Source organism: Roseococcus pinisoli, assembly GCF_018413645.1.
GTDB classification, from domain to species: domain Bacteria; phylum Pseudomonadota; class Alphaproteobacteria; order Acetobacterales; family Acetobacteraceae; genus Roseococcus; species Roseococcus pinisoli.
The window spans coordinates 165,666-220,219 of the sequence record NZ_JAHCDA010000004.1; the positions used below are offsets into that span (position 1 = coordinate 165,666).

Here is a 54,554-nt window from a genome sequence, read left to right on the forward strand (position 1 = left end):
ACGCCTCCAGCCATGTGGACATGGCGCTCTACGGCACCATCCGGAAGGATGGCGGCGTGGAGGAGATCGCGGGCCTCGTGGCGGCCGGCGTCTGCTCCTTCAAGCTCTCCACCTACGAATACGACGCGGTGCGCTTCCCGCGCATCGACCACACGACCATGGAGGCCGCCTTCCGCGAGATCGCGAAGACCGGGCTGATGGTCGGCATCCACAACGAGGACCAGGAGATCGTGGAGGGCGCGATCGCCGCCGCCCGGGCAACCGGCCGGACCGATCCCATCATGCATGCCCGCACCCGCCCGCCGCTCTGCGAGACCATGGCGGACCTCGCCATCTTCGAGATGGCGCTGGAGACCGGCGCGCATGTCCACATCGCGCACTCGTCCCTGGCGCGCGGCTTCGACCTGGCGGAGATGTTCCGCAAGCAGGGTGCCAAGACCTCCGGCGAGGCCTGCATCCAATACCTCTGCATGACGGAGGACGACCTCGTCCGGCTCCAGGGGTTCGGCAAGTGCAACCCTCCCTTCCGCACGGCCGACGAGGTGGAGCGGATGTGGCAGAGCGTGGCGGAGGGCAAGGTCGCCTATGTCTCGACCGACCACGCGCCCTGGCCCCGCCCGAAGAAGGAATACAACGGCGACATCTTCGCCTGCGGCGCCGGCCTCACCGGGCTGCAGAGCTTCGCGCCCCTGATGCTGACCCTGCTGGAGCAGCGCGGCCTGCCCGTGACGCTGCTGGCCTCGCTCTGCGCCGAGCGCCCGGCGAAGTTCCACGGCCTCTTCCCCAAGAAGGGCGCGATCCGTCCCGGCTGCGATGCCGACCTGCTGGTGATGGAGCGCGGCGAGTTCCGCTTCGACGCCGACCAGATCCAGGACCGGGAGGAGAATCGCTGGTCGCCCTATGACGGCATGGCGATGAAGGGCCGCGTGGCCGCGACCTATCTGCGCGGCGGCTGCATCTGGAACGGCAAGGAAGTCTTGGCCAAGCCGGGCGCCGGCCGCTTCGTGCCGCGGCAGCACAAGGAAACCTTCCTGGGCTGAGGCGCCATCGCGAAAAGGGGTGGCGGGGCGGCCTTGTCACGCCGCCCCCCTCGGGGCAGCCTCCCTCCATGCCTCGTCTTCTCACGCTTGCCGGTGCGCAGACCGGTCCCATCCAGCGCGCCGACACCCGCGCGCATACGCTGGACCGCCTCATCGCCCTGCTGGAGCAGGCGGCGAGAGCCGGCGCGCAGCTCGTGGTCTTCCCCGAGCTGCCGCTCACCACCTTCTTCCCGCGCTGGTTCATCGAGAACACGCAGGAGCTCGACACCTATTTCGAGCGGGAAATGCCCAACGCGAACTGCCAGAAGCTCTTCGACCGCGCGCGGGAGCTGAAGGTCGGCTTCTACCTCGGCTATGCCGAGCTGACGCCCGAGGGCCAGCGCTTCAACACCGCCATCACCGTGGGGCCGGACGGCCAGATCCTCGGCAAGTACCGCAAGATCCACCTGCCCGGCTCGGTGGAGCCCCGCGCCGGCTCCCGCTTCCAGCAGCTCGAGAAGCGCTATTTCGAATATGGCGACCTGGGCTTCCCCGCCTTCCGGGGCGCCCCCGAATGGAACCGCCCGGTGATGGGCATGCTCATCTGCAACGACCGGCGCTGGCCCGAGGGCTGGCGCGTCTATGGCCTTCAGGGCGTCGAGCTGATGGTCATGGGCTACAACTCCGCCGCCTACGACCCCAATGGCGGCGAGAGCGAGAGCGCGGAGCTGCGCACCTACCACTCCACCATGGCCGCCCAGTCCAATGCCTACATGAACGCCACCTGGGCGGTCAGCGTGGCCAAGGCGGGCGACGAGGACGGCTCCGGCCTGATTGGCGGCTCCTGCATCGTCAGCCCCAACGGGCTGGTCGTCGCCCAGGCGAAGACCCTGGCCGACGAGGTGATCGTCGCGGAGATCGACCTCGACGACTGCCTCCAGGGGAAGGAGAAGATGTTCAACTTCGCCCAGCACCGCCGCCCGCAATGGTACGGGCGCATCGTCGACCAGGTCGGCGCCGAGGCGCCGGAGTAGGAGCCGCTCCCTCCCTACGCCTTCCGGATGTTGTGGAAGAGCGGGAAGCCGTTGAGCATTCCCGTGATCGAGCGGCGGAAGGCGAAGGGCTGCATCCAGGCGCCGGTCGGGATGTAGGGCACGTCCTGCCAGGCCTGCTGCTGGAGGTCGTGGCAGATGCGCTGCTGCTCGGCGGGCGTGCCTGCATCCATGAACTCGTCGCGCAGCGCCTCGATCCGGGGTGAGTCCGGCCATCCGAAGGGGCCGTTGCGGCCGAGCCCGCGGACGTAGGATTGCGTCGCGGGCGAGAGCGCGATGACGCCGGGAATATAGTTGCACCAGACGCTCCAGCCGCCGCGGTCCAGCCCTTCCTTGTTCGCGAGCCGCGGCAGCACGGTCCCCCAGTCCAGCGCCTGGTAGTCCAGGTTGATGCCCACCTTGCGGAACATGTCGGCGGCGAGCTGGCTCATGGCATTGAGCGAAGGCAGGTCGGTCGGCACCAGGAAGACCACGCGCTCGCCCCGATAGCCGGCGGCCTCCAGGTCCCGCTTCACCTTGTCGAAGCTGCGCGGGCCGGTCATCGCCTCGATCCCGGCCTCGTTCGCCATCGGGCTGCCCGGCAGGAAGAAGCCGCAGCGGTCGTTCCAGAGGGAGCGCTCCTCCCCCATCACCGCCTGCATGTATTCGGTCTGGTTGACGCCGGCGAGGAAGGCCCGGCGGATCGCCGGATTGTCGAAGGGCGGCACGAGGTGGTTGAAGCGGATCATCCCCATCAGCCCGCCGCGCTCCTTGGCTTCCACCAGGATGTCGCGGTGCCGGCGCAGCAGCGGCAGCAGGTCCGGCTGGGGCTGCTCCCACCAGTCCACCTCACCCGATTGCAGCGCGGCCGCCGATGTCGCCGCGTCCGGGATGGTCACCCATTCGACGCGGTCCACATGCACCACCTTCGGCCCGGCCGCGAAGCTGGGCGTGCCGGAGGAACGCGGCACATAGCCGTCGAACTTCTCGTAGACGTTGCGCGATCCCGCCACGCGCTCGCCGGCCAGGTAGCGGAAGGGGCCGCTGCCGACCATCTCGGTGACCTGCACATTGGGCGGCGTCGAGGCCAGGCGTTCCGGCAGGACCGGACAGAAGGAGGAGGGCTTGGCCAGCGCCGACGGCAGCAGCGGAAAGGGCTTCTTCAGGCGGAACTGGATCACCCGGTCCGAGACGGCGCTGAGCTCGTCCGTCGCCGCGCGCAGGTTCTGCCCGAAGGCGTCGACCCTCGTCCAGCGATCGACACTCGCTACCGCATCACGCGCGAGCACCGGCGTGCCGTCATGGAACTTCATCCCCTCGCGGAGCGTGAGCCGCCAGGTGCGGCCGTCATTCTCGACGACATGGCCCTCGACCATCTGGGGCTGCGGCATGAAGGAATCGTCGAGGCCGTAGAGCTGGTCGTAGACCAGGAAGCCGTGATTTCGCGTGACCAGCCCGCTGGTGAAGACCGGGTCCAGCAGCGCGAGATCGGCCTGGGGGACGAAGCGCACCACGCTGCGCCGCTGCGCGGCGGCCGGTGCCGACAAGGTGGCCGCACCGGCGGCGGAGGCGAGGAAGTCACGACGCTTCATGGCACGCTCTCTCCGATCGGGATGGGAAGGCTATTGCACGAGGGGCGGCCTCTTCTGGGCCCAGGGCCGGGCCTGCTCGAAGGCGGCGCTGGCCTGCAGCACGCCCAGATCGTCGAAACGCCGGCCGACGATCTGCAGGCCGACGGGCAGGCCGGCCGGCGTGAAGCCGCAGGGGATGCTCGCCGCGGGGCTGCCGGACCAGTTGAAGGGGTAGGAGAACTCGGCCCACATCAGCCAGTCCCACTCGTGCTGCGGCCAGTGCTCCGGCTGCAGCCGGTCCGCCGGGAAGGCGGCGACGCTCACAGCCGGCGAGAGCAGGAAGTCGTAGCCCTCCATGAACTCATGGATCTTCTGGATGTAGTCGAAGCGCCGGAGCCGCATCTGCATGAACTGCGATGCCGTGAAGCCCGAGGCGTATTTGATCATCGCCACGAAGCCCGGATCCATCCGGCTCTCGAATTCCGGCAGGGCGTCGATCCGCCCGCTGAAGGTCGCGGGCCAGAAGAAGCGCGCGAGCTCGGGCCCGAGGGGGCCCCAGTCGGGCGTCACCTCCTCGACATGGGCGCCCATCGCCTCGAAGGCCGTGACGGCCTTGGCCACCACCTCCGCCACTTCGGGATCGACGCGCGCATGGCCGAAATCGGGGCTGTAGGCGATGCGCCGCCCCTTCATGTCCGCGGCCTTGAGCTGGCCCGCATAGTCCTGCGGCGGCGCCTCGAGCGAGGTGTAGTCCCACACATGCGGCCCGGCCATCGCCTGGGTCATCAGCGCGGCATCCTCCACGCTGCGGGTCAGCGGGCCGATATGGGTGGCGAGGTCGTTGTTCGACATCGGCCAGTTCGGCACCCGCCCATGCGTCGGCTTGAGCCCGTAGACGCCCGAGAAATGGGCGGGCATGCGGATGGAGCCCGCGCCGTCGCCGCCCTGGTGCAGCGGCCCGTAGCCGCTGGCCGCCGCCACCCCTGCGCCGGAGGAGGAGGCGCCGGCATTCAGCCCCTTGCCCCAGGGGTTGTGCGTGATGCCGGAGATCATCGCCTGGCTCACGCCCTTCCAGCCCCATTCGCCGGCCGAGGTCGTCTTGCCCGTCATCATCCCGCCGGCGTCGGCGAGGCGGCTGACGCAGGGCGCGTCCACATCCGGGATGGTGCCCTGCAGGACGGCGGTCGAGAAATCGGTCTGCACGCCCTTGGTGTGCTGCAGGTCCTTGATGGTGAAGGGGATGCCTTCGAGCAGCCGCGCTTCCTCGCCCTTGAGGAAGACCGCCTCGGAGCGCTTCGCGGCTGCCAGGGCATGCTCGGGCGTGGTGCGCATCATGGCGTTCACCCGCGGCTCGATCCGCTCCATGCGGTCCAGCACGGCCTTCGCGACCTCGACCGGCGAAAGCTCGCGCTTGCGGTAGAGCGCGCCGAGCTCCCTCACCCCCAGATAGCCGATCTCGTCGTTATCCATTCGCCTCAGCCTCCGATCGCACAGCCGGTACAGCCCGCATCGAGGAGGCGAACCTCTGGCGTTTCCCAGGGCCCTTTCCGGGCCTCTCCGTCATTCACTGGCCCGGGCCGCATGGCGCGCCCCGGGCGGTCGGGTCAGTCCCGTGCCGGCCCGAACTCCGCATCCCGGTGCACCCAGGCGCTGATCACGAGTCCGAAGCCGATCATGGTGGTGAGCATGGCCGAGCCGCCATGCGAGATCAACGGCAGCGGCACGCCGCCCACGGGAATGCTCCCCGTCACCATCGCCACGTTCACGAAGATATAGAGGAAGTAGTTCGTGCCGAGCCCGATCGCGAGCAGACGCCCGAACTGGTGCTTGCAGCGCAACGCCACCAGGAAGCAGAAGGCCACCACGAGCATCAGCAGCGTCAGCGTCCCCATCGCGCCCACCAAGCCGAACTCCTCGGCGATCATGGTGAAGATGAAGTCGGTCTGCTTCTCGGGCAGGAAGTTCAGGTGGCCCTGCGTTCCCTGGAGGAAGCCCTTGCCCCAGAACCCGCCCGAGCCCAACGCGATCTTGGACTGGATGATGTTGTAGCCGGCGCCCAGCGGGTCGGATTCCGGATCCAGGAAGGTCGTGATGCGGGCGCGCTGATAGTCGCGCAGATTCTCGTAGACGATGGGCACCGCGGCCACGGCGCCGCCGATGACGATCGCAAACTTCCACCAGCGCACGCCCGCGGCCCAGAACATCACCCCGCCCAGCACGGCGGTGATGAGCGAGGTGCCGAGGTTGGGCTGCTTGAAGATGAGCCCCACGGGCACGAGGATCAGGATCGCCGGCACCACCAGGAAGAAGGGATTGCCCACGCGCTCCCAGCTCGCGCGATGGAACCAGGCCGCCAGCGTCAGCGCCAGGATGATCTTCATCAGCTCCGAAGGCTGGAGCTGCAGGGGCCCGAGGTCGATCCAGCGCTGCGCGCCCTTCCCCACCTCGCCATGCAGCGCGACCATGACGAGCAGGCCGACGCCCACCACATAGGCGACGGGCGCGGCGCGCGCGATCAGCCGGATGTCGATGAAGCCGATGCACAGCATCATCACCAGGCAGAAGCCGAAGCGCAGCGCGTGCTTGGTGGCGTAGAGGTCCGGATTGCCGCTGCCGGCCGAATAGAGGGCGACATAGCCCACCGCCGCGACGGCGCAGAGCAGCAGCACGAAGATCCAGGGGATCTGCCAGAGCTTCTGCAGGATCCCCGACCCGCGGTCGCGGGTGAGCAGGCGCTTCTCGAAGACGGTCGAGCCGGACATTTTACTTGGCCCTCAGACGCCGGGCGTCGGCTCCGCCGGCTTGGCTTCGCCGCAAGACGGATGCGCCGATGGGATAGGCCGTGGGGCGGCGCCGGCCGCCTTGCGGCCGGAGGCCGGCGGTTCGCTCAGCAGCTTGGAGGCATGTCGTCACCGGCCGCTGCGCTCGGCATCGGCGACGCGCGCGCCCGGCTGCGGCACCGCGCGGAAGCGGTTGAAGGTCTCGACGATGGCATCGCGCGCCAGCGGCGCCGCGGCGGCGGAGCCCGAGGTGCCGTGCTCGACCACCACGCTCACCGCATAGAGCGGGTTGTCGTGCGGCGCGTAGCCCACGAAGAGCGCATGCGGCCGGTATTCGCGCGGCAGGCTCTCCACGCGGAAGCCGCGCTCCCGCTGTTCGCGGGAGACGCGACGCACCTGCGTCGTGCCGGTCTTTCCCGCCATCTGCCCGTAGCCGCTGGGCAGGCGCCCGATGCTGGCCGTGCCGCCCGCCTCGTTGACGACCGCCCACATGGCATCGCGCATCAGCCGCAGATCGCGCTCGGCGATGCCCATGCTGGGCCAGTCCTCGGGCCGCCCGCCCCGCGCCGGCCGGCCGCCGATGCTGCGGGTGAGATGCGGCTGCACGGCCCGGCCGGTCGCGAGACGCGCGGTCATGGTGGCGAGGCTGAGGGGCGTGAGCTGATAGAAGCCCTGGCCGATGCCATGCACCACCGTATCGCCCAGCGCCCAGCCGCGCCCCTGCGCCTCACGCCATTCGCGCGTGGGCACCAGGCCGCGCCGAGCCCCCGGCAGCTCGATGTCGAGGTCGACGCCGAGGCCGAAGCGCCGGGACATGGCGGCGATCCGGTTGATGCCGAGCCGCCGGGCCATCTCGTAGAAATAGACGTCGCAGCTCAGCTTGAGGGCGGTGCGCTGGTCGAGCGCGCCATGGCCGCCGCGGTTCCAGCAGTGGAAGCGGCTTTCGCCCAGGTCGAAATGCCCGGGGCAGCTCACCCGCTCATAGGGCGTGGTGACGCGCGCTTCGAGCGCCGCCAGCGCCACCACCATCTTGAAGGTGGAGCCCGGCGCGTAGAGCCCGTTGGTCGCCTTGTTGATGAGCGGCGTGGCGCGGTTGTTGGTCAGCTGCCGCCATTGCGCGTTGGAGACGCCGGAGTTGAAGACGTTCGGGTCGAAGCTCGGCTGGCTCGCCATGGCCAGCACCTCGCCATTGCGTGCGTTCATCACGACGACCGAGGTTCCCTCCTCGATCCGTCCGCGAATGGCCTTCTGCAGCTCCGTATCGACGCTGATCTCGATGTCCTGGCCCGGCTGACCCTCGCGCCGGTCGAGCTCGCGGATGACCCGGCCGACGGCATTCACTTCGAGCTGTACGGAGCCCGCGCGGCCGCGCATCGCCAGATCGTGGAAGCGCTCGATGCCCGACCGGCCGACCCGGATGCCGGGCAGTTGCAGCAGCGGGTCGCCGTCCATGTCGCGCTCGGCGGGCGGCGCCACATAGCCCACGATATGGGCGAGGTGCTCCGCCTCCGGATAGATGCGCGTGGTGCCGACGTCGATCAGGATGCCCGGCAGGTCCGGCGCGTTCACCTCGATCCGCGCCATGTCCTCCCAGGTCAGGAACTCGCGCACGATGACGGGGACGAAGCGGCGGCGGCGGCGCATCTCGCGCTCCACCCGCGCCCGCTCGTGCTCGCCGAGGGGGACGATGCGGCTGAAGGTCTCCAGCGTGGCGCCGACGTCGGAGGTCTGCTCGGCGACCAGCAGGGCCCGCCAGTTCAGGCGGTTGCCGGCCACCACCTGGCCATTGCGATCCAGCACACGGCCGCGCGGCGGCGACAGCAGGCGCGCGGAAAGCCGGTTCTCCTCGGCCAGGGTCGCATAGCGCTCCCCCTGCTCGACCTGGAGCGTGTGCAGCCGGTAGCCGAGGAAGCCGAAGAGCCCGAGCTGCCCGCCCGCCAGCAGCAGGGCGCGCCGCGTGAAGACGGAGCGGCGCTGCTCCTCCTCCCGCTTCACGCCGCGCATGGTGAAATTGGCGATGCCGCCCTTCTCGCGGCGCAGGCGCAGCAGGCGTGGCAGCTTCATAGCGCGAGCTCCGCGCGGTGCATGGCGGTGTGAAGGCGCGTCAGCGCCCAGGCCAGGACCGGATAGAGGCCGACGGAGATGCCGACCTGCGCGAGCGCCGGCATGGTGGGCGGAATGTGCCAGCCGAGCACCGCCTCCAGCCCCCAGCCCAGCGCGGCCGCGCCGGCGGCGAAGGCGCAGTAGATCAGCCAGGCCGACAGGAAGGATTGGCGCACCAGCACGTCCCGCCAGCGCAGCGCCACGCCATGCACCACCAGCAGCGTCAGGATGCCGGCCCCGAGCGGCGAGAAGGACAGGAGGTCCTGCAGAAGGCCGAGGAGGAACACCACGGGCGCGGGCATGGCAGCCGGCCGGAAGATCGTCCAGAAGAAAATGCCCGGCAGCGCCAGCGCCGCGATGAGCCCGGGCACGTCCACGGGAACGGCCGCGAAGATGATCAGGAAGGCCGTGAAGACGGCCGGGAACCCTGCCCTCGCGCCGGCATCGAGCCGGCGCAGCAGACCCATGGGCGGCTCCTGCCGGCCCTTCGCTTGCATGAGGTCAGCGCCTGCCGGAAGGCCGCGGCTCGGGCCGCGCCACCGCCTCGGGCGGCAGGATGCCGGAGAGGCCGAAGTCGAAGAGGCGCAGCACGTCCAGGCGATCGAGCTGGGCGAAGAGCTCGACCTCGGCCGCGCCGCTCTCGCTCCAGCGCACCACGCCGACCGGCAGGCCCGCGGGGAAGGCCCCAGCCTGGGCGCTGGTCACCACGCGGTCGCCCTCGCGCGGGGTCACGCCTTCGGGCCAATGCTGCAGGCGCGGCCGGGCAGTGTTGCTGCCGACCATGATGGCCCGCGCCCGGCTGCCCTCGAGCGTCACGGGGATGCGGCTGTTGATGTCGGTCGCGAGCAGGACGCGGGCGGAGCGGCTGCCCACCTCGGTCACGCGGCCGGCGAAGCCGCGCTCGTCCAGCGCGATCTGGCCCTTGCGGATGCTGTGCTGCGGCCCGGCGGCCAGGAGCACGGCGCGCGCATAGGTGCCGCCGGCATCGGCGACGACGCGGGCGGTGCGGTACTGCGGCGCAGGCTCGGGCACCCAGGTGAGCTGGCGGCGCAGCAGCGCGTTCTCGGCCTCGAGCGCGAGCGCCGTCGCCTGCCAGCGCCGGAGACGCTCATTCTCCTCGACCAGGCGCGCATTCTCGGTCCGCATGGTCCAGAGCGTCCCGATCTCGGTGACGGTGTCGCGCACGGCCGAGACCGGCTGGCGCACCGCGCCCCAGATCGGCGAGAGGGCATCGGCGATGGCCATGCGGCTGCGCTCGATCAGCAAGGCATCCGCCTTGCCGAGCAGCATGGCACCGAAGGCCGCCGCGATCAGCACCGGCAAGGAAAGCCGGGTGAGGGCCTGGCGCAGGGGGATACTGAGACGGATCATCAGGTCTCCGCCAAATCTCTTAAGCGTTCGGGAGCCGATTCACGTCGCCGGCGCGGCTGCCTGCGACCATCGGCCCCCGGGAAATCAATTCGCTATCAATACATCAAAATCAATACATCGAGGTCAGCACCTGGCGAAGGCGCTTGATTTCCTCCAGCGCCCGACCGGTGCCGAGGGCCACGCAGTTCAGCGGCTCCTCCGCCACGACAACGGGCAGCCCAGTCGCATCGCGTAGCACTTCGTCCAGACGATAGAGCAGCGCCCCGCCGCCCGTCAGCACAATTCCCTTGTCGACGATATCGGCCGCGAGCTCGGGGGGCGTGTTCTCCAGCGCCACCTTCACCGCGTCCACGATCTGCGTCACCGGCTCGAGGAGCGACATGGCGATCTCGCGCTGGCTGACGACCACCTCGCGGGGGACGCCGTTCATCAGGTCGCGTCCCTTCACCTCCATCAGCGGCCCGTCCTCGGTCTCGAAGGGGGCCGCGGCAGCGCCGATGCCCATCTTGATCCGCTCGGCCGAGCTCTCGCCGATCAGCAGGTTATGGGTGCGGCGGATGTAGCTGATGACCGCCTCGTCCATCTTGTCGCCGCCGACGCGCACGCTGCGCGCATAGACGATGCCGCCCAGCGAGATGACCGCGACCTCGGTCGTGCCGCCGCCGATATCCACGACCATGGAGCCGGAGGGCTCGGTCACCGGCAGGCCGGCGCCGATCGCCGCCGCCATCGGCTCCTCGATCAGCAGGACCTTGCGGGCGCCCGCGCTCTCGGCGCTCTCCTGGATCGCGCGGCGCTCGACGGCCGTGGAGCCGGAGGGCACGCAGACGATGATCATCGGCGAGGTGAAGCTGCGGCGGTTATGCACCTTGCGGATGAAATGCTTGATCATCTCCTCCGCCACCTCGAAATCGGCGATCACGCCGTCGCGCAGCGGGCGGATGGCGGCGATGTTGCCCGGCGTACGGCCGAGCATGTGCTTGGCCTCCTCGCCGACGGCGAGGACCTGCTTACGACCGCGATTGTCGGAGATGGCCACGACGGAAGGCTCGTTCAGCACAATGCCCCGGCCCTTCACGTAAACCAGCGTGTTGGCGGTGCCGAGGTCAATGGCCATGTCGGCGGAGAGGAAGCCGAACAGGCGTGAGAACATGCGGAAGGCCTTCCAGGGCAGGGTCGGAGGGAGGTTGGCGTAGCCTCAGATGCCAGCCGGGGCAAGCGGTTCTCCGCGTGCTCCGGGCTTGGCAGACGGCTGAAAAACGCACTGGCTAAGCGGGCCGGGGATCGCGCGCCTTCGTCCGAAGACCGTCCGCGGCCGGCATTCCCTGCGTCTTATCAGCCGGTTGCCGGCGCCCCGCGAGGGGCGGCCGGCATGTCCCAGGGAATGGCCCCCGGGGCCAGGACTTATTCTGCCGGGGCGACGGCCGGCGGCTCCGTCCGCTCGCGCTTCACGAGCAGCTTGTTCAGCGCATGCACATAGGCGCGGGCCGAGGCGACGATGGTGTCGGTATCCGACCCCTGCCCGTCCACGAGCTTGCCGTCTTCCTCGATGCGAACGGTCACGCGCGCCTGGGCGTCGGTGCCGCCGGTCACGCTCTGCACGGCGTAAAGCTTCAGGTTCCCGCCATGCGGGACGGCCTGGCGGAGGGCGTTGAAGGTCGCGTCCACGGCGCCGTCGCCGCCCGACATGCCCTCGACCTGCTCGCCATCGACCTCCAGCACCACGGTCGCCATCGGGCGCGTGCCCATGCCGGTCGCCACCGTCATGCCGGTGAGCTTGATGCGCTCGTGAGCCCGGCCCACCTCGTCGTCGACCAGGGCGGCGATGTCCTCGTCGTAGACAACCTTCTTGCGGTCGGCGAGGTCCTTGAAGCGCTTGAAGGCGTCGTTCAGCTGGTTGTCGCCCACCTCGTAGCCCAGCGTCTTCAACCGGTCACGGAAGGCGGCGCGGCCCGAATGCTTGCCCAGGATGATGGAGTTGGTGGTCCAGCCCACGCTCTCCGGCGTCATGATCTCGTAGGTGCTCGCATCCTTCAGGACGCCGTCCTGGTGGATGCCGCTCTCATGCGCGAAGGCGTTGCGGCCGACGATGGCCTTGTTCGGCTGCACGTCGAAGCCCGTGATCGTGGCCAGCAGCTTCGAGGTGCGCAGGATGCGCTTGTTGTCGATGCAGGTGCGGAGCTTCAGCGCGTCCTGTCGGGTGCGCAGCGCCATCGCCACTTCCTCGAGCGCCGCATTGCCCGCGCGCTCGCCGATGCCGTTGATGGTGCACTCGATCTGCCGCGCGCCGGCCTGGATCGCAGCCAGGGTATTCGCCACCGCCAGGCCCAGGTCGTTATGGTTATGGGCCGAGAAGATCGCCTTGTCGGCGTCCGGCACCTTGTTCATCAGCGTCGAGAAGATCAGGCCCATATCGGCCGGCAGCGAATAGCCGACGGTGTCGGGGATATTGATCGTGGTGGCGCCGGCCTTGATGGCCGTCTCGACGCAGCGGCACAGGAAGTCGAGGTCGGAGCGCGAGCCGTCCTCGGCCGACCACTCGACGTCGGCCGCGTGGTTGCGGGCCAGGGAGACGCTGTCGGTGATGCGCTGCAGGACCTCCTCGCGCGTCATGCGCAGCTTCACGCGCATGTGCAGGTCGGAGGTCGCGAGCACGATGTGGATGCGCGGCCGCGCGGCGGGCTTGGTGGCCTCGGCGGAGGAAAGGATGTCGGCCGCATTGGCGCGGCTCAGGCTGGCGATGACCGGCCCGTCCTTGGAGAAGCGCTTGGCGATGGACTCCACGCTCGCGAAGTCGCCGGGGCTCGCGATCGCGAAGCCGGCCTCCAGCACGTCGGCGCCCAGCTCGTGCAGGGCCTCGGCCATGCGCAGCTTCTCGTCGAGGTTCATGGAGAAGCCCGGCGACTGCTCGCCGTCACGCAGCGTCGTGTCGAAAATGATGATGCGGCCGCTGTCCAGCTTGCCGAAGGAAGGATGGTCGATGCTCATCGCGCGTTCTCGCAAATTCGAGGTTTCCCGTTAAATCCCCGTAAGGGGTCCCCTGAGCGTCGCGGGCCGCTATCGGCCGGGCGTCACACCCAGGGGCAGGAAAGTCGAAGCGGAAGGAGGGCAAGCGAAAGCGCCCGGGGCCGAAGCCCGGCAGACATCGCAGCAGTCGCGGTCCGCATCGCCATGGAGCCATGCTTAGCCGCCGAATTCGTCCGGATCAAGAGCGATAGGGAGATGGACGCGCCGCAAGCTTCCCGGCCAAGCTCCCCCAAAATCGGGAGGAAACCCATGCGTCGCCTGTTGCTCGCGCTTTGCGCGCTGCTGCCTTGCCTGCCCGCGGCCGCCCAGGACTGGCAGCCCGACCGCCCCGTCCGCATCATCCTGCCCTTCCCGCCCGGCGGCGCGACGGACCTCATCGCCCGCGTCCTGGCCGAGCGCGCGAGCCGCGACCTGCCGCATCGCTGGGTGGTGGAGAACCGCTCGGGCGCCAACGGCAATATCGGCATGGCAGCCGCCGCGCAGGCCGCGCCGGACGGCTACACGCTGGGCGCCTGCACCATCGGCAACTGCGCCATCAACGCCGCGATCTACGCGCGCATGCCCTTCGACATCGAGCGCGACCTGGTGCCGGTCTTCTGGAGCGGCAGCGTGATGAACGCCATGGTCGTGCGCCCGTCCCATCCGGCCCGCAGCTTCCAGGACTTCGTGGCCTGGGCGAAGCAGGCGGGCAATCAGGTGAGCTACTCCTCCTCGGGCTTCGGCAGCTCCAACCACCTGCTGCCCGAATTCCTGAACGGGCGCCTCGGCCTGCACATGGTCCACGTGCCCTTCCGCGGCGGCGCGCCCGGCATGCAGGCGGTGATCGCCGGCGACACGCAGATGATGTTCGAGAACACGCCGACACTGATCGGCGCCATCCGGGGCGGGCAGCTCCGCGCGCTCGCGGTCAGCGGCTCCACGCGCGATCCCGCCTTGCCCGACGTGCCGACGCTGGAGGAATCCGGCGTGCCCAATGCCGTCATCGAGCCCTGGTTCGGCTACATGGCGCCGCGCGGCACCCCGGCGAACGTGGTCGCGCGGCTCAACGCGCTCCTCAACATGGCACTGGCGGACGAGACGGTGCAGGCCCGCCTGCGCGACCTCGGCACGCGGCCCGAAGGCGGCCCGCCGGAGCGCTTCGTCGCGCATGTCCGCAGCGAGATCGCGCGCTGGCGCGAGGTGGTGGAGGTCAACCGCATCGAGCGCATCAACGAGTAGGCGCGGTTACTCGGGGCAGGCGCGCCGCCGGGCGCCCTCCCCGTCTTCCTCGATGCAGCGGTGCCGGCGATAGACGCGCCCGTCATACCGCCAGGTGGTGACGAGCCGCGCTTCGCCCTCGCCGCGCGCGCGGATGGTGACCTCTCGCGCCTGGGTCCGGATGGGTGGTTCCAACCGCAGGCTCTCCCCGACATCCTCCAGGACCAGGCGGTAGCCGCGACCCTCGCGCGCCGCGATGGTGAAGCCGCAATTCGCCGGGCCGCACTCGCCCCGGATGATCCAGGCACCGAGGCCGGGTGCCAGGCTGACGAGCTCCGGCGCGTCCGGGACGCGGGCGGGCGCCTCCTCCCAGGGCAGGCTCGGTCCCGGCACCTGCGCTAGGGCCGCCAGGCGGCGATGGCGCCAGAAGGCCAGCCGCTCCGGCATCAGCCGCGGGCTCGCGGCGCCGCGCCCGGCGAGCTCCTCGGCGATGTCGGCACGGTCGAGGCCGATGGCGACGGCGATGGGCGCATCCCCGGCGACGGGCGCGTCGGGCGGGGCCATTTCCAGAATCGCGGCCAGCATGTCGCGGTCGCCTTCGCGGGCCGCTTCTAGCCCGCCGAGGCAGCCCATGAAGCGGGCCAGCATGTCGCCCGCCGCCTCGCGGTCAGCGACGGCAACGACGGTCCGCGCGAGCTGCGGCTCGGCCGTACAGGCCAGGGCGCCGAGGAAGCTGGAGAGATCGGCGGGGCGGAGGCCGGCCTCGAGCATCGAGGTCACGACCGGGAGCTCGTGCCGCGCGACCAGCTGCGGCCAGAGGCGCTGGCTCGGCTCCTCCGCCATCACGGCGGCGAAGGCATTGGCCGGGCAGCGGCGCAGGAGGGTTTCGGTCGTGCCGCGCAGCAGCTCCGCCTGTCCGGGCGCCTCGGCCTCGTCGGGAAGGGCCAGCCAGCCGCGGATCGCCGGGCCGGGCAGCGCCGCGCAAAGCGCCGGCTCCTGCGCCGCCTCGAGCAACGCACCCCACCGGCCGCGCAGCGACTCGGCGCGCGGCGCCCGCTCCACGAGGACTTCCTCGCCGAGCTGCGCCAGCACGGGCCGGCGCCGCCTTTCACCATCCTGCGGATCGAGGGCGGGAGCGCCGAGATCGAGCGCCGCCAGCCGTCCAAAGGCGCCCTCTCCTTCCTCGCCGGGCGGCACGAGGCGGAGCAGCGCCGCGAGCGCGTCGGGGTAGGGCCGAAGCCCGGCCGCCAGCATCGCTTCGACCAGCGTGGGCGGCGGCCGCCGCGCCGGGTGCGTGAGCATGGTGAAGGGCAGCGAGCAGGCCGGCGATGCCGCCTGTTCCGTGGGAATCATCGGCAGCACTGCGGCGGCCGCCGCGAAATTCGCGCCCTCGCGGCCGAAGATGAGCTGGCCCAGCAGGGTGCAGCGGCGCTCGGGCACGGTGAGGCTCGCGACGCGGAGGAACAGCGCCTCCTCCCCGGCAATCGAGGCCAGGCGCGACACCAGCGATCCGCCCGAGCCGCCCACCGCGCCCGCGATCGGCATCTCGGGACCGAAACCCGCATGATGGGCCGCCTCGGCGAAAGCCAGGACCGTGCCGCGCGTGGCCTCGTCGGGCGTAGCGGCCAGCGCCTCCGTCAGCGCGAAGGCGGCCGGATGGGAGGCGGGGCGGTCGGGACGCGCACCCGCGGCCAGCGCAGCCGCGGCGCCCCAGGGATCGCGCGCGGCGATCGCGGCCAGCAACGCGGCTTCCGGATCCTCCTGGGCGGGCGCCGGAAGTGCCGTCAGCAGCGTCAAAAGAAAGAACATCAATCGGGCGATCATCAAAATCCTCCGCGCCGCATCTTTCTGCCACGAACCGCCGTGACACAAACCCTGCCAAGCGCCACAACGGCGACCACGGCCCAATCCAAGGAGAGTCGCACGTGACCGCCCCCCTCACCCGCTTCGCGCTGATCGCGCCCCTGCTCGCGATGGCCGCCTGCGCCCAGATTCCGGCCGCCGAGCCGGTCACGGCCGCCCCCACGCCGCCGCCGGCCGCCGCCGCCGTCCCCCCGGCCGAGCCCGCCGCGACGCGCAGCGTCGAGGGCATGCGCGCCCTGCCGATCTTCTTCGAGCCCTGGTCCGCCTCGCTGGGCGAAGCCGCCGAGACCGCGCTGCGCGAGGCGTCGGATCTCGCCCGTGCGCATCCTGAGGTCCGCATCCTGGTGGTGGGCTACGCCGACCCTCGCGGTTCGCGCGAGGCCAATGTGATCCTGTCGCGCCTGCGCGCCCGCGTGGTCAGCGACTTCCTGGTCGAGAACGGCGTCGCGCAGAACCGCCTCCGCATCCAGTACACCGGGCCGGTCGCCGGCATGGAGGGCATCCAGAGCCGCCGCGTCGAGGTTCGCGTGGACCGCGGCCAGCAGCAGCCGCGGCAGCGGACGCGCCCCGCGGCCCGCTGAACCACGCTTTCGAGGCCTTGAGACTCGTCGTGATCCGTCCTGCGGATCGCGACGATATCCTCCTCCCCTCGCGGTAACCTTGTGCCACTTCGGGTGTTGGGGCTTTGCTAACCCACCCGAAGGAAACCTCCATGGTTCTCAAGCCCTTCCTTGGCGCTCTCGCTGCGATTGCGCTTCTCAGCGCTTGTTCGAGCCCGCCGCCGCCGCGTCCCGTGGCCCAGGCCCCCGCGGTTCCCGTCACCCCGCCGCCTGCCGCGCCCACGGGCGATGGCCGCGTCGCCGCCATCCGCTTCGATGCCAATTCCAACGTCCTGACGCCGATGGCGCGCGCCGAGCTCGGCCCCGTCCTCGACCGGCTGATGGCCAACCCCAACACCCCCGTCCGCATCACCAGCTATTCCACGCGCGAGGCCATGCCGCTGTCGCGGGAGCGCACGCAGGCCATCCGCGCCGCCCTCACCGATCGCGGCGTCAGCAGCAGCCGCATCCGCGTGCTGAACGCGCGCCCCATGGCGAATTCGGATCCGGATGTGGTGCAGGTCGAAGTGCGCGGCCCGGCCTCGCGGGCGCAGACCCCGCGCGCCTGATCGCGCCCCAGACGCCCACAGCGAAGGCCGCCGGAGCTCCCCTCCGGCGGTCTTTGTCGTTTCAGGCTTTCCGCAGCCTGCCATGAGTGAGCGACTGGACGAAGCCGAGCTTCGCCACGACCGCGGGCGAGAGCACGAAAGGGTAGAGGTCGGGGACGCCCATGCTGCGGTTGAGGCTGTTCACCGCAACCGTCAGCGGCACCCAGGCCTCCATCACCGCGGCGATGTCCGTGCTGCGATAGGGATCGAAATCCACCTCGGTCGAAAGGTCGCCACTGCGGTCCACGCGCGGCGAGACCTCGAGGCCGAGGGCACGCGCCATCTCCAGCGTGTCGACGATGTGCAGGTAGTGGGCCCAGGTCTCGGCGAAGTCCTCCCAGGGGTGGGCGGTCGCGTAGGTGCTGACGAAATGTTCCTGCCAATCGGCCGGCGGCCCCTGCTCGTAGTGCCGCTGCAGGGCCTGGCCGTAATCCTCGCGATCGTCACCGAAGACCGCGCGGCAGGCCTCCAGCTGCCCGCCATCGCGGACCAGCCGGTCCCAGAAATAATGGCCGGATTCGTGCCGGAAATGGCCGAGCAAGGTGCGGTACGGCTCGCCCAGCGCGCTGCGCCGCGCGGTCCGCTCGGCATCGTCCGCCTCCACCAGCGCGAGGGTGATGAGGCCGTTGTCGTGGCCGGTCATCACCTTCTGGATGTCCTGCGGCTGGTCGGCCAGGAAGTCGAAGGCCAAACCGCTTTCCGGATCGTCCTCCCGGTTCGCCAAGGGCAGGCCGAGACGCAGGAAGCTGTAGACCGCCCGGCGCTTCGCGACCTCGATCTCCCGCCAGCGCTGCCGGTTCAGCGGATCCGAAAGGTCGGGGATGGTGCGGTTGTGCCGGCAGGCGAGGCAGAAGCGCTCGGCGGATTCAACTAGCACCAGCCAGTTGCAGGCCTCCTCGGCGGCATTGTCGCAGAAGCGGAAGCTGCGGTCCGTCGCTGCCTTGGCGACGTAGTCGCCCGCCTCGGGGGCCGGCTCCAGCGCGGAGAGGATATTGACCTCGGGCAGGTAGCCCAGGGGCGCGCCGCATTTGACGCAGGAGGTGTTCTCGAAATGCAGCACCTGGCTGCAGTTCTGGCATCGGAAGAGACGCATGTCGCGATCCTTGCCCCGCGGGAGGTGGGCGGGGTCCGGCGACACAATGCGGTATCCGCCGCGGGAGTTTCACCCCCCGCGACGGAATCCGGCAGACCTTAGTTCTTGGCCTTGTCGACCAGGGCGCCCTTGGTGATCCAGGGCATCATGGCGCGAAGCTTGGCGCCCACTTCCTCGATCGGGTGCTCGGCCAGGCGGCGGCGGGTGGCCTTGAAGGACGCCTGGTTCACCTTGTTCTCGAGCATCCAGTCGCGGGCGAACTTGCCCGACTGAATGTCGTCGAGGACGCGCTTCATCTCGGCCTTGGTCTCCGAGGTCACGATGCGCGGGCCGGTCACGTACTCGCCGTACTCGGCGGTGTTCGAGATCGAGTAGTTCATGTTGGCGATGCCGCCCTCATAGATGAGGTCGACGATCAGCTTCACTTCGTGCAGGCACTCGAAATAGGCCATCTCGGGGGCGTAGCCCGCCTCGACCAGCGTCTCGAAGCCCGCCTTGATCAGCTCGACCAGGCCGCCGCAAAGCACGGCCTGCTCGCCGAACAGGTCGGTCTCGCACTCTTCCTTGAAGGTCGTCTCGATGACGCCCGAGCGGCCGCCGCCGATGGCCGAGGCGTAGGAGAGCGCGATCTCGAGCGCATTGCCCGAGGGGTTCTGGTGCACGGCCACGAGGCAGGGCACGCCGCCGCCCTTCTGGTACTCGCCGCGAACCGTGTGGCCGGGGCCCTTCGGCGCGATCATGAACACGTCGATGTCCGAGCGCGGGTCGAGCAGGTTGAAGTGGACGTTCAGGCCGTGCGCGAAGGCGATCGCGGCACCCGGCTTCATGTTGGCGTCCAGCGACTCGCGGTACAGGTCGCCCTGGCCCTCGTCCGGCGTCAGGACCATGACGAGGTCGGCCCACTTGGCCGCGTCGGCAGGCGACATGACCTTGAAGCCAGCCGCCTCGGCCTTCTTCGCGGAGCCGCCCGGACGCAGGCCGATGACGACATCCTTCACGCCGCTGTCGCGCATGTTCATGGCATGGGCATGGCCCTGCGACCCGAAGCCGATCACGGCGACCTTCTTCGCCTTGATCAGGTTCACATCGGCATCACGATCGTAATAGACGCGCATCTCTCTGGCGCTCCTCTTTGGCTATGAAGCTAGGGTTACGTGGATTCGGTCGGGCAGCCTAGGCGGCGATGTGAGAAGTGCCGCGCGCGATGGCGACGGCGCCCGTCCGGCTGATCTCGGCGAGGCCCAGCGGACGCATGAGCGTGCAGAAGGCATCGATCTTCTCGCCCGCGCCGGTCATCTCGAAGACGAAGCTCTCCGTCGTCGCGTCGACCACCCGCGCGCGGAAGGCATCGGCCAGGCGCAGCGCCTCGACGCGATGGTCGCCCTTGCCGATCACCTTGATCAGCGCGAGCTCGCGGACGAGGTGCGGCCCTTCCTGCGACAGGTCGGACACCCGGTGCACGGGCACCAGGCGGTCGAGCTGCGCCTTGATCTGCTCGATCACCATGTCCGTGCCGGTGGTGACGACGGTGATGCGCGACAGGCGCTTCTCCTCGTCCACCGCCGCGACGGTCAGGCTTTCGATGTTGTAGCCGCGGCCCGAGAAGAGCCCCACCACGCGGGCCAGGATGCCGGCCTCGTTCTCCACCAGCACGGCGATGGTCGCCGTGCGCGTCATGTTGTCCGACATCGGCTTATACCAGGACCTTACCTTCGTCGGTGACGGATCGGGCGTTCTGCTCCTGATCCGGCCCCATGATCATTTCGTTGTGAGCGGCGCCCGAGGGGATCATCGGGAAGCAGTTCTCGTCCTTGGCGACGCAGATATCGGCGATCACCGGGCCGGGATGGGCCAGCATCTCCTTGATCACGTCGTCGAGCTGGTCGGCGCTCGTCGCGCGGAGGCCCTTGGCGTGGAAGGCATCGGCGAGCTTCACGAAATCGGGCAGCGCCTCGGAATAGCTCTCGGAGTAGCGGCTGCCGTGCAGCAGCTCCTGCCACTGGCGCACCATCCCCATGTACTCGTTGTTGAGGATGAAGACCTTCACCGGCAGGCGGTACTGCGCGAGCGTGCCCATCTCCTGGATGTTCATCAGGATGGAGGCCTCGCCGGCGATGTCGATGCACAGCGCGTCCGGATGGGCAATCTGCACGCCCATCGCCGCCGGCAGGCCGTAGCCCATGGTGCCCAGGCCGCCCGAGGTCATCCAGCGGTTCGGCTTCTCGAAGCCGAAATACTGCGCGGCCCACATCTGGTGCTGGCCCACCTCGGTGGAGATGAAGGTGTCGCGCCCGGTCTCGCGCGTCAGCTCGTACAAGCGCCGCACCGCGTGCTGCGGCTTGATGATGGAGCCTTCCTGGACGTAGGCGAGGCACTTCTTCTCACGCCACTCGTCGATCAGCTTCCACCAGGCCAGCTGCTCCGTCTTGGCGACGGGCGTCGGGTCCTGCTTCCAGCACTCGATCAGCGCAGCGAGCACCTGGCGCGCATCACCGATGATGGGCACCTGCACCTCGACGTTCTTGTTGATCGAGGAGGGGTCGATGTCGGCGTGGATCTTCTTCGAGTTCGGGCTGAAGGCGTCGAGCCGGCCCGTGATGCGGTCGTCGAAGCGCGCGCCGACGTTCAGCATCACGTCGCAACCATGCATTGCGAGGTTCGCCTCGTAGGTCCCGTGCATGCCCAGCATGCCCAGGAACTGCGGGTCGCTCGCCGGGAAGGCGCCGAGGCCCATCAGCGTGTTGGTGCAGGGCATGCCCGTGAGGTGCACGAACTCCGCCAGCAGGCGCGAGGCCTCGGGGCCGGCATTGATCACGCCACCGCCGGTGTAGATCACCGGCCGCTCGCTGCGCTTCAGCAGGCGCACGGCCTCCTGGATGCGCGCGGGGTCGGGCGCCGTCACGGGGCGGTAGCTGCGGTGCTCGGTGGTCGGCGCCGCCACATAGGGCGCCGGCTTGATCAGGATGTCCTTCGGCAGGTCGATCACGACCGGCCCGGGGCGGCCGCTGCGCGCCACGTAGAAGGCCTCGTGCACCGTCTTCGCGAGGTCGTCGCTGCGCTTCACCAGGTAGTTGTGCTTGGTGGCGGGGCGCGTGATGCCGGTGGTGTCGGCTTCCTGGAAGGCATCGTTGCCAATGAGGTGCGTGGGCACCTGGCCGGTCAGGCAGACAACGGGAATGCTGTCCATCAGCGCGTCCACGAGGCCGGTCACGGCATTGGTGGCGCCGGGGCCCGAGGTCACGAGCACCACGCCGACCTTGCCGGTCGAACGGGCATAGCCCTCGGCGGCATGCACCGCCGCCTGCTCGTGACGCACGAGGATGTGGCGGATGGCATTCTGCTGAAAGAGCGCGTCGTAGATCGGAAGGACGGCGCCTCCGGGATAGCCGAAGATGACCTCGACGCCCTGGTCCTTCAGCGCGCGGAGGACGACTTCAGCGCCCGGGCGCTGGTCCGTCGTTGCGGTGGAGGACGTGATGGCGGCGGACATGGCGGTACGGTCTTTCCGGTTGATGACGCTGGAGGCTTACGAGCCATGTTGCGGCGCGTCAACCGCTTCGTGAAGAAACGCGAAGAGCTCAGGGTTATTTCTTTCCGAAAATTGCTCAAGTCCCGCAATCCGCGCATCTATCCTATGCGCGCTCCGCGGTTCGACCAGGGCCTGGTGGCGGAACCAGGTGGCCTGCCGCTTGGTGTAAGCCGCTGTATTCGCGATCGCGCGGCGGCTGGCCTCGGCTTCCGGGATCTCTCCCCGGAGCATCGCGGCGAGCTCCGGGACCCCGTGCGCGCGCATGGCAGGCAGCGCGGGATCGAGACCCTGGCGCAACAGCTCGGCGACCTCCTCCACCGCGCCGCCCGTCATCATGGCGGCCCAGCGCTCCTCGATCGCGCGGCGCAGCGCCTCGCGCGGCGGGTCGATCAGGATCGCGCGGAAGCGATAGGGCGCGGGCGGCAGGGCGGGCGCCTCGCGCTGCCAGGAGACGAGGCTGCGGCCCGTGCTGCGCCAGACCTCGTAGGCCCGTGCGATGCGCTGGCTGTCGGAGGGGCGGAGCCCCGCATCCTCCGCGTGCAGCCGCGCATGCAGGCCGGCGGGGCCCAGCTCCGCGAGAAGCGAGCGCGCCTCGGCGCGCGCCTCCTCGGCGACCTCGGGTAGCGCCGAGAGGCCCTGCGTCAGCGCGCGCAGATACATCCCGGTGCCACCGCAGAGGATCGGCAGGGGCGACCGCGCCATCTCCGCCAGGGCGGCCTCGCGCCACCAGGCGACATGGCCCGGCTGCGCCGCCGGCAGCACGCCGTAGAGCGCATGCGGGGCGCGGGCCTCGTCTTCCGGCGTCGGCCGCGCGGTGATCACACGCAACTCGCGGTAGCACTGCATCGCATCGGCATTGATGACGGTGCCGCCGAAGCGCTCCGCGATCGCCAGTGCCAGCGCGGATTTCCCCGAGGTCGTCGGCCCTGCGACGATGAGCGCGGTCGGCAGGGCTGCCGGCTCCGCCGATCCGGCGCGAACGGGTTGTGTCATGCCGCGCGCCCCGGCATGGTCCGGCCGCCATGCCGCATGTCCTGACCCTCATCGCCGCGCCCGGTGCGCTCACGCCCGCGCAGCTTCTCGCCGCCAAGTCCGCCCTCGTCGCGCTCGGCGCCGATTGCGACGCGGCCGACTGGCTCGCCGAGAAGGAGGCGGTGGACCTGCCCTTCGGCGCCCTCGCGCCCGAGCAGGCCATCGCCGCCGCGAGAGGCGCCCTCGGCGACGCGCCCATCGACCTGATCGCCCAGCCTGCAGAAGGGCGGCGCAAGAAGCTGCTGCTCGCGGACATGGACAGCACCATCGTCACCAGCGAGACGCTGGACGAGATCGCCGCCTTCGCCGGCCTCAAGGAGAAGATCGCGGAGATCACCGCGCGCTCCATGAACGGCGAGCTCGACTTCCGTCAGGCGCTGACCGAGCGGGTGGGCATGCTGAAGGGCCTGGACGCCTCGGCGCTGGACGAGACCTGGAAGACCACCGAGCTGACGCCCGGCGCCACGACGCTGATCGCCACCATGCGGGCGAACGGCGCCCATACTGCCCTCGTCTCGGGGGGCTTCACCTTCTTCACCGGCAAGGTGGCGGAACGCTGCGGCTTTCATGAGCACCACGCCAATACGCTCCTCATCGCGGACGGCAAGCTGCTCGGCACCGTGGGCGAACCCATCCTGGACCGCGATGCCAAGCTCGCCACGCTCAAGCGCCTGGCCGCCGATCTCGGACTGAGCCTTGCCGAAACCGCCGCGGTCGGCGACGGCGCCAACGACCTGGCGATGATCCAGGCAGCCAGCCTCGGCGTGGCCTATCACGCGAAGCCGGTCGTGGCCGCTGCCGCGCGCCACCGCATCCTGCACACGGATCTGCGGGCGCTGCTTTACGCCCAGGGCTATCGCGCGGCGGATTTCGTCGGGAACTGACACGTAGTTTAATTGTCCGAGAGTCGGAATTTCTTACACCACCGCAGAAGCGCTGACCGAACTGCTCATATCGCTCTGATTTTACTTATTCATTTTTCTGGCACGTACATTGCTGGGCAAAAACTGACGTCGCCTCGATGTCAGAACGCCCGACAATGGACGCATATATGGCCTCGCTTCGCTTCTACGCCCTGGGCGGTTGCCTGCTTCTCTGCCTCGCCACGACGGCGGCCATGGCCCCCTTCCCTTACCGGCCGGCCGCAGCCTCAAACCCCGATACACCGGCCACCTGCCTCGATGACTGCCTCGCCCGGGAAGCCGCCGCCCCCGTGATTGCCGCGGCGGAGCGGAACGGCACCATTGGTCCCGCGCTTGCCCTTCTCCCGGCCGCCGGGAGTGCCGTTCAGACCGCCGCCCGGACCACTGGCGCTTCGGCTTCGGCCGAGGGCTCCAGCGCCACCGTCGCCAGCTCCGGCCCCGCCGCCCGCGCGCCAAACGCGCCCTCGCCGCAGCTGATGGGCTATCCCGCGGAAACGGTGGCAGGAATGTTCAACCCCACGGCCCTCGCCAGCGGAGCGCCGGGCTACGCCTCCCGCTCCGCTCCTGCGAAGCCGGCGGGTAACGCCCCCTCCTCGTCCCGCCCGGCCGCGTCGGGCAATGGTCCGGGAACGGCGGCTCTCGATGGCGCGCCCTCTTCCTTCACCCCCGCCCCGGCCGGCGATCCCACCGTCGTCCTGGCTCCCGATCCGGGTTCGCGGGGGCCGGCCGTCACGCCGGTGCCCGAGCCCGCCAGCCTGGCGCTGCTGGGCATCGGCCTGCTCGGTCTGGCGGCGACCCGCCGTCGGGCCTGAGTTTCCGGGGGCGGGCCAAGGCGCTCGCCCCTGCCCCCTCCCGGGCGCTATCCCAGAATCGAGCCGCAGAGCTCGAGCAAAAGAACTGGAGCGTCCCCGATGTCCGTTTCCCGCCGCAGCCTCGGGCTGCTTGGCGCCTCCGCCCTTGCCGCCCCGCCGGCCTGGGCACAGCAGGGCTTTCCCAACCGCCCCGTCCGCCTGATCGTCCCCTATCCCGCCGGGGGTGCGACGGATGTGATCGCGCGCCTCATCGCGGAGAGGCTCGCAGCGCGGTGGGCCCAGCCCGTCGTCGTCGAGAACCGGGCCGGCGCCGGCGCCACCGTGGGCGCGGCCTATGTCGCGCAGCAGCCGGCCGATGGCTACACGCTCTTCGAGACCACCTCCGCCCATACGATCAGCGCCAGCCTGTATCGAAGCCTGCCCTACGACCCCATCCGCGACTTCACCGCGATCACGCTGACGGCGACCGTGCCCCTGGTGATGGTCGTGACCAAGTCGATCCCGGCGAACACGCCCGCGGAATTCGTCGAATGGGCGAGGTCGCAGCAGCGCGGCGTGACCGCCGCCTCAACAGGCAACGGCACGGCGCAGCACCTCACAGCCGAGCTCTTCAAGGGCCGCACCGGCATCGCGGCCGAGCACGTGCCCTATCGCGGCGATGCGCCGATGATCACCGATCTGCTGAGCGGCACGGTGCAGTTCGCCTTCGCCACGCTCTCGGCCGTGCTGCCGCATATCCGCGACGGCGGGCTGAAGGCCCTGGCGCTCGCGCATCCACGCCGGATGGAGGCGCTGCCCGACACGCCCACCTTCGCCGAAGCGGGCTTTCCGGATTTCGAGGCCGCGACCTGGTTCGGCACCTTCGCGCCGGCCGGCCTGCCGGAGGAGATCCGCGAAGGCATCGCCAGGGAAATCTCCGCCATCGTCGCCGACCCGGCCATGACGCGCCGGCTCGTGGAGATGGGGGCGGAGGTCAACAATGACGGCCCGCGCGCATTCGACGCCTTCATCGGGCGCGAGACGGCCCGCTGGGCCGAGGCCGTCCGCCTCTCGGGCGCCAGAATCAACTGAATAAAAAAGGCCGCGGGGAGCTTCCCCGCGGCCTTGGTTTACTTCCGGCGCCCTGCCTCAGCGGCGGGGCGGCGCGATGCGCAGCGGCACGAAGCGCTGGCCCTGCTGGCTCTCGATCAGGAAGAGCGCGGTGGCCCGTCCCTGGCGACGCAGGCGCTCGATGCGCTCCTGCACCTCCTGCGGGGTGTTCACGCGCTCCTGCTGGACTTCCAGGATGATGTCGCCGGGGCGAAGCTCGCGCTCGGCGCCCGGGGAGTTCGGCGCCACCTCGGTCACGACCACGCCACGCTGCTCGGGGCGCAGGCTGAAGCGCTCGCGCAGCTCGGCGCTGACGCCGGCGACCTTCAGGCCCAGGCCCGAAAGCTCCAGCGGCTGCTCGCCGCGCTGCTCCTGCGGGGAACCGGCCGGCGTCGCCTCGTTCGGCAGCTCGCCGAGCGTGACGGTGACGGTGACCTCGGACCCGTCACGCCAGACCACCACGGGCACCTGCGTGCCCACCGCGGTCTCGGCCACGATGCGCGGCAGGGTGCGCATCTCGCGGACTTCCTGGTTGTTGAAGCGCAGCACCACGTCGCCGTTGCGGATGCCCGCCGCGGCGGCAGGCGCCCCTTCCTGCGCGCGGGCGACCAGCGCGCCGCGGGCGCCGCCACGCAGGCCGAGGGATTCGGCGATCTCGTCCGTGACCTGCTGGATGTTCACGCCGAGCCAGCCGCGGCGGACGCGGCCGCCATCGGCCAGCTGCCGGGCCACGCCCCGCGCCAGGTTGGACGGGATGGAGAAGCCGATGCCGATCGAGCCGCCGGTCGGCGAGTAGATGGCCGTGTTGATGCCGATGATCTCGCCCCGCATGTTGAACAGCGGGCCGCCGGAATTGCCGCGGTTGATGGCGGCGTCGGTCTGGATGAAGTCGTCGAAGGGACCCTGGCGGATGTCGCGGCCGCGGGCCGAGACGATACCCGCCGTGACCGTGCCGCCGAGACCGAAGGGGTTGCCGATCGCCAGCACCCAGTCGCCCACCAGGGCGGTGTCGGAGTCACCCCAGGACAGCGCGGGAAGCGGCGAGCTGTGCTGCACGCGGAGCACGGCGATGTCAGTGCGCGGATCGGTGCCGATCAGCGTCGCGCGCAGGGAGGTGTTGTCCTGCAGGATGACGTTGATCTCGTCCGCGCCGTCGATCACGTGGTTGTTGGTGATCACGATGCCCGAGGCGTCGACGATGAAGCCCGAGCCCAGCGACTGGGCGCGGCGCGGGCCCTGCGGCTGGCGCGGGCCTTCGCCCTGCTGGCCGGGCGCGCCCGGCAGCGGCGGCGCGCCGGGCGGGCGGTTGCGGTTGAAGAAGTCGCGGAAGAACTCCTCGAAGGGCGAGCCGGGCGGGGCCTGAGGGGCCTCGGGCGCATCCGGCCGGCCGGGACGCGGGCCGGCGCCGGAACCCTGCGAGGTCGAGATGTTCACCACGGCGGGCAGCAGGCGACGGACCAGCGGCGCGAAGCTCTCGGGCGCGCCGGGCAGCGGCACGGGCAGCGGCGAGGCATGGTTGGCGGCCGGGACATTCGCGGCCGGCGCAGCTGCAGCAGGCGGCGTGGAGGCAGGGGGAGTGGTAGCGGGCGGCGTGGCAGGAGCGGGCGGGGTCGCCGGAGGGGCGGCGGCGGGCGGCGCGGTAGGGGCAGCTTGTTGCGCGAGGGCCGGCAGCGAAAAAGCGAGAAGCAAGGCGGTTGCGGCAAGGCGCATAGGTTCACCCCGGAAGAGATGGGACGGGCGGCGAGACGCCGCCCGTCGTGGAATCAGGTGGAGGCTAGGACCGGCGCGTCAAGCGCGCCAGCCTTATCCCCTGCCGTCAGTTGGCAGGCGCCGGAGCAGGAACGGCTGCCGGTGCCGGAGGTTGCGCGGCGGGAGCCGCAGGCGCCGGCGTGGGCGCGGCCTGGATGGCGGCCGCCGGATTGGGCGCCGCCGTCCGTGCCGGCATGTCCCTGAAGTAGCGGAAGAAGTCGCTCTCCGGGGTCAGCACCATGCGGGATTCGCCGGTCGAGAAGACCTCGCGATAGGCCTGCATCGTCCGCCAGAACTGGAAGAACTCCGGATCCCGCTGGAAGGCCTCGGCGAAGACGCGGATGGCCTCCTGCTCGCCGGTGCCTCGCAGAATGGCGGCGTTCGCCTCGGCCTCGGCCAGCAGGACTGTCCGGTCACGCTCGGCCTGGGCGCGGATGCGGGCCGCCACTTCGAAGCCTTCGGCGCGCGCCTCGCGAGCGATACGCTCACGCTCCGACTGCATCCGGCTCAGAATGGCCTGGGTGTTCTCCTCCGGCAGGTCCGCGCGGCGGATGCGCACGTCGACGATCTCGATGCCGAAGCGCTGCCCCTCCTCGTTCACCTGGTTGCGGATCTCACCCATGATGCGGCCGCGCTCGGCGCTGAGCACGGCGATCAGCGTCTCGCTCGCCAGCACGCGGCGCAGCGACGAGGTCACGATCGAGTTCAGCCGGCCGCGGATGCCCGCCTCTGCCGCGCCCACCGTCTGGAAGAAGAGCAGCGGGTTGGTGATCACGTAGCGCGTGAAGCTGTCGACGATGAGGCGGCGCTGGTCGCCCAGAATCACCTCCTCGCCGGCCGTGCTGAAGTCGAGCAGGCGGCGATCGAAGCCGATGATGCTCTGGATGATCGGCACCTTCACGTGCAGGCCCGGCTTGTCGATGACGCGGATCGGCTGGCCGAACTGCGTGATCAGCACCTGCTGGGTCTGATGAACGGTGAAGAAGCTGGAGGCGGCGAGGAACAGCAGCGCGACGATGACCGCCCCGAAAATGGTCAGGCGGTTCATCGCTGCGGCCCTCCGCGCTGAGGCATCACGGGCACGGCAGCCGCCCCCGGACGCGCGACGCCCGGCGGGAACTGCGCGGCGCCACCCGGCGTAGCGCCCTGCGCGGCGCCCTGGCCGCTGCCCTGGGCCGGACGCTGAGCCGCGTCACCCAGCGGCAGGAAGGGCACGATGCCCTGCAGCCGGTCGTCGATCAGCGTCATGCCGTTGCGCTTCAGGATCTCTTCCATGGTCTCCAGGTAGATACGGCGCACGGTGATGTCCTGCGCCTGGGAATAGGCGGAAAGCACGGCCGTGAAGCGACCGGCCTCACCGCGCGAGCGGGCGATCTGGGCGTCGCGGAAGCCCTGGGCCTCCTGGACCATCCGCTCCGCCTCACCGCGGGCGCGGGGGATGATGTCGTTGCGGAAGCTCTCCGCCTCGTTGCGGGTGCGCTCGCGGTCGGCATTGGCGCGCTGCACGTCGCGGAAGGATTCCACGACCGCCGCGGGCGGATCCGACTTCTGCATCTGCACCTGCGTGATCTCCACGCCGGCCCGGTACTGATCCATGATGCCCTGCAGCCCGCGGCGCACATCCTGCTCGATCTGCGCGCGCGCCTCGGTGAGGGCGGGCTGGATCGGCGTGCGGCCGATGACCTCGCGCATCACCGATTCGGCGGCCGACTTCACCGTGTCCTCGGGATTGCGGGTGTTGAAGAGGAAGTCGCTCGCGTCGCGGATGCGCCAGAAGATGGCGAAGTCGACGTCGATGATGTTCTCATCGCCCGTCAGCATGAGCGATTCGGGCAGCACGTCGCGACTCGCGACCACGCGGCCACCGGGCGCGGCATCGGCGGCGCCGCGGAAGCCGATATCGACGCGGTTGATGCGCGTGACGCGCGGCGTGGTCACGCTCTCGACCGGCCAGGGAATGCGGTAGTTCAGGCCCGGCGGGGCAGTGCGCTGGAAGGCGCCGAACCGCATGACGACGCCGAGCTCGTCGGGCTCCACGCGATAGAAGCCGGAAGCGCCCCAGATGCCGGCCAGGAGGACGGCGGCCAGCGCCAGCCCCTTCCCGCCGCCACCGCCGCGCGGCAGGAACCGCCGCACGGCCGCCTGGGCATTGCGAATCATCTCCTCGACATCCGGACCCTGGCCCGGACCCCGATTATTCCCGCCGGGAGGACCCGAGGGAGGGCCGCCCCAGGGGCCACCCCCACCGGGGGGACGCGGATTGCCCCAAGGGCTGTTTCCGCCGTTGTTCCACGACATGTGTACCAAACTCTCCCTGCTGACCGGGCCAAGTCACCCGTCTCTAGATGAACTTCCGTCAACATATGGTGTCGCGCGCCTCCAGACGAGGGGTGCGCGGCGGCCTCGACAGATGCATATGTCTGTCCCCCCCGGTCAAGGAAAGGTGAAACCATGTCTGAGAAGCTCGCGGAGGCCGTGCGCGCCGCCCTGTCGCGCGTGACGGATCCCGCCACGGGCGTGGACGTGGTGGCCGCCGGCATGGTGGGCGCGATCTCCGCCCGGGACGGGATGGTGCAGTTCGGCCTGGGGGTGCCCCGGGAACGTGCGCGCGCCATGGAGCCGGTGCGCGCGGCCTGCGAGAAGGCGGCCGCGGCCGTCCCCGGGGTCATCTCGGCGACGGTCGTTCTGACGGCCCATCGCGAGGTGGCGGCAGAGCAGGGCCCCGCCCGGTCCACCCGACCACCACCCGGCCAGGGCCAGCAGGCGATGATGCCCGAGGTGCGGCGCATCGTCGCGGTCGCTTCCGGCAAGGGGGGCGTCGGCAAATCCACCACCGCGGTGAACCTGGCGGTGGCGCTGGCGCAGCAGGGGCTGAAGGTCGGCCTGCTGGATGCCGATATCTACGGCCCCTCCCTCCCCCAGATGCTGGGGGCGCACGAGAAACCGCTCACGACCGGCCAGCGCGTCATCCCCATCGAGAAATGGGGGCTGAAGGCCATGTCCATCGGATTCCTGGTGGATCCCGAGACGGCGATGATCTGGCGCGGCCCCATGGTGATGGGCGCCCTCGAGCAAATGATGGGCCAGGTCGAGTGGGGCGCGCTCGACATCATGGTGATCGACATGCCGCCGGGCACGGGCGACGCGCAGCTCACCATCTCGCAGCGGGTGGCGCTGGCGGGCGCGGTGATCGTCTCCACGCCGCAGGACGTGGCGCTGATCGACGCGCGGCGCGGCGTGAAGATGTTCGAGAAGGTGAACGTGCCCGTGCTCGGCCTCATCGAGAACATGTCCTATTTCTGCTGCCCCGAATGCGGCCATCGCAGCGAGATCTTCGGGCATGGCGGCGCCAGGGCCGAGGCAGAACGGATGGGCACGGAGTTCCTCGGCGAGCTGCCGCTGAAGCTCGCCATCCGCGAGATGGCCGATGCGGGCACGCCGGTGGTCACCGCGGCGCCCGACAGCCACGAGGCTGAAGCCTATCGACGCATCGCCGCCCGCATCTGGGAGAAGGTGGAGGCCCCTGCCAAGGCGGGGCCCCGGATCGTGATGGAATGATCGCGCGGCTGAGAAAGATCTGCCTGGCACTGCCCGAGGCGGAGGAACGCGTCACCTGGGAGCGGCCGACCTTCCGCGTCCGGGACAAGATCTTCTGCATGGGCTTTCCCGACGCCCCGGCCTGCTGGTTCAAGGCGCCACAGGGCAGCCAGGAACTGTTGATCGAGGCCGACGGCGCCCGCTTCTTCCGCCCGCCCTATCTCGGTCACAAGGGCTGGGTCGGGATGAAGCTCGACGGCCGGCCCGACTGGCAGGAGGTCGAGGCCTTCATCCGCCGCAGCTATTCGCTGATCGCGCCGAAGGTGCTGGCGCGGCAGATCGTGACCGACTGATCAGCTCCCGAGCAGGGCGTCGATCGCCGCGGCCTGCGGCATGGCCGGCGCCGCGCCCGGCTTGGTGCAGGCCAGCGCGCCGGCGGCATTGGCGCGGCGCATGGCGGCCTCCAGCGGCAGGCCCTGATCCAGCGCCGCGGCCAGCACGCCGCACCAGGCATCGCCCGCGCCCACCGTATCCACCACCTCCACCCGATGCGCCGGCAGGTGCAGCAGCCCCTCGCCGGTCACGGCGGTCACGCCACGCTCGCCCTCGGTCACCGCGACGCCGATGCCGAGCGCCGCGTGCAGGCTTCGCGCATCACCCACCTGACCCAGCTGGGCGCCGAGCCAGGCGGCCTCGCTCTCGTTCAGGATGAGCAGGTCCAGCGCCCGCAGCGCCTCCGGGGCCATGGCCGCGGCCGGAGCCAGGTTCAGCAGCAGACGCGCGCCCACCGCCCGGCCGCGCGCAAGCAGCGTCGCATTCTCGGCCGGCGGCACCTCCATCTGCAGCAGCAGCGTCGCGCCGGGCGGGATGGCCTCGACCTGTGCAGCGCTGGCCCGCTTGTTCGCGCCGATGGAGACCGCGATCTGGTTGTGGCCCGCGGCGTCCACGCAGACGCAGGCGAGGCCGGTCGGCTCCTCCACCTCGCGCAGGCCCGTGACGTCCACGCCCGCGCTGCGGGCCGTCTCGCGCAGCAGGGCGCCGTTCGCATCGGCGCCGACGCAGCCGAAGAAGCGGACCGTGCCGCCGTCGCGCGCGGCGGCGATGGCCTGGTTGAGGCCCTTTCCGCCCGGCAGCGCCGCGCCCGCCTCACCCAGCACGGTCTCGCCGGGACGGGGCAGATGCGGCATCCGGAAGACGAAATCCGCGATGGCGGAACCGAAGACGAGGAGCGTCACGGAACGAGCAGCCCCTGACCAATCGCACGCTCATAGAGAGCCTCGATCATCGGCGCGAAGGGCGCGCCCAGGTCGATCGCCGGCTGCATCCGGACGAGGCTGCGCGTCTTGGTGAGCCCGATGCGCTTCCAGGCGGGCGCGCCGCATTCGACCTGTTGCAGGAAGCCCTGCAGGCGGTCGCAACCCATGGCGAAGCGCGCCTCGGGCGTCTCCTGCGCCTCGAATTCCTCCCAGCTGTCGCGCAGGCGCCGGCCGACCTCGGCGGGCAGCAGGCCGAAGAGGCGCTCCGCCGCGGCGCGCTCGCGCTCGAGCTGGGTGAGCAGGCCGGCATCGTCGAAGGCGAAGGTGTCGCCGGCCTCGATCTCCACCACGTCGTGGATGGCGATCATGGACAGCACATGGCCGAGGTCCGGGCGGGGCGAGACCTCCTCCGCCAGGGTCACCGCCATCAGCGCGACATGCCAGGCGTGCTCGGCCGAATTCTCGCGCCGGTCACCGGTATGGGCCGCGCGCAGCGTGTGCTTCAGCCGATCGGCGAGGGCGAGGAAACCGAGGAAGGCCTCGCGGCGGTCAGGCGCCACGGCCGAGCGTTTCCATCAGCTCGCGCCATTCGCGCTTGGAAAGGCCGCTCGTCTCCTGCGTCACGTCCTCGCCGCCCAGCATGCGCTTCACGATGGAGAGCATCTGCGCCGAGAGCGTCGCCGCGCCCATGCGGTAGTCCGAGAAGGCTTCGAAGCAATGCGGCACCCAGGCCGCGACGGACTTCATCATCGCCTCGGCATAGACGCGGATCTCGTACTGCGCGTGGCTGTCGGCCCGCAGGCTGAGGAAGCCCAGCAGGTTGTGCAGATCGGTCTTCCAGTACCACTGGGTGTAGGTGTTGAGGGTGAGGTTCATCCGCGCGAGCTCGCGGGCGAGGCCCTGGCGGCCACGGTCGAGCGCCTGACCTTCCTCATCCTCGTTCAGCATCCAGGCGTAGTGGTCGTAGTTGCGGGTCGCGTCCTCGCGCAGCATGTCGAGGACCAGGGCGGCGTCCTCGCCCTCCAGTACGTCGCCGCGGCCCTGGCGGTTCACCGAGGATTGCGCGGCCAGCTGCTCGGGCTCGGGAATGTAGAACTCGCGGTCCATGACGGAGTAGCGCGCCGAATACTCGTTCACATTGGCCGTGCGGTGGCGGATCCACTGCCGCGCCACGAAGATGGGCAGCTTCACGTGGTACTTGATCTCGCACATCTCGAAGGGCGTGCTGTGCCGGTGCCGCATCAGGTAGCGGATGAGGCCGCGATCCTCGCTGACGGCCTTGGTGCCGCGCCCGTAGGAGACGCGCGCCGCCTGCACCACCGCGCCGTCGTCGCCCATATAGTCCACGACGCGCACGAAGCCGTGGTCCAGCACCGGGATGGCCTGGAAGAGCATCGCCTCCAGCGCCGGCACGGTGGCCCGGCGGGTCTCGGCCCGGTTGTTCTGGGCCTCGGCGATTTCGCTCTGCTGCGCGTCTGTGAGGGCCACGGCCTGTCCTTCTCGATCACCTCGCCCGCTCCGCCGGTGGGGGGCGGGGTGCAAGGGCATCAGGCTGGGGCCTGATACCCGCACGGCCCTCCCCCCGTAAACCCGCACGCCGTTCAGGTTGCAATTGATCGCGCTGCCCTCTCGCAACGCGCATCGAGGCTCGCTATATGAGCCCTGCCGCTTGCGGCTATGGCGATAAACGTTGCGTGGAATAATCGTTACGGACCCGGGGGCAGTGCCCGGCGTCTCCACCACCTTTCCGGCTCCTTGTCAGGGGCTTGGTCGCGGGGACGAAACAGGCTCGACGTGCGTGGTAAAGACGTAGCTTTTGCCCGGCATTGTACCGCCGTTATCGGGCTAAATCACAAGTGCCAATGACAATGTCCGCGAGGACATGGCGCTCGCTGCCTAGGAATAGGTAAGCGCGGTTCGGGGGGCGCCGGGCAACAGAAGCCCCCCACTTTTGCGGAGCAAAAGTGGTTTTTTGTCCTGCCCTCAGGGGGCGGGCGCGCGCTCCGCGCGCTTGCCTTCGCGCCCTGCGGCGCGCCGGCCGCATGTGCGGCCGGATTCTCCGTCGAGGCACTCCTTTCCGTTAAGTCTGGCTACTCCGCTGCCTTCGCGTAGGGGCCGAGCTGCGCGAGCGCGCTGTCGCGCACGTTCAGCCACCAGCCATGCTGCTTCGGCCAATGATCCGCATGCCCGTTCTCGCCGGTCAGCGCCTGGCGCGCATGCAGCGGCCAGTTCGGATTCTCCAGCGCCTCCCGGCCGATCGCCACGAGGTCCGCCCGGCCCTGCGCCACGACCGCCTCGGCCTGGTGCGGATCCACGATCAGCCCCACCGCCATGGTCGCGATGCCCGCCTCCCGCCGGATGCGCTCGGCGAAAGGTACCTGAAAGCCGTAGTCCCGCCGCGGCCCGCGCGCGCCCGTCGCCGACCCCGCGATCCCGCCCGAGGAGCAGTCCACCACGTCGATGCCCGCGGCCTTCAGCGCGGCGGCATAGGCGAGGCTCTCTTCCTCCGATCGCCCGCCCTCGGCACCGTCCACGACGGAGAGCCGCAGGAAGACCGGCTTATGCGCCGGGAAGGCCTCGCGCACCGCGCGCGCCACCTCCAGCGGGAAGCGCATGCGCCCCTCGGCATCGCCGCCATAGGTGTCGTTGCGATGGTTGGAGAGCGGCGAGAGGAACTGGTGCAGCAGGTAGCCATGCGCATTATGGACCTCGACGATGTCGAAGCCCGCGGCATCCGCCCGCCGCGCCGCCGCGGCGAAGGCCTCGCGGATCCGGGCCAGACCGGCCTCGTCCAGCGCCGTCGGGATCAGGCTGCCCTCGCCCAGCGGCGCGGCGCTGGGGGCCACGATGTCCCAGGGCTTGTCGCCCCGTGCGATATCTGCGGGCGTCAACGCGCCATTGCCGTACCAGGGCCGCTGCATCGCGGCCTTCCGCCCGGCATGGCCGAGCTGGATGGCCGGCACCGAGCCCTGGCTGCGGATGAAATCGGCGATTGGGGCCAGCTTGGCCGCATGCGCGTCCGACCAGATGCCGACATCGCCATGGGTGATCCGCCCTTCCGGCGTCACGGCGCTGGCCTCGACCATGACCGAGCCCGCGCCGCCCACGGCGAAGCGCCCGTACTGCACCATGTGCCAGGCCCCGGCGAAGCCGTCCTCGGCGGAATACTGGCACATCGGCGAGATGACGATGCGGTTGGGCAGGGTGACGCCGCGAAGGGCGAGGGGCTCGAAGAGCTTGGGCATCGGGGTTTGGCGCTCCTGGTTTGCGCGGAGCCTAGAGCGCGAGGCGGCCCACGGAAAAGTACCCGGCCTTTGACACCCGCTCGCGCCTTCCTTCCCTCCTCGCACGTCCCGCCATATGGTGCGCCGGCAGGAAAGCATGTTGATGAACGATACCCCTCCCCAGAGCCTCCTCCCCTATGAAGCCTGGGCGGCGCGCGCGCTGCGCGCCGTCGCCCTGGACGCCCTCGAGCACGCGGCCCGCGAGGGCCTGCCGGGCGAGCACCATTTCTACATCTCCTTCCGGACCGACCACCCGGGCACGTCGGTCCCCGGACATCTCAAGGCGCGCTATCCGCACGAGATGACCATCGTGCTCCAGCACCGCTTCTGGGACCTCGAGGTCGACCGCGTGGCCCAGCGCTTCTCCGTCGGGCTCTCCTTCTCGGGCGTGGCCTCCATCCTGTCCGTGCCCTTCGCGGCGCTGACGGCCTTCCAGGATCCCCATGCGCAGTTCGGCCTTCGCTTCGAGCCGGAGGTCGATACCTTCGCCGAGGAGGAGCCCGCCCCCGTGCAGGAAATCGAGGCCGAGCCCGTCGCCGAGACGGTGCCCAGCCAGCCGCAGGTGGTGAGCCTCGACGCCTTCCGCCGCAAGCGGGACTGACGCCGTTTTCGTTTCGGCTCCCCTTCAAGTCCGGTGCGCTAGCCTTTGATTTTGAGAAATTTTCCCCGTCAAGCGGTGCCGCCTGACGGGGAAATGTTCTAGAGCGCGACCGGCTCCCGGCGCCCGCGCCGATGCCATTAAAATCTTCCGACGACAGGACGCGCGGCCGCCCATGGCCGGCGCGTCCGAAGCCTGTCCCGGCCGCTCTTCCGCCGGGGAATTCCCAAGGAGCAATTCATGTTCAAACGCCGCGCTCTGCTGGCCGTCCCCGCGCTTGCCCCTCTGGCCGCGCCCGCCCTCGCCCAGGCCGAATGGCCGAACAAGCCCGTCCGCGTCCTCATCGGCTTCGCGGCGGGCGGCATTATGGACGGGCTGACGCGCCTGGCCTGCGACCAGCTGTCGCGGCGGCTCGGCCAGGCCTTCGTGGTCGAAGCACGCAGCGGCGCCGGGGGCAGCATCGGGGCGGAGGCGCTCGCCCGCTCGGCGGCGGATGGCTACACGATCAGCACCGTCGCCATGAACACGGCCATCATCAACAAGATGGTCATGCCGAGCGTACCTTTCGACGTCTGGAAGGATTTCTCCTTCATCACCTCGATGTGGGACCTGCCCAACGCCCTCGTGGTGCCGGCCCAACATGTGCCCGCGCGCAATGCAGCCGATTTCGTCACCTGGGCCCGCGCGCGCCCCAACGGTATCGCCTTCGGCTCGCCGGGCATCGGCACCACCGTGCATCTGATGGGGACTTATTTCTGCAACCAGACGGGGATCGACGGCCAGCACGTGCCCTTCCGCGGCGGCGCCCCGCTCGTCACCGCCATGCTGACCAATGACGTCCAGATGGCGCTCGACAATCTCGGCACCTATACGGGAATGATCGAGCAGGGCAGCATCCGCCCCCTCGCCATCGCCATGGCCGAGCGCTGGCCGACCCTGCCCGACGTGCCCACCATGGCCGAGGCCGGCTTCCCGAACTTCGACCGCAGCCCCTGGCACTTCTGGGCCGGCCCCGCGGGCATGCCAGCCGAGATCGTGGACCGGATCTCGCGCGAGGTGCGGGACATCTTCCAGGACCCGGCGCTGCAGCAGCGGGCCATCCAGATCGGCGCGCGGCTACGCAGCTCGACGCCGGCCGAGCTCGAGGCTCGACTGCGCAGCGAGGAGCCGATCTGGCAGGAGATGGTGCGCATCTCCGGCGCGAGCGCCGGTTGAGGCCACGCCCTTCCTCCGCGCGCCCACCGCGCGCGGAGGATTCTCGATGCCTTTCCCACCGGGCGTTCGCGCCGGGCTGACGCCGCTTTCGGCCTGCGCTATGGCTTGGGGCGAAGACCTGTGGATGGTTCCGATGCCCCTCGACGCCCCCCCCCGCCCCGCGGGCTACTCTTTCAGCACCATGTTCCCGCTCGGCGCGGACAAGACCCCCTTCCGGAAGCTCCCCATCGAGGGCGTGACCACGGTCGAGGTCGACGGCAAGCGCGTGCTGCGCGTCCCGGCCAAGGCCCTTGAGGAGCTGGCCTTCACCGCCTGCCACGAGGTGTCGCACCTGCTGCGGCCGGCGCATCTCCAGCAGCTCGCGAAGATCCTCGATGATCCCGAGGCCAGCGCGAATGACCGCTTCGTGGCGCTCGACCTGCTGAAGAACGCGAATATCGCCGCCGGCGGCGCCCTGCCCATGTGCCAGGACACCGGCACGGCCATCGTCTTCGGCAAGAAGGGCCAGCGCGTCTGGGTCGAGGGCGACGAGGAGGAGGCGCTGAGCTACGGCGTCGCCCGCACCTATACCGAGACGAACCTACGCTACAGCCAGATGGCGCCGCTCTCGATGTACGAGGAGGTGAACACCGGCAACAACCTGCCCGTGGACTTCACCATCCTGGCCAATCCCGGCGACTACAAGGCCGACGAGCTGCACCTGATGTTCGTGCTGAAGGGCGGCGGCTCGGCCAACAAGACCTTCCTCTACCAGCAGACGCGCGCGGTGCTGAACAAGGCCAAGCTGCTGGCCTTCATCGAGGAGAAGGTGAAGACGCTGGGCACCTCCGCCTGCCCGCCCTACCACCTCGCGGTCGTGATCGGCGGCACCAGCGCCGAGACGACGCTGAAGGCCGTGAAGCTCGCCTCCACCAAGTACCTGGACGAGCTGCCGACCACGGGCACCAAGGCCGGCCATGCCATCCGCGACCCCGAGCTCGAGCAGGAAGTGCTTCAGCTCACGCAGCAGCTGGGCGTGGGCGCGCAGTTCGGCGGCAAGTACTTCTGCCATGACGTGCGCGTCGTCCGCCTGCCCCGCCACGGCGCCTCGCTGCCCATCGGCATCGGCGTCTCCTGCTCGGCCGACCGGCAGATCAAGGCGAAGATCACCGCCGAGGGCGTCTTCCTCGAGGAGCTGGAGCACGACCCGGCGCACTACCTGCCCGAGCACACCGAGGACATCCTCGGCGGCGAGGTCGTGAAGATCGATCTCAACCAGCCCATGGACGCCATCCGCGCCGAGCTCTCCCGGCATCCGGTGAAGACGCGCGTCTCGCTCAACGGCACGATCGTCGTCGCGCGCGACATCGCGCATGCCAAGCTGCAGGAGCGGCTGGACGCGGGCCAGGGCCTGCCCGAATACCTCAAGAACCACCCGGTCTATTACGCGGGCCCGGCCAAGACGCCGGCCGGCATGGCGACCGGCAGCTTCGGCCCCACCACGGCCGGCCGTATGGACAGCTATGTGGAGAGCTTCCAGCGCGCGGGCGGCTCGCTGGTGATGCTGGCCAAGGGCAACCGCAGCAAGGCCGTGCTGAACGCCTGCAAGTCCTATGGCGGCTTCTACCTCGGCTCCGTCGGCGGGCCAGCGGCGCGGCTGGCGCAGGACTGCATCAAGAAGGTCGAGGTGCTGGAATATCCGGAGCTCGGCATGGAGGCGGTCTGGCGCATCGAGGTCGAGGATTTCCCGGCCTTCATCGTCATGGACGACAAGGGCAACGATTTCTACGAGGGCCTGGAGTAACGATTGCAGCACCCTTGCTGCATCGCAACAAATCTCTTGACGACCTGCCGGCTGGCGGCTACCCGGCCGCCACCGGCACTCCGGTCGTAAGCGTCTCACGTCAGGCAACGCATCCCCCACGGCCCCTCGGCCGCGATCCGGATGCCCTCGACGGGACGACGATGCGACGACGGGCCCCAGATGCGAGGCCTTTCCATGCCAGCCCTTCCCAGGATTCCTTCCCGCTACGCCGGGATCGTGCTGCCCTTCCTGCTGTCGCTCTTCATGACCTGCATCATCTCGGGCGTCTCGACCGTGCTGGCGCTCGGCGTCTCCCGCGAGATCATCTTTGCCTGGCCGGTGGCCTGGGCGTCGTCCTGGGTCATCGGCTTCCCGACCCTGCTCGTCGTCCTACCCTTCGTCCGGCGCCTTACCGCCGCCCTCGTAACCCCTCCAGGAGCATGACCCGATGACCCGACGCCTCATCTCCTCCGGCTCCCGCTTCGAGGAGGAGATCGGCTATTCGCGCGCCGTGGTGGACGGGGACGACATCTTCGTCTCCGGCACCACCGGCTACGACTACGCCACCATGACCATCGTCGACGACGTGGTCGGCCAGTGCGAGCAGACCTTCCGCAACATCGCCGCCGCGCTGGCGGAGGCGGGAGCGACGCTGGACGACGTGGTGCAGGTGCTTTTCATCGTGCCCCGGCGCGAGGACTGGCAGCCCTGCTGGCCGGTCGTGAAAAAGTATTTCGGCGTGGCGAGGCCCGCCTCGACGCTGATTCATGCCAATCTGCAGACCGATGCGATGCGCATCGAGATTCAGGTCACCGCGCGGCTCCGCCGCCAGGGAGAGCATTAGCCCATGCGCTTCGCCGTCGATCGCCTCGACCACCTTGTGATGACCGTGAAGGACGTGGAGATCAGCGCCGCCTGGTATCAGCGCGTGCTGGGCATGGAGCGCGCGGATTTCGGCCCCAACAGCCGCACCTCCGTGCGGTTCGGCGGCCAGAAGATCAACCTGCGCCCCGTGGAGGCGACGCAGGCCGACTGGTTTACCGGCCCCTCCGGCGCGCCGGGCGGCCAGGACCTCTGCTTCATCGTGACGACCAATGCCGCCCAGGTCATCGACCACCTGCACAGCTGCGGCGTGACGATCGAGGTGGGGCCCGTCTCCAAGGAGGGGGCGCTGGGCGCCATCACCTCCGTCTATTGCCGCGACCCGGACGGCAATCTGATCGAGATCGCCAGCTACGGCGACTGACCGGCGCGCCTCACGCCACCAGCGGGCCGCCGCATTTCTCCGGCCGGTACTTCCGCTCGGTCGAGGCCGGGAAGGCCTGCAGCTTCGCCGCCGGCCGGATCGGCCGGCGCACCAGCTCGCCACTGCAATTGGGGCAGACGCCGCCCGGCAGCTTCGTTGCGACGCAATCGGTGCACCAGGTGCATTCGAAGGAGCAGATCAGGGCATCCCGGCTCTCTGCCGGCAGATCACGGCCGCAGCATTCGCAGTTCGGGCGCAGACTCAGCATCACATTTCCTCACGACATCGATTTGCGCCAAGTCTATGCGCGGATGCCGAGGAAATAACAGGTTTCTTGCCCTGAAATCGGCCTAGGCGCCCTCCCCGTCCTGGACTTCCCGCCCCGCGTCACGATCTCTTTCCGGGGAAGCCAGCCGGCAGCATCGCGTGACCCTTCGCTTCGGTCGCTGTACCGCTGCTTCCTCCCGCGTCGCAAAGGAGCCGGCATGACCACCCGTACCGAAACCGACAGCCTCGGCACCATCGAGATTCCGGAAGATCGCCTTTGGGGGCCCCAGACCGAGCGGGCCCGACGCCTCTTTGCCATCGGGAGCGAGCGCTTCCCGCCCCTCTTCATCAAGGCGGTGGGCCTGCAGAAATGGGCGGCCGCGGAGGCCAATGCCCATCTGGGCGAGCTGCCGCAGCACATCGCCGACCCCATCCGCCAGGCCGCCAACGAAATCATCGCCGGCCAGCGCGACGAGGAGTTCCCGCTGCCGATCTGGCAGACCGGCTCCGGCACGCAGACCAACATGAATGCCAACGAGGTCATCTCGAACCGCGCCAACCAGATCCTGGGCCATCCCCTGGGCGCACGGCAGCCGGTGCATCCGAACGACCACGTGAATCGCGGCCAGTCCTCCAACGACAGCTTCCCCACGATGATGCACCTGGCCGCCGCCCAGGCGGTGGAGGAGCGGCTGAAGCCCGCCTTGGCAACCCTGGCGGAGAGCCTGGGCGCCCGGGCCACGGAATGGTCCGAGGTCGTGAAGATCGGCCGCACCCATCTGATGGATGCGGTGCCGGTCACGCTCGGCGGCGAATTCGCCACCTATGCGCGGCAGGTGCTGCTCGGCATCGCGCGGCTCGATGCGACCATGCCCCGGCTGCTCCAGCTGCCCCAGGGCGGCACGGCGGCCGGCACGGGGCTCAACCGTCATCCCGACTTCGACCGCGTCTTCTGCGAGGTGGTCGCGACGCGCAGCAGCATCGCCTTCACGCCCAACCCGGACAAGTCGGAAGGCATGGCGGCGCATGACGCGCTGCTGGAGCTGCATGGCGCGATGAACACCATCGCCGCATCGCTCATGAAGATCGCCAACGACATCCGCCTCCTGGGCAGCGGTCCGCGCGCCGGCATCTCGGAGCTGCTGGTGCCCGAGGACGGCCTGTCGAGCAGCATTATGCCGGGCAAGACCAACCCGACGCAGTGCGAGGCGCTGACCATGGTCTGCGCGCAGGTGATGGGGAACCAGACGATCGTCACCATCGGCGCGAGCCAGGGGCACCTGGAGCTCAACGTCTACAAACCCGTCATCATCAACGCCGTCCTGCAATCGGCGACGCTGCTGGCCGACGCGGCCGTGAGCTTCGCCCACAACATGGTCGACAAGCTGGAGATGAACGCCGCGCGGATCGCGGACAACCTCGCGAAGTCGCTGATGCTGGCGACGGCGCTGAACCCGCATATCGGTTACGACCGGGCGGTGGCGATCGCCAAGCTCGCGCTGCACGAGGACCTGACGCTGCGCCAGGCGGCGCTGCGCCTCGGCTCCGTCAGCGCGGAGGATTTCGATGCCTGGGTAAAGCCGGAAGCCATGCTGAAGCCGGGCACCGGCCTGCCGGGAAGCTGATGCGGCACCTCGCCAAACGCAGCGTGCGCCTCGCCGGTCACGCCACATCGATCGCGCTGGAACCGGAGTTCTGGGCGGCGCTGGAAGCCGCGGCCGCACGGCGGGGGCTCACCCTCGCCGCGCTCATCGCCCAGCAGGATGCGGAGCGGACCGGCGCCCATGAGCCCCTGGCCAGCCGCCTGCGCGTCTTCGCCCTGCGGGAGGCCTTCGGAGAGGCCTGACCGCCGGGCAAAGCGCCTTACTGCGCAGGTTCTTCCGGAGTCGGCGCCGGACGACGAAGCTGCGGCATCGGCAGCGTCTCCGCCTCGCCAGCCAGCTCGGCCTCGAGGGAGGCATGGCCGTTGGGGTCCGTCCCCTCGCCCTGATCCTGGCTGCCGCCCTGATCCTGGCCCGGCCCGCCGTCCTGGGCATAGCCTTCGCCCTGCTCGCGGTAGCGGCGGTCCTGCTGGGGCTGGGCCTGCTGCTGGGCCGCGTTCATGGCCCCCAGGATGCGGAAGTAATGCTCGGCATGCTGGAAGTAGCCCTCGGCCGCCACGCGGTCGCCACCGCCGGTCGCGTCACGACCGAGCTGCAGGTACTTCTCGAACAGCTGCTGGGCCGTGCCGCGGAGCCGGACGTCGGGGCCACTCGAATCGAAAACGTGATTGCGGTTAAGGGGCTGGTTGCCATTCCCACCGCCGCCGCCGCCGGAGTGCCGGTACTGTCCGCCGCCACCACCGCCGCCGCCGCCGCCATGGCGATGGCCACGGCGCATGCGCTTCATGTTCATTCGTTGCTGTGCTTCGCTGTCTGGATGCCGCGCAGGTCTCGTCTCCGCGCGAGCTGTCGGTTGTTTGGCGCCACCGCCCTTCGGCGTGGCGCCCGTCTGCCGGCCTGAGGCCCTGCTGACCGTGCGACACTAGACGGGATCGTTCGGTCCGCCAACCGGTTTCTGCGCCTGGGACAATAACATCGCCCGGGCGATCCCGCCGAGGTCGTCCCTGGCCCCCAGGACATGGAGACCCGCCGCCTCTGCCAGCTTCGCCACGTCCGGCCCCTGCCCCTGGCCAAGCTCCAGGACGGCGATGCCCCCTGGTGCCAGCAGGCGGGGAAGCTGGGCCACGATCTCCCGATAGGCGTCGAGCCCGTCCGCGCCGCCGTCCAGGGCCGAGGCAGGCTCGTGGCGCGAGACCTCGGGCATGAGGCCGTCGATCACGGCGCTCTCGATATAGGGCGGGTTGGAGAGGACGACGTCGAAGGTGCCGGACATCGCCTCCGCCCAGCGGCCGACGGCGAAGGACGCACGGCCCTTCAGCCCGTTGCGGGCGGCATTGCGCGCGGCGAGCGCGGCGGCCTCGGGCACTAGGTCCACGCCCAACCCCCACGCGTCGGGAAATTCCGCCAACGCCGCCAGCAGCAGGCAGCCCGTGCCCGTGCCGAGGTCGAGAATCCGGCGCGGGGAGAGGCCCCTCTCGACCAGCGCTTCGATGAGCGTCTCGGAATCGGCTCGGGGGATGAGGGTCTGCGGGCCCACTTCCAGCTCCAGGGTCCAGAAGCCCGCATGGCCGAGGAGGCGCGCCATCGGCTCGCGCGCGACGCGCCGGGCCAGCAGGCCGTGGAAGCGTTCCGCCGCCTCGGTAGGCACGTCCGCGCGCGGATCGCGCAGCAGGGTCTCGATGGTCGCGTCCAGGGCGCCGGCGAGCAGGAGCCGGGCCTCCCGCCGCGACTCCGCGATCCCGGCCTCGCGCAGGTCCCGGCCGCCCTGGCAGAGCAGGGCGCCGACGGTGGTCACCCTTCCTCCGCCAGCCGGCGCGCCTCGTCCTCGCTCACCAGGGCGTCGAAGATGTCGTCCATCTCGCCCATCATGACGCGGTCGATCTTGTGCAGCGTCAGGCCGATGCGATGGTCCGTCACGCGGCCCTGGGGGAAGTTGTAGGTGCGGATGCGCTCGCTGCGGTCGCCGGAGCCGACCTGGCCCTTGCGGTCGGCCGCGCGGGCGGAATCGAGCGCCGAGCGCTGCGCGTCGTAGATCTTGGCGCGCAGCATCTTCATGGCCTTGGCCTTGTTCTTGTGCTGGCTCTTCTCTTCCTGCATCGCCACCACCGTCCCGGTCGGGATGTGGGTGATGCGCACCGCGCTGTCCGTCTTGTTCACGTGCTGCCCGCCGGCGCCCTGCGCGCGGTAGGTGTCGATGCGGAGGTCCTTGTCCTCGATCTTGAGGTCCACCTCCTCGGCCTCGGCCAGCACGGCGACCGTCACGGTCGAGGTGTGGATGCGCCCCTGCGTCTCGGTGGCCGGCACGCGCTGCACGCGATGGACACCGCTCTCGAACTTGAAGCGGGCGAAGACGTCCTTGCCCTCGATCTCGGCCGAGGCGCCCTTGATGCCGCCCAGCTCGTTCTCGTCATATTCAAGGACAGTGAAGCGCCAGCCGCGGGATTCCGCGTATTTCTGGTAGGCGGCGAAGAGCTCGCCGGCGAAGAGCCCGGCCTCGTCGCCGCCCGCCGCGGGGCGGATCTCCAGGATGGCGTTGCGCGCATCGGCCGCGTCGCGCGGCAGCAGCATGAGGCGGATCTCCCGCTCCATGCGCGGCAGCTTGTGCTTGGCCTCGTGCAGCTCCGCCTCGGCCAGCTCGCGCAGCTCGGGGTCGGCCAGCAGCGCCTCGGCCTCGGCCTGCGCCGTCTCCAGCGCCCGGTATTCCGAGACCTTCTCGACCAGCGGCTCCAGCGTCGAGAGCTCCTTGGAGAGCGTCCCCACCAGGGCGCCGTCGGCCGTCTCGAGCTGCGCGCGCAGCTCGGCCGCGCGGATCATCACCCGGTCGAGGGAAGCGGGCAGGCTCATCCGCGCAGGCGCTCCACGAGCGCGTCCACGGGGACCTCCTCCTGCGTGCCGGCATCGAGGTCGCGCAGCTGCACCACGCCCCGCGCGGCCTCGGCCTCGCCGACGATCAGCGCGGCGCGGGCGTTCTGCTTGTTCGCGCGCTCCATGCGGCGCTTGAGGTTGCCGCGATAGCCCATCTCGGCCGCGATGCCGCCGGCCCGCAGCGACTGGAGCACGGCCATGGCCACGCCCTCCTCCGCCTCGGAGACGGGAATCACGTTCACCAGGCGCGGCGCGGGCGGCGTCAGGTCGCCGGCCTCGAGCAGCATGGCCAGGCGCTCCACGCCCGCGGCCCAGCCGACGGAGGGGGTCGGCGGGCCGCCCATCTCCTCGACCAGCCCGTCATAGCGGCCGCCGCCCATCACGGTGCCCTGAGCGCCGAGACGGTCGGTCACGAACTCGAAGGCCGTGTGGCTGTAGTAGTCGAGGCCGCGGACGATGCGCGGATTCTCGCGGAAGGGCACGCCGAAGGCGTCGAGGTGCCGGCGCAGCACGTCCCAATGGGCGCGGGCCGTCGGCGTCAGATAGGCGGCGATGGTCGGCGCATCGGCGACCAGCCGGCGGTCGCCCTCGTCCTTGCTGTCGATGATGCGCAGCGGGTTCTTCTCGAGCCGGCGCTGGCTGTCCTCGCTGAGCGAATCGCGATGGGCGGAGAAATGCAGGACGAGCGCGGCGCGATAGGCATCGCGGCTCTCGGTGTCGCCCAGCGTGTTCACCTCCAGGACCGAGCCCTCGGCGATGCCTAGCTCGCGCTGGATGTGGTAGCCGCAGGCGATCACCTCGGCATCGGCCAGCGGCTCGGCCACGCCCAGGATCTCGGCGCCGATCTGGTGGAACTGGCGGTAGCGCCCGGCCTGCGGCCGCTCGTAGCGGAACATGGGGCCCGCATAGAAGACCTTGCGCGGCAGGGACTGGGTCAGCCCGTTGGAGACGAGCGCGCGGCAGACGCCGGCGGTGTTCTCGGGGCGGAGGGTGACGCTGTCGCCGCCGCGGTCCTCGAAGACGTACATCTCCTTGCTGACCACGTCGGAGGTCTCGCCCAGCCCGCGGGCGAAGACGCGCGTGTCCTCGAAGATGGGGGTCGCCCATTCCTCGAAGCCGTAGAGCGCCGAGATGCGCCGCGCCGTCTTGATGACGCGATGATGCCGGCGGAACTCATCGCCGATGAGATCGCGCGTGCCGCGCGGAGGCTGGAGTTTCTGGCTGGACATGACGTGCGGGGGTAGCGCTGGCGAGAGCGCGGGGCAAGGGGAGAGGGAGGATGCGCGGCGTGTCTCGGGCCGCCCCCGTCACAATCTTCTACCTTCTGCCGCCGGCGGGACGTTACCGTGCCTTCCCGTGCAGGACCGCACAGGAGGACGTCGCCATGCCCCCATCCGCCGGTACCATCCTTCGGCTCTGGTTCGAGGAGGTCTGGAACAGGAAGGACGTTTCCCTGATCGAGACCTATTTCGCCCCCGATGGCGTCACCTATGCCCTGGACCTGTCGGGGGCCGACGCGCGTGGGCCAGCAGCCTTCCAGGCCTTCTTCGAGGAATTCCTGGCGAGCTTCCCCGACATCCATTTCACCGTTCACGACGTGGTGGAGGACGGGGACCGCGCCGCCGGGCGCTGGTCCGCCCGCCTGACCCATAGCGGCGACGGCTTCGGCTTCACCGCCAGCGGCGAAACCGTCACGGTCACCGGCATGTCCATGGTCCGCGTCGAGAACGGGATGATGGTCGAAAGCTGGAACGAATGGGACCGCCTGCGGCTCGCCACCGCCTGCCGCATGACGGCACCGGCCTGACGGCCGGGCCGCCGGCCCCTACTCGGCCGCGAGGGTGGCCCGCTTCTGCGCTTCCTCGGCCGCCTTCTGCGCATCCGCCTCGGCCTGGAGCACCGCCGCGCGCGCCTCCACCAGACCCACGAGATGGTTCACCATGGCGTCGGTATCGGTCTGGTGGTCCTGCTTGCCGGCCGAATAGACCATGTGCCGGCCCGCGCCGCCGCCGGTGAGGCCGATATCGGTCATCAGCGCCTCGCCCGGCCCGTTCACCACGCAGCCGATGATGGAGAGGCTGATGGGCTGCACGACATGGGCCAGCCGCTCCTCCAGCTTCTCCACCGTGCGGATCACGTCGAAGCCCTGCCGCGCGCAGGAGGGGCAGGAGATGATCTTCACGCCGCGATGGCGCAGGTGCAGCGACTTCAGAATGTCCCAGCCGACGGAGACCTCCTCCGCGGGCTCGGCCGAGAGGGAGACACGCATCGTATCGCCGATGCCGGCCCAGAGCAGCGAGCCCAGCCCGATCGACGACTTCACCGTGCCCGTGCGCTTGCCGCCGGCCTCGGTGATGCCGATGTGCAGCGGGTGATCGCAGGCATCGGCAAGCTGCTGATAGGCCGCGACCGCCAGGAAGACGTCCGACGCCTTCACGCTGATCTTGAACTCGTTGAAATCATTCTGGAGCAGATGGTCGGCATGCCACAGCGCGCTCTCGACCAGCGCGTCGGGGTTGGGCTCGCCGTACTTTTCCAGCAGGTGCTTCTCGAGCGAGCCGGCATTCACGCCGATGCGGATCGAGCAGCCATAGTCCTTGGCCGCCTTCACGACCTCCTTCACGCGCTCCGCCGAGCCGATATTGCCTGGGTTGATGCGCAGGCAGGCGGCACCGGCCTTCGCGGCCTCGATGGCGCGGCGGTAGTGGAAGTGGATGTCCGCGACGATGGGGACGTTCACCTCACGGACGATCTCGGCCAGCGCCGTGGTGCTGTCCTCGTCGGGGCAGCTCACGCGGACGATGTCGACGCCGGCGATCTCGGCAAGGCGGATCTGCGCGATCGTGGCCTCGGCATCCGAGGTCAGCGTGTTCGTCATGGTCTGGACGGAAATCGGCGCGTCGCCGCCCACGAGCACCTTGCCCACCCGGATCTGCCGAGACTTGCGGCGTTCGATGTGCTGGTAAGGCCGGTAGCTCATGCGGTCCTCGGTATATCCCGTTTCACCCGCAATATAGGCCGCCCGCCGCGGAAGCCAAAGGGCGGCGGGAGCCGGCCGCTATTGCGCGGGGCGCGGGGCCCCGGTGTTGGTACGCGCCGGCGGCGGGGCTGCCGGGGCGGCGGCAGGCGGCGTGGCCGGACGCAGATAGGCCAGCGTGAGCGGCACCTCGCGGCGGACGCCGCGGAGTTCCGCGAAGACCGGCGACGGCGTGCCCTCGACCGTGACCTCCATGGCCCGGGCGTTGCCGGTGGAGAGCACGAGGCCTTCCCGATTGGGAACCTCGAAGGTCTCGCCCGCGCGCATGACCCTGGCGAAGAGCTGCTGGTTGTTCCGCGAATCCCGCACCTGCGCCCAGACATCCGTCTTGGCGGTGATCGTGATGCGCGACTGGTCGGGGCTCGGCGCAGCCGGTGCCGCGGGCGTCGCGGCCGGCGGCGGAACCTGGACGGGAACGGGCGTCGGCACCGGCAGGGGCGGCATGGCCGGCGTCGCCGTGGGGGCCGAGGAAGCTTCGGTCGAGGCAGGGCCCGGGGCGGCGGGGGGCCTCAGCGCGGCCTCGCCGCTGCGGGCGGCGGTCTCGAGGCGGGCGGGCACGGACGGAACGGCGTCCACCGAGCGGTTGCCGGCGCCGGTCCAGTTGTACCAGGCCACATAGGCGCCGATGGCGACGATCGCGCCGACCAGCACCACCACGCCGGCGGGGAAGCCGCGCTCGGGCACCGGCTCGGGGAAGACGAGGTCGGCGCTGCGGCCGCCCACGCCGGAGACGGCGTCGCGCAGGCGGCGCACCATGTCGTCCGGGTCGAGGCCGAGGAAGCCGGAATAATTGCGCACGAAGCCGACGACATAGGCAGCCGAGGGAAGGTCCCTCACCCGGCCTTCCTCGAGCGCGACCAGATAGACCCGGCGGATGCGCAGCTGGGCCGCCACGTCTTCGATCGCGAGGCCGAGGGCGAGGCGCGCATCGCGCAGCTCCTCGCCGAGCCGCGCGGCGTCCACGGCCGGGGCCTCCTGGGAACGGAAGCGTTTCATGTCGTCGAACACGCGCCCATGGTTAGACTGTCCCGATGGACGGCAAAAGACCCGAAAGGGCTTCCGTCCGAATCTTCATGCAGGGTTGCGGGCCGCCCAGGCTGCCGCCGCCTGGGTCACCAGCTCGGCCACGATCTCGGCCGCGGGCTGCTCCCGCGTGACCATGCCGACGCTCTGCCCGGCCATGAGGGAGCCGTTCTCGACATCGCCGTCGATGACCGCGCGGCGGAGCGCCCCGGCCCAGAAATGCTCGATGTCGAGCTGCGCCTCGTCCTTCGCCAGCTCCCCGCTCTGGAAGCGCTTCAGCACGGCGGCCTGGTGCTCCATGAAGCGCTTGGTGCCCTGGTTCTGGAGAGCGCGCACGGGGATAACGGGGAAGCGCTCATCGATCTGCACGGTGGGCAGCGCGTCGCGCGCGGCCCCGCGGATGAAGGCCTTCTTGAAGTTGGGATGGGCGATGCACTCGGTCGCGCAGACGAAGCGCGTGCCGATCTGCGCGCCGGCCGCCCCCATCTCCAGGTAGGAGAGGATGGCCTCCCCTCGCCCGATGCCGCCGGCCACGAAGACCGGCACATCGGTGATATGCGGCAGGATCTCCTGCGCCAGCACGTTGAGGCTGACGGGGCCGATATGGCCGCCGGCCTCGCTGCCCTCGATGACGAGGGCATCGGCGCCCGAGCGGATGAGCTTCTTCGCCAGCGCCAGGGCCGGCGCGAAGCAGACGATCCGCGCGCCGCCGTCCTTGGCGCGCTTGATCACCGTGCCGGGCGGGATGCCGCCGGCAAAGACGATGTGGCTGACGCCATGGGCCAGGCAGGTGTCCACCAGCTGCTCAAGCCGGGGGTGCATGGTGATCAGGTTCACGCCGAAGGGCTTCTGGGTCAGCGCCTTGGTCGCGGCGATCTCCTGGTCCAGCCGGTCCGGCTCCATGGCACCGCAGGCGATGACGCCGAAGATGCCGGCATTGGACAGCGCCGCCACCAGATGGCGGTCGCTGATCCAGGACATGGCGCCGCCCAGCAGCGCGTAACGCGTGCCGAAAAAGGCCGCGCCCCGTTCCATCAGCCGATCGATCTCCGCGAAGGCGGCTTCCGGCACCACAGGCGCGACCTGGTCCATCAGGCCGCGTCCAGCCCGTAGGCGGTGTGCAGGGCGCGCACGGCCAGCTCGGTGTAGTCGGCCGCGACCAGCACGCTCACCTTGATCTCGCTGGTCGAGATCACCTGGATGTTGATGCCCTTGTCGGACAGCGCCTTGAACATGGTCGAGGCGACGCCCGCATGGGTGCGCATGCCGACGCCGACGACGCTGATCTTCGTGACGTCCGGATCGGCGATGAGCTCGCCGTAGTTGAGCTCCTCCTTCGCCTTCTCCAGGATGTCGCGCGCCCGCGGCAGGTCCGTGCGGCCGACCGTGAAGGTCATGTCGGTGTTGCCGTCCTCGCCGATGTTCTGGACGATCATGTCCACGTTCACATTGGCATCCGACAGCGGCCCGAAGATCCGGGCGGCCACGCCCGGCCGGTCCGGCACGCGGCGCAGGGTCACCTTCGCCTCGTCGCGCGAATAGGCGATGCCGGAAACGATCGGCTTCTCCATGATCTCTTCCTCATCAACGACCAGGGAGCCTGGCTTGTCTTCGAAACTGGAAAGTACCTGCACGCGAACCTTCGCCTTCATGGCGAGCTCGACGGAGCGGGTCTGAAGCACCTTGGCGCCCACCGAGGCGAGCTCCAGCATCTCCTCATAGGAGATCTTGTCGAGCTTGCGCGCCTTGGGGACGATCCGCGGATCGGTCGTGTAGATGCCGTCCACGTCGGTATAGATGTCGCAGCGGTCGGCGTTCAACGCCGCAGCGAGGGCAACGGCCGAAAGGTCCGAGCCGCCGCGGCCGAGGGTCGTCACGCGGTTGCGGCTGGGCTCCAGGCCCTGGAAGCCGGCGACCACGGGAACCTGGCCCTGCTCCATGCGCTTGATGAGCTCGTCGCCGACGATGCGGTCCACGCGCGCCTTGCCATGGGCATTGTCAGTCAGGATCGGCACCTGCCAGCCCTGCCAGGAGCGGGCCTCGACTCCGATCGCCTGCAGCGCGATGGCGAGCAGGCCGATCGTGACCTGCTCGCCAGTGGCGACGACCACGTCGTACTCGCGCGCATCATGCATGGGCGAGAGGTCCTGGCACCATTTGACCAGCTGGTTCGTCGTGCCCGACATGGCGGAGACGACGACGGCGACCTGATGGCCGGCCTCGACCTCGCGTTTGACGCGGGCCGCGACATTGCGGATCCGGTCCAGATCGGCGACGGAAGTGCCGCCGAACTTCATGACGATACGGGACATCGTGCTTCCTGGCCCTCAGACCCAGGATGGGTCCAGGCCTTGCGGTGGGAGTGGGGGCGGGTCAGATACCGGGCATGACGCAGATGGGCAACATCCAGGGCTCCGCCGACGCGGCGGAAGTCGCCAAATTCGACGCCCTGGCCGGCGATTGGTGGAATCCGCGAGGGCCCATGGCCCCGCTGCACGCCATGAATCCGGTGCGGATGGGATGGGTCGCGGCGCAGCTGGGCCCGCTGGAGGGCCTCCGAATCCTCGATGTGGGCTGCGGCGCGGGCCTCGCCTCCGAATGGCTGGCCCGGCGCGGCGCCGTCGTCACCGGGCTGGATGCCGCCGGCGTGGCGCTGGAGGCCGCGCGGGCCCATGCCGCGGAGGCCGGCGTCACGGTCGATTACCGCGCGGGAACGCCCGAGGGGCTGGAGGAAGGCGGCTACGACACCGTGATCTCCCTGGAGGTGATCGAGCATGTCCCGGTGGCGGAGCGGGCGGCCTTCTGCGCCTCCCTGGCCCGGCTGACCCGGCCCGGCGGCACGGTGGTGCTCTCGACCCTCAACCGGACCCGTCGGTCCTGGCTCTTCGCCATCCTCGGCGCCGAGCACGTGCTGCGCTGGCTTCCGGTCGGCACCCATGACTGGAAACTGTTCCTCCACCCGTCGGAGCTCGGCGCGTTGCTGCGCGGCGCGGGGCTGGCCGTGACCGACACGGCCGGCATGGTCCCCGGCGCCCTCGGCGGCTTTCACCTCTCCCGCGACATGGCGGTGAACTACCTGATGGCCGCGCGGAAGCCCGCCCAGGCCTGACGCGCGCTCACGCCGCCGGGCGGCAGGCGGCGCCGGCCAGCAAGGCCCAGGCGACCTCCAGGGCGGGATCGGCCGGCGATTCTGCCTGCGTCGAGAAGCGCAGCAGGAGATGCCCCGTTCCGCAGGGGAGCCAGGCCGCCAGATCGAATTCATCGCCGCCCGAGCCGCCTTCCTCCCGATCGAGGCGATAGCGCACCATTCGCTCGCCCAGGCTCCGCCGGGCCGGAAAGGCGCCAGCCGGCTCGGCGTTCGCACCGTAGGTCAGGCTGAGCGATTCCACGGTCCGCCTCGCGGGTCCTTCACGCCGGAACAGCAGGCCCTGCGGCGTCGGCACGCCCAACCAGCCTTGCGGCACCAGGGCCGTCAGGAGCTGATCGCCCACCCGGAGCTCGACCGAGGGGCGGGCGCTGGCGGGTGACCCCGCGGCGTCGGAGACGGCGGCCACGGGAAAGGAAGGAGGCAGGACGAAGCTCGAAGGCATGGTCAGAAGCTCCTGCTGGAACGGATGTCGCGATAAGCCTCGAAGACGAACTCGCCCCAGCCGACGGAGAGCTTATCGTCCCAGGCGCGGGAGGTGTATTCGGAGCCGAGGGCCTTGATGTTGTCCGATGGCCAGGTCGCGGAATCGCCGCCGAAGGCCCCGAAGTTGATGCGCGGAAAGGCCGAGACCGTCTGCGGCAGGACGGCGGCGGTCTTGCCCACCGCCTGGTCGGCGACAAGCCGGATGTACTTCGCCACGCCGAAGATATTGTACTCTTCCGAGGTCAGCAGATCGGCGACCTGGGTGCGCTGCTGGCTTTGCCGGAAGGGATTGTCGATCAGCCGCGAGAAGAGGTCCTCGCGGATGGCCGTCGTCGTCACGATCTGGCCCAGCCCGATGGAAGTCGCCCGATTCACCAGCATGCTCTGCGACGCGGCGTAATCGACGGCATCCTCGTTCTGCGACTGGTCGCGCTGCTCCGCCAGGATGAAGGCGGCGAGCATGGCGGGCTCCAGCCTGTATTGCCGGGCCGCGAGCGTGATCACCTGCGCACGTGACGGCAGCCCGCTGCGATAGGAGGCCGCGATGATGGACACGATCGGCCGCCCCATCAGCAGCTCGGCCTGCTCGCGCCGCTGCGTGATCGTCAGCGTCGCGAGATAGGCGAAGAGGTCGCCGGGAATGGGGTTCGAGTACTGGGCCAGGATCTCCTGGTTATGCCGAACCATCTGAGCTTGATCCCATAACGGCACGGAGAGCGCTGGGCCCGCGATGCCGGTGGCGCCGGCGCCACCGAAGGGCTTGGTCTTGGCGTCGGGCCCCTTCGGGATCAGCGCGGCATAGGGCACGGGGTTGAAGTTGGCCTTGGTGAAGCCCGCGCCCATCCGGCGGTAGTTGGTGTGCAAGTCGGCGCTGAGGCGAAAGTACCAGAGGTTGCCCGCCAGGTTGCCGATTTTCTCCACGATCGGGCGCGTCGAGCCATCGACGCCCGAGCCGAGCACCATGGCGAGGGTCCGACCCCGGTCACCGCCGGTGACCATCCCGCACATCCGTTCCAGCATCCCGGCGGCCTGCAGGTCGCGGATGGTGGCGGGCATATTGGGATCGACGCGAAGGGCGCCGATGACGCTGGTCTGCTCGTCGATGCTGACGACCCAGTCCTTCCAACTGAAGGAAATCAGGCGAATGATCGTGTCACTGGTGGTCGTCATTGCGCTCCTCGGCACAGCCTCGGCGCGAGTTAAGCAATTACATTTCATGGAATCTAGTTCATAGGAATGCAATATCGTGACGACCCTCGGAACGGGCCGCGCGCTTCTTTGGCGCGCCCCTGACGCAAATCTTCCCCTACGAGAACTGGCGCTGAGCGGCCCCTCCCCCGTGTCGACGCACGGCAATCGGCCGCACTCCCATTCCCTGGAATTCAATTCGTCGCCGAGACGGCGGTTATGCCCGATCTGCGCCTCAGAGTTCGGACAGGCGCACTGGCCGTCCGGCGCGATCCCTGCTGATCTGTCAACGTGAAGCGTCGGGGCTCCTCGGGCCGCCACGTCGATGAAGGATTCCTGCCATGCCCTTCCCCCTGCCCGACGCCCGCCTCCTCGCGATGCTCCACGAGGACATTCCCTATGGCGACGCGACCACCCGCGGCCTCAGCATCGGGGAGATGCCCGGCCGCGCCACCTTCGCGACCCGCTCGACCATGGTGGCCTGCTGCGTCGAGGAGGCGGAGCGGATCATGCTGCTGGCCGGGTGCCGGTCGGTGCAGCGGTTCCATTCCTCCGGCGCTCAGATCGAGGCCGGTTCGGACCTTCTCCTCGCCGAAGGTTCCGCGGCCGCGCTGCATCGGGGCGCCA

Annotated in this window: 53 protein-coding genes and 1 other RNA gene (2 of these 54 cut by a window edge); 22 read left to right on the forward strand and 32 right to left on the reverse strand. The window is 69.8% G+C overall.

The genetic code is table 11. The features are described 5' to 3' along the window. On the forward strand, nucleotides 1–1,040 hold the 3' portion of the coding sequence (locus KHU32_RS18995) for a dihydroorotase (protein ID WP_213671744.1). Its footprint begins 334 nt before the window's first position; 1,040 of the gene's 1,374 nt are visible here — the last part of the coding sequence; the start codon falls outside the window, past its left edge; it ends in the stop codon at nucleotides 1,038–1,040. Between the two features lie 68 nt (nucleotides 1,041–1,108). Continuing rightward, the gene (locus KHU32_RS19000) at nucleotides 1,109–2,053 is read left to right on the forward strand and encodes an N-carbamoyl-D-amino-acid hydrolase (protein WP_213671745.1); all 945 of its coding nucleotides are present in this window, start codon (nucleotides 1,109–1,111) and stop codon (nucleotides 2,051–2,053) included. Between the two features lie 14 nt (nucleotides 2,054–2,067). Here KHU32_RS19000 and KHU32_RS19005 read toward each other — a convergent pair whose 3' ends face one another. From KHU32_RS19005 to KHU32_RS19040, 8 genes are all read right to left on the reverse strand, one after another. Further along, entirely contained in the window at nucleotides 2,068–3,642 is a 1,575-nt protein-coding gene (locus KHU32_RS19005) for an ABC transporter substrate-binding protein (RefSeq protein ID WP_213671746.1), read from the reverse strand. Between the two features lie 30 nt (nucleotides 3,643–3,672). Further along, a complete protein-coding gene (locus KHU32_RS19010) occupies nucleotides 3,673–5,091 on the reverse strand; it encodes an amidase family protein (protein WP_213671747.1) in 1,419 nt (472 codons plus the stop codon). 134 nt (nucleotides 5,092–5,225) lie between these two features. Then, complete coding sequence (gene rodA, locus KHU32_RS19015) at nucleotides 5,226–6,383, reverse strand: rod shape-determining protein RodA (RefSeq protein WP_213671748.1); 1,158 nt, start codon at nucleotides 6,381–6,383, stop codon at nucleotides 5,226–5,228. Nucleotides 6,384–6,530: 147 nt separating this feature from the next. Then, a complete protein-coding gene (gene mrdA, locus KHU32_RS19020; RefSeq protein ID WP_408887863.1) occupies nucleotides 6,531–8,447 on the reverse strand; it encodes a penicillin-binding protein 2 in 1,917 nt (638 codons plus the stop codon). Nucleotides 8,448–8,461: 14 nt separating this feature from the next. After that, entirely contained in the window at nucleotides 8,462–8,971 is a 510-nt protein-coding gene (mreD, locus tag KHU32_RS19025; protein WP_249681401.1) for a rod shape-determining protein MreD, read from the reverse strand. A 34-nt stretch (nucleotides 8,972–9,005) separates the two neighbouring features. After that, a complete protein-coding gene (mreC, locus tag KHU32_RS19030) occupies nucleotides 9,006–9,875 on the reverse strand; it encodes a rod shape-determining protein MreC (RefSeq protein WP_213671750.1) in 870 nt (289 codons plus the stop codon). A gap of 109 nt (nucleotides 9,876–9,984) precedes the next feature. Continuing rightward, nucleotides 9,985–11,028, reverse strand: coding sequence for a rod shape-determining protein (locus tag KHU32_RS19035; protein ID WP_213671751.1), 1,044 nt, complete (start codon nucleotides 11,026–11,028; stop codon nucleotides 9,985–9,987). Between the two features lie 251 nt (nucleotides 11,029–11,279). After that, a complete protein-coding gene (locus tag KHU32_RS19040) occupies nucleotides 11,280–12,863 on the reverse strand; it encodes a 2-isopropylmalate synthase (RefSeq protein WP_213671752.1) in 1,584 nt (527 codons plus the stop codon). A 288-nt stretch (nucleotides 12,864–13,151) separates the two neighbouring features. Between KHU32_RS19040 and KHU32_RS19045 the strand changes: the two genes are divergently transcribed. Continuing rightward, nucleotides 13,152–14,120 carry a Bug family tripartite tricarboxylate transporter substrate binding protein gene (locus KHU32_RS19045; RefSeq protein ID WP_213671753.1) on the forward strand — a complete coding sequence of 323 codons (969 nt, stop codon included), beginning with the start codon at nucleotides 13,152–13,154 and terminating at the stop codon, nucleotides 14,118–14,120. Between the two features lie 6 nt (nucleotides 14,121–14,126). On the opposite strand, the gene KHU32_RS19050 is transcribed toward KHU32_RS19045, so the two are convergent. Beyond that, on the reverse strand, nucleotides 14,127–15,908 hold the full coding sequence (locus KHU32_RS19050; RefSeq protein WP_213671754.1) for a hypothetical protein: 1,782 nt from the start codon (nucleotides 15,906–15,908) through the stop codon (nucleotides 14,127–14,129). Between the two features lie 116 nt (nucleotides 15,909–16,024). Between KHU32_RS19050 and KHU32_RS19055 the strand changes: the two genes are divergently transcribed. Continuing rightward, nucleotides 16,025–16,543 carry an OmpA family protein gene (locus KHU32_RS19055; protein WP_213671755.1) on the forward strand — a complete coding sequence of 173 codons (519 nt, stop codon included), beginning with the start codon at nucleotides 16,025–16,027 and terminating at the stop codon, nucleotides 16,541–16,543. 131 nt (nucleotides 16,544–16,674) lie between these two features. Beyond that, entirely contained in the window at nucleotides 16,675–17,130 is a 456-nt protein-coding gene (locus KHU32_RS19060; RefSeq protein ID WP_213671756.1) for a CpaD family pilus assembly lipoprotein, read from the forward strand. 61 nt (nucleotides 17,131–17,191) lie between these two features. On the opposite strand, the gene KHU32_RS19065 is transcribed toward KHU32_RS19060, so the two are convergent. From KHU32_RS19065 to miaA, 5 genes are all read right to left on the reverse strand, one after another. Continuing rightward, on the reverse strand, nucleotides 17,192–18,262 hold the full coding sequence (locus KHU32_RS19065) for a zinc-binding metallopeptidase family protein (RefSeq protein ID WP_213671757.1): 1,071 nt from the start codon (nucleotides 18,260–18,262) through the stop codon (nucleotides 17,192–17,194). Between the two features lie 98 nt (nucleotides 18,263–18,360). Next, on the reverse strand, nucleotides 18,361–19,377 hold the full coding sequence (gene ilvC, locus KHU32_RS19070; protein ID WP_213671758.1) for a ketol-acid reductoisomerase: 1,017 nt from the start codon (nucleotides 19,375–19,377) through the stop codon (nucleotides 18,361–18,363). Nucleotides 19,378–19,435: 58 nt separating this feature from the next. Further along, on the reverse strand, nucleotides 19,436–19,939 hold the full coding sequence (gene ilvN / locus KHU32_RS19075) for an acetolactate synthase small subunit (RefSeq protein WP_456315952.1): 504 nt from the start codon (nucleotides 19,937–19,939) through the stop codon (nucleotides 19,436–19,438). Nucleotides 19,940–19,955: 16 nt separating this feature from the next. Further along, nucleotides 19,956–21,752 carry an acetolactate synthase 3 large subunit gene (locus KHU32_RS19080; RefSeq protein WP_213671760.1) on the reverse strand — a complete coding sequence of 599 codons (1,797 nt, stop codon included), beginning with the start codon at nucleotides 21,750–21,752 and terminating at the stop codon, nucleotides 19,956–19,958. Nucleotides 21,753–21,788: 36 nt separating this feature from the next. Beyond that, a complete protein-coding gene (gene miaA / locus KHU32_RS19085) occupies nucleotides 21,789–22,784 on the reverse strand; it encodes a tRNA (adenosine(37)-N6)-dimethylallyltransferase MiaA (RefSeq protein WP_213671761.1) in 996 nt (331 codons plus the stop codon). Nucleotides 22,785–22,813: 29 nt separating this feature from the next. Between miaA and serB the strand changes: the two genes are divergently transcribed. The 3 genes from serB to KHU32_RS19100 all read left to right on the forward strand — a co-directional run bounded on the left by serB (nucleotide 22,814) and on the right by KHU32_RS19100 (nucleotide 25,629). Further along, on the forward strand, nucleotides 22,814–23,707 hold the full coding sequence (gene serB / locus KHU32_RS19090; protein WP_213671762.1) for a phosphoserine phosphatase SerB: 894 nt from the start codon (nucleotides 22,814–22,816) through the stop codon (nucleotides 23,705–23,707). A gap of 167 nt (nucleotides 23,708–23,874) precedes the next feature. Further along, nucleotides 23,875–24,558, forward strand: coding sequence for a PEP-CTERM sorting domain-containing protein (locus KHU32_RS23170; RefSeq protein ID WP_249681402.1), 684 nt, complete (start codon nucleotides 23,875–23,877; stop codon nucleotides 24,556–24,558). A gap of 99 nt (nucleotides 24,559–24,657) precedes the next feature. Then, entirely contained in the window at nucleotides 24,658–25,629 is a 972-nt protein-coding gene (locus KHU32_RS19100) for a Bug family tripartite tricarboxylate transporter substrate binding protein (RefSeq protein ID WP_213671763.1), read from the forward strand. Nucleotides 25,630–25,686: 57 nt separating this feature from the next. On the opposite strand, the gene KHU32_RS19105 is transcribed toward KHU32_RS19100, so the two are convergent. From KHU32_RS19105 to hflK, 3 genes are all read right to left on the reverse strand, one after another. Then, nucleotides 25,687–27,357, reverse strand: coding sequence for a DegQ family serine endoprotease (locus KHU32_RS19105; RefSeq protein ID WP_213671764.1), 1,671 nt, complete (start codon nucleotides 27,355–27,357; stop codon nucleotides 25,687–25,689). A gap of 106 nt (nucleotides 27,358–27,463) precedes the next feature. Beyond that, entirely contained in the window at nucleotides 27,464–28,444 is a 981-nt protein-coding gene (gene hflC, locus KHU32_RS19110) for a protease modulator HflC (protein WP_213671765.1), read from the reverse strand. Next, complete coding sequence (hflK, locus tag KHU32_RS19115; protein WP_347265578.1) at nucleotides 28,441–29,556, reverse strand: FtsH protease activity modulator HflK; 1,116 nt, start codon at nucleotides 29,554–29,556, stop codon at nucleotides 28,441–28,443. The genes hflC and hflK overlap by 4 nt, the downstream gene beginning before the upstream one ends. A 291-nt stretch (nucleotides 29,557–29,847) precedes the next feature. On the opposite strand from hflK, the gene KHU32_RS19120 reads away from it, so the two are divergent. After that, on the forward strand, nucleotides 29,848–30,954 hold the full coding sequence (locus KHU32_RS19120) for an Mrp/NBP35 family ATP-binding protein (RefSeq protein WP_213671767.1): 1,107 nt from the start codon (nucleotides 29,848–29,850) through the stop codon (nucleotides 30,952–30,954). Beyond that, nucleotides 30,951–31,286, forward strand: a complete 336-nt coding sequence (locus KHU32_RS19125) for an MmcQ/YjbR family DNA-binding protein (protein ID WP_213671768.1) — start codon at nucleotides 30,951–30,953, stop codon at nucleotides 31,284–31,286. The genes KHU32_RS19120 and KHU32_RS19125 overlap by 4 nt, the downstream gene beginning before the upstream one ends. Here KHU32_RS19125 and KHU32_RS19130 read toward each other — a convergent pair whose 3' ends face one another. From KHU32_RS19130 to thyX, 3 genes are read right to left on the reverse strand one after another with little or no spacing between them, the layout of a single operon-like run. Then, nucleotides 31,287–32,168 (reverse strand): ribokinase, encoded by an 882-nt coding sequence (locus KHU32_RS19130; RefSeq protein WP_347265579.1) that lies wholly within the window; start codon nucleotides 32,166–32,168, stop codon nucleotides 31,287–31,289. Next, nucleotides 32,165–32,749, reverse strand: a complete 585-nt coding sequence (locus tag KHU32_RS19135) for an HD domain-containing protein (RefSeq protein WP_213671769.1) — start codon at nucleotides 32,747–32,749, stop codon at nucleotides 32,165–32,167. Before KHU32_RS19135 ends, KHU32_RS19130 begins: the two co-directional genes overlap by 4 nt. After that, complete coding sequence (gene thyX / locus KHU32_RS19140) at nucleotides 32,739–33,677, reverse strand: FAD-dependent thymidylate synthase (protein ID WP_213671770.1); 939 nt, start codon at nucleotides 33,675–33,677, stop codon at nucleotides 32,739–32,741. Before thyX ends, KHU32_RS19135 begins: the two co-directional genes overlap by 11 nt. A 137-nt stretch (nucleotides 33,678–33,814) precedes the next feature. On the opposite strand from thyX, the gene ssrA reads away from it, so the two are divergent. Further along, nucleotides 33,815–34,139, forward strand: a transfer-messenger RNA (tmRNA) gene (gene ssrA / locus KHU32_RS19145). A gap of 140 nt (nucleotides 34,140–34,279) precedes the next feature. Here the strand turns inward: ssrA and KHU32_RS19150 are convergent. Continuing rightward, nucleotides 34,280–35,434 carry an NADH:flavin oxidoreductase/NADH oxidase gene (locus tag KHU32_RS19150; protein WP_213671771.1) on the reverse strand — a complete coding sequence of 385 codons (1,155 nt, stop codon included), beginning with the start codon at nucleotides 35,432–35,434 and terminating at the stop codon, nucleotides 34,280–34,282. 142 nt (nucleotides 35,435–35,576) lie between these two features. Between KHU32_RS19150 and KHU32_RS19155 the strand changes: the two genes are divergently transcribed. The 6 genes from KHU32_RS19155 to KHU32_RS19180 all read left to right on the forward strand — a co-directional run bounded on the left by KHU32_RS19155 (nucleotide 35,577) and on the right by KHU32_RS19180 (nucleotide 40,315). Continuing rightward, nucleotides 35,577–36,074: an SspB family protein gene (locus KHU32_RS19155; RefSeq protein ID WP_213671772.1), complete on the forward strand. Its 498-nt coding sequence runs from the start codon at nucleotides 35,577–35,579 to the stop codon at nucleotides 36,072–36,074. Nucleotides 36,075–36,311: 237 nt separating this feature from the next. Continuing rightward, nucleotides 36,312–37,286 carry a Bug family tripartite tricarboxylate transporter substrate binding protein gene (locus tag KHU32_RS19160; RefSeq protein WP_213671773.1) on the forward strand — a complete coding sequence of 325 codons (975 nt, stop codon included), beginning with the start codon at nucleotides 36,312–36,314 and terminating at the stop codon, nucleotides 37,284–37,286. Nucleotides 37,287–37,419: 133 nt separating this feature from the next. Next, on the forward strand, nucleotides 37,420–39,069 hold the full coding sequence (locus KHU32_RS19165) for a fumarate hydratase (RefSeq protein ID WP_213671774.1): 1,650 nt from the start codon (nucleotides 37,420–37,422) through the stop codon (nucleotides 39,067–39,069). A 195-nt stretch (nucleotides 39,070–39,264) separates the two neighbouring features. Then, complete coding sequence (locus tag KHU32_RS19170; RefSeq protein WP_249681403.1) at nucleotides 39,265–39,513, forward strand: DUF2798 domain-containing protein; 249 nt, start codon at nucleotides 39,265–39,267, stop codon at nucleotides 39,511–39,513. Between the two features lie 4 nt (nucleotides 39,514–39,517). Next, a complete protein-coding gene (locus KHU32_RS19175) occupies nucleotides 39,518–39,913 on the forward strand; it encodes a RidA family protein (RefSeq protein WP_213671776.1) in 396 nt (131 codons plus the stop codon). A gap of 3 nt (nucleotides 39,914–39,916) precedes the next feature. Next, the gene (locus KHU32_RS19180) at nucleotides 39,917–40,315 is read left to right on the forward strand and encodes a VOC family protein (protein WP_213671777.1); all 399 of its coding nucleotides are present in this window, start codon (nucleotides 39,917–39,919) and stop codon (nucleotides 40,313–40,315) included. A 10-nt stretch (nucleotides 40,316–40,325) separates the two neighbouring features. On the opposite strand, the gene KHU32_RS19185 is transcribed toward KHU32_RS19180, so the two are convergent. Beyond that, entirely contained in the window at nucleotides 40,326–40,583 is a 258-nt protein-coding gene (locus KHU32_RS19185) for a DUF1272 domain-containing protein (protein WP_213671778.1), read from the reverse strand. Between the two features lie 217 nt (nucleotides 40,584–40,800). Between KHU32_RS19185 and KHU32_RS19190 the strand changes: the two genes are divergently transcribed. Next, a complete protein-coding gene (locus tag KHU32_RS19190) occupies nucleotides 40,801–42,207 on the forward strand; it encodes a class II fumarate hydratase (RefSeq protein WP_213671779.1) in 1,407 nt (468 codons plus the stop codon). Further along, complete coding sequence (locus KHU32_RS19195; RefSeq protein ID WP_213671780.1) at nucleotides 42,207–42,428, forward strand: ribbon-helix-helix domain-containing protein; 222 nt, start codon at nucleotides 42,207–42,209, stop codon at nucleotides 42,426–42,428. The genes KHU32_RS19190 and KHU32_RS19195 overlap by 1 nt, the downstream gene beginning before the upstream one ends. Before the next feature lie 17 nt (nucleotides 42,429–42,445). On the opposite strand, the gene KHU32_RS19200 is transcribed toward KHU32_RS19195, so the two are convergent. The 4 genes from KHU32_RS19200 to hisS form a co-directional block, all read right to left on the reverse strand. Further along, the gene (locus KHU32_RS19200) at nucleotides 42,446–42,970 is read right to left on the reverse strand and encodes a DUF4167 domain-containing protein (protein ID WP_408887858.1); all 525 of its coding nucleotides are present in this window, start codon (nucleotides 42,968–42,970) and stop codon (nucleotides 42,446–42,448) included. A 135-nt stretch (nucleotides 42,971–43,105) separates the two neighbouring features. Next, the gene (gene prmC, locus KHU32_RS19205; protein WP_213671782.1) at nucleotides 43,106–43,978 is read right to left on the reverse strand and encodes a peptide chain release factor N(5)-glutamine methyltransferase; all 873 of its coding nucleotides are present in this window, start codon (nucleotides 43,976–43,978) and stop codon (nucleotides 43,106–43,108) included. Next, nucleotides 43,975–45,027 (reverse strand): peptide chain release factor 1, encoded by a 1,053-nt coding sequence (gene prfA / locus KHU32_RS19210; RefSeq protein WP_213671783.1) that lies wholly within the window; start codon nucleotides 45,025–45,027, stop codon nucleotides 43,975–43,977. The genes prmC and prfA overlap by 4 nt, the downstream gene beginning before the upstream one ends. After that, nucleotides 45,024–46,277: a histidine--tRNA ligase gene (gene hisS, locus KHU32_RS19215; protein ID WP_213671784.1), complete on the reverse strand. Its 1,254-nt coding sequence runs from the start codon at nucleotides 46,275–46,277 to the stop codon at nucleotides 45,024–45,026. The genes prfA and hisS overlap by 4 nt, the downstream gene beginning before the upstream one ends. Nucleotides 46,278–46,432: 155 nt before the next feature. On the opposite strand from hisS, the gene KHU32_RS19220 reads away from it, so the two are divergent. Continuing rightward, the gene (locus tag KHU32_RS19220; protein ID WP_213671785.1) at nucleotides 46,433–46,855 is read left to right on the forward strand and encodes an ester cyclase; all 423 of its coding nucleotides are present in this window, start codon (nucleotides 46,433–46,435) and stop codon (nucleotides 46,853–46,855) included. Nucleotides 46,856–46,873: 18 nt separating this feature from the next. Here KHU32_RS19220 and ispG read toward each other — a convergent pair whose 3' ends face one another. The 4 genes from ispG to KHU32_RS19240 form a co-directional block, all read right to left on the reverse strand. After that, a complete protein-coding gene (gene ispG, locus KHU32_RS19225) occupies nucleotides 46,874–48,028 on the reverse strand; it encodes a flavodoxin-dependent (E)-4-hydroxy-3-methylbut-2-enyl-diphosphate synthase (protein ID WP_213671786.1) in 1,155 nt (384 codons plus the stop codon). A 78-nt stretch (nucleotides 48,029–48,106) separates the two neighbouring features. Next, nucleotides 48,107–49,081, reverse strand: a complete 975-nt coding sequence (locus KHU32_RS19230) for a helix-turn-helix domain-containing protein (protein ID WP_213671787.1) — start codon at nucleotides 49,079–49,081, stop codon at nucleotides 48,107–48,109. A 75-nt stretch (nucleotides 49,082–49,156) separates the two neighbouring features. Further along, nucleotides 49,157–50,200, reverse strand: a complete 1,044-nt coding sequence (locus KHU32_RS19235) for an NAD(P)H-dependent flavin oxidoreductase (RefSeq protein ID WP_213671788.1) — start codon at nucleotides 50,198–50,200, stop codon at nucleotides 49,157–49,159. Then, complete coding sequence (locus KHU32_RS19240; protein ID WP_213671789.1) at nucleotides 50,200–51,420, reverse strand: aspartate kinase; 1,221 nt, start codon at nucleotides 51,418–51,420, stop codon at nucleotides 50,200–50,202. Before KHU32_RS19240 ends, KHU32_RS19235 begins: the two co-directional genes overlap by 1 nt. Before the next feature lie 74 nt (nucleotides 51,421–51,494). Here KHU32_RS19240 and ubiG point away from each other — a divergent pair, with 74 nt between their 5' ends. Beyond that, a complete protein-coding gene (gene ubiG / locus KHU32_RS19245) occupies nucleotides 51,495–52,217 on the forward strand; it encodes a bifunctional 2-polyprenyl-6-hydroxyphenol methylase/3-demethylubiquinol 3-O-methyltransferase UbiG (RefSeq protein ID WP_249681405.1) in 723 nt (240 codons plus the stop codon). Between the two features lie 7 nt (nucleotides 52,218–52,224). Here the strand turns inward: ubiG and KHU32_RS19250 are convergent, their stop codons facing one another. Both KHU32_RS19250 and KHU32_RS19255 read right to left on the reverse strand, forming a co-directional pair. After that, nucleotides 52,225–52,698, reverse strand: a complete 474-nt coding sequence (locus tag KHU32_RS19250; RefSeq protein ID WP_213671790.1) for a Tsi3 family protein — start codon at nucleotides 52,696–52,698, stop codon at nucleotides 52,225–52,227. A 2-nt stretch (nucleotides 52,699–52,700) separates the two neighbouring features. Then, entirely contained in the window at nucleotides 52,701–53,909 is a 1,209-nt protein-coding gene (locus tag KHU32_RS19255) for a hypothetical protein (RefSeq protein ID WP_213671791.1), read from the reverse strand. A 359-nt stretch (nucleotides 53,910–54,268) separates the two neighbouring features. Here KHU32_RS19255 and modD point away from each other — a divergent pair, with 359 nt between their 5' ends. After that, a protein-coding gene (gene modD, locus KHU32_RS19260) for a ModD protein (RefSeq protein WP_213671792.1) crosses the window boundary here: on the forward strand, nucleotides 54,269–54,554 show its 5' portion. 563 nt of this gene lie beyond the right edge of the window; only the first 286 of its 849 coding nucleotides appear in the window; its start codon is at nucleotides 54,269–54,271; its stop codon lies off the right edge, out of view.

Excerpts from the sequence above, each read along its gene's own strand:
- KHU32_RS19005 (WP_213671746.1), bottom strand. The coding sequence starts at position 3,642 with ATGAAGCGTCGTGACTTCCTCGCCTCCGCCGCCGGTGCGGCCACCTTG.
- KHU32_RS19230 (WP_213671787.1), bottom strand. The coding sequence starts at position 49,081 with ATGAAACGCTTCCGTTCCCAGGAGGCCCCGGCCGTGGACGCCGCGCGG.
- ilvC (WP_213671758.1), bottom strand. The coding sequence starts at position 19,377 with ATGCGCGTCTATTACGATCGTGATGCCGATGTGAACCTGATCAAGGCG.
- serB (WP_213671762.1), top strand. The coding sequence starts at position 22,814 with ATGCCGCATGTCCTGACCCTCATCGCCGCGCCCGGTGCGCTCACGCCC.
- KHU32_RS19040 (WP_213671752.1), bottom strand. The coding sequence starts at position 12,863 with ATGAGCATCGACCATCCTTCCTTCGGCAAGCTGGACAGCGGCCGCATC.
- ubiG (WP_249681405.1), top strand. The coding sequence starts at position 51,495 with ATGACGCAGATGGGCAACATCCAGGGCTCCGCCGACGCGGCGGAAGTC.
- KHU32_RS19035 (WP_213671751.1), bottom strand. The coding sequence starts at position 11,028 with ATGTTCTCACGCCTGTTCGGCTTCCTCTCCGCCGACATGGCCATTGAC.
- hflC (WP_213671765.1), bottom strand. The coding sequence starts at position 28,444 with ATGAACCGCCTGACCATTTTCGGGGCGGTCATCGTCGCGCTGCTGTTC.
- KHU32_RS23170 (WP_249681402.1), top strand. The coding sequence starts at position 23,875 with ATGGCCTCGCTTCGCTTCTACGCCCTGGGCGGTTGCCTGCTTCTCTGC.
- KHU32_RS19045 (WP_213671753.1), top strand. The coding sequence starts at position 13,152 with ATGCGTCGCCTGTTGCTCGCGCTTTGCGCGCTGCTGCCTTGCCTGCCC.
- KHU32_RS19010 (WP_213671747.1), bottom strand. The coding sequence starts at position 5,091 with ATGGATAACGACGAGATCGGCTATCTGGGGGTGAGGGAGCTCGGCGCG.
- miaA (WP_213671761.1), bottom strand. The coding sequence starts at position 22,784 with ATGACACAACCCGTTCGCGCCGGATCGGCGGAGCCGGCAGCCCTGCCG.
- KHU32_RS19180 (WP_213671777.1), top strand. The coding sequence starts at position 39,917 with ATGCGCTTCGCCGTCGATCGCCTCGACCACCTTGTGATGACCGTGAAG.
- mreD (WP_249681401.1), bottom strand. The coding sequence starts at position 8,971 with ATGGGTCTGCTGCGCCGGCTCGATGCCGGCGCGAGGGCAGGGTTCCCG.
- KHU32_RS19160 (WP_213671773.1), top strand. The coding sequence starts at position 36,312 with ATGTTCAAACGCCGCGCTCTGCTGGCCGTCCCCGCGCTTGCCCCTCTG.
- KHU32_RS19150 (WP_213671771.1), bottom strand. The coding sequence starts at position 35,434 with ATGCCCAAGCTCTTCGAGCCCCTCGCCCTTCGCGGCGTCACCCTGCCC.
- mreC (WP_213671750.1), bottom strand. The coding sequence starts at position 9,875 with ATGATCCGTCTCAGTATCCCCCTGCGCCAGGCCCTCACCCGGCTTTCC.
- KHU32_RS19175 (WP_213671776.1), top strand. The coding sequence starts at position 39,518 with ATGACCCGACGCCTCATCTCCTCCGGCTCCCGCTTCGAGGAGGAGATC.
- KHU32_RS19240 (WP_213671789.1), bottom strand. The coding sequence starts at position 51,420 with ATGTCCCGTATCGTCATGAAGTTCGGCGGCACTTCCGTCGCCGATCTG.
- KHU32_RS19050 (WP_213671754.1), bottom strand. The coding sequence starts at position 15,908 with ATGTTCTTTCTTTTGACGCTGCTGACGGCACTTCCGGCGCCCGCCCAG.
- ilvN (WP_456315952.1), bottom strand. The coding sequence starts at position 19,939 with ATGACGCGCACGGCGACCATCGCCGTGCTGGTGGAGAACGAGGCCGGC.
- rodA (WP_213671748.1), bottom strand. The coding sequence starts at position 6,383 with ATGTCCGGCTCGACCGTCTTCGAGAAGCGCCTGCTCACCCGCGACCGC.
- KHU32_RS19250 (WP_213671790.1), bottom strand. The coding sequence starts at position 52,698 with ATGCCTTCGAGCTTCGTCCTGCCTCCTTCCTTTCCCGTGGCCGCCGTC.
- KHU32_RS19220 (WP_213671785.1), top strand. The coding sequence starts at position 46,433 with ATGCCCCCATCCGCCGGTACCATCCTTCGGCTCTGGTTCGAGGAGGTC.
- prfA (WP_213671783.1), bottom strand. The coding sequence starts at position 45,027 with ATGAGCCTGCCCGCTTCCCTCGACCGGGTGATGATCCGCGCGGCCGAG.
- KHU32_RS19065 (WP_213671757.1), bottom strand. The coding sequence starts at position 18,262 with ATGCGTCTCTTCCGATGCCAGAACTGCAGCCAGGTGCTGCATTTCGAG.
- KHU32_RS19255 (WP_213671791.1), bottom strand. The coding sequence starts at position 53,909 with ATGACGACCACCAGTGACACGATCATTCGCCTGATTTCCTTCAGTTGG.
- KHU32_RS19185 (WP_213671778.1), bottom strand. The coding sequence starts at position 40,583 with ATGCTGAGTCTGCGCCCGAACTGCGAATGCTGCGGCCGTGATCTGCCG.
- KHU32_RS19165 (WP_213671774.1), top strand. The coding sequence starts at position 37,420 with ATGCCCCTCGACGCCCCCCCCCGCCCCGCGGGCTACTCTTTCAGCACC.
- KHU32_RS19125 (WP_213671768.1), top strand. The coding sequence starts at position 30,951 with ATGATCGCGCGGCTGAGAAAGATCTGCCTGGCACTGCCCGAGGCGGAG.
- KHU32_RS19105 (WP_213671764.1), bottom strand. The coding sequence starts at position 27,357 with ATGCGCCTTGCCGCAACCGCCTTGCTTCTCGCTTTTTCGCTGCCGGCC.
- KHU32_RS19235 (WP_213671788.1), bottom strand. The coding sequence starts at position 50,200 with ATGGACCAGGTCGCGCCTGTGGTGCCGGAAGCCGCCTTCGCGGAGATC.
- hflK (WP_347265578.1), bottom strand. The coding sequence starts at position 29,556 with ATGATTCGCAATGCCCAGGCGGCCGTGCGGCGGTTCCTGCCGCGCGGC.
- KHU32_RS19170 (WP_249681403.1), top strand. The coding sequence starts at position 39,265 with ATGCCAGCCCTTCCCAGGATTCCTTCCCGCTACGCCGGGATCGTGCTG.
- KHU32_RS19195 (WP_213671780.1), top strand. The coding sequence starts at position 42,207 with ATGCGGCACCTCGCCAAACGCAGCGTGCGCCTCGCCGGTCACGCCACA.
- hisS (WP_213671784.1), bottom strand. The coding sequence starts at position 46,277 with ATGTCCAGCCAGAAACTCCAGCCTCCGCGCGGCACGCGCGATCTCATC.
- KHU32_RS19200 (WP_408887858.1), bottom strand. The coding sequence starts at position 42,970 with ATGAAGCGCATGCGCCGTGGCCATCGCCATGGCGGCGGCGGCGGCGGT.
- KHU32_RS19060 (WP_213671756.1), top strand. The coding sequence starts at position 16,675 with ATGGTTCTCAAGCCCTTCCTTGGCGCTCTCGCTGCGATTGCGCTTCTC.
- KHU32_RS19000 (WP_213671745.1), top strand. The coding sequence starts at position 1,109 with ATGCCTCGTCTTCTCACGCTTGCCGGTGCGCAGACCGGTCCCATCCAG.
- KHU32_RS19155 (WP_213671772.1), top strand. The coding sequence starts at position 35,577 with ATGAACGATACCCCTCCCCAGAGCCTCCTCCCCTATGAAGCCTGGGCG.
- KHU32_RS19080 (WP_213671760.1), bottom strand. The coding sequence starts at position 21,752 with ATGTCCGCCGCCATCACGTCCTCCACCGCAACGACGGACCAGCGCCCG.
- KHU32_RS19190 (WP_213671779.1), top strand. The coding sequence starts at position 40,801 with ATGACCACCCGTACCGAAACCGACAGCCTCGGCACCATCGAGATTCCG.
- KHU32_RS19120 (WP_213671767.1), top strand. The coding sequence starts at position 29,848 with ATGTCTGAGAAGCTCGCGGAGGCCGTGCGCGCCGCCCTGTCGCGCGTG.
- ispG (WP_213671786.1), bottom strand. The coding sequence starts at position 48,028 with ATGAGCTACCGGCCTTACCAGCACATCGAACGCCGCAAGTCTCGGCAG.
- KHU32_RS19100 (WP_213671763.1), top strand. The coding sequence starts at position 24,658 with ATGTCCGTTTCCCGCCGCAGCCTCGGGCTGCTTGGCGCCTCCGCCCTT.